General features: G+C 57.9%; 49 protein-coding genes and 2 rRNA genes (2 of these 51 cut by a window edge). 24 read left to right on the forward strand and 27 right to left on the reverse strand.

All coding sequences use genetic code 11. The features are described from left to right. From I6L44_RS17070 to tcdA, 3 genes are all read left to right on the forward strand, one after another. A 23S ribosomal RNA gene (locus tag I6L44_RS17070) occupies window positions 1-2,233 on the forward strand; it begins 660 nt to the left of the window's first position. A 123-nt stretch (window positions 2,234-2,356) separates the two neighbouring features. After that, a 5S ribosomal RNA gene (rrf, locus tag I6L44_RS17075) occupies window positions 2,357-2,471 on the forward strand. Between the two features lie 194 nt (window positions 2,472-2,665). Further along, a complete protein-coding gene (gene tcdA, locus I6L44_RS17080) occupies window positions 2,666-3,502 on the forward strand; it encodes a tRNA cyclic N6-threonylcarbamoyladenosine(37) synthase TcdA (RefSeq protein ID WP_216952592.1) in 837 nt (278 codons plus the stop codon). 21 nt (window positions 3,503-3,523) lie between these two features. On the opposite strand, the gene I6L44_RS17085 is transcribed toward tcdA, so the two are convergent. Together I6L44_RS17085 and I6L44_RS17090 are read right to left on the reverse strand one after the other, a co-directional pair. Further along, window positions 3,524-3,958, reverse strand: a complete 435-nt coding sequence (locus I6L44_RS17085; protein WP_216952594.1) for a SufE family protein — start codon at window positions 3,956-3,958, stop codon at window positions 3,524-3,526. 13 nt (window positions 3,959-3,971) lie between these two features. Next, window positions 3,972-5,192, reverse strand: a complete 1,221-nt coding sequence (locus tag I6L44_RS17090) for a SufS family cysteine desulfurase (RefSeq protein WP_216952596.1) — start codon at window positions 5,190-5,192, stop codon at window positions 3,972-3,974. Window positions 5,193-5,373: 181 nt separating this feature from the next. Here I6L44_RS17090 and rep point away from each other — a divergent pair, with 181 nt between their 5' ends. Further along, window positions 5,374-7,386 carry a DNA helicase Rep gene (rep, locus tag I6L44_RS17095; protein WP_216952597.1) on the forward strand — a complete coding sequence of 671 codons (2,013 nt, stop codon included), beginning with the start codon at window positions 5,374-5,376 and terminating at the stop codon, window positions 7,384-7,386. Here the strand turns inward: rep and I6L44_RS17100 are convergent. From I6L44_RS17100 to I6L44_RS17120, 5 genes are all read right to left on the reverse strand, one after another. Further along, on the reverse strand, window positions 7,383-9,665 hold the full coding sequence (locus I6L44_RS17100; protein ID WP_216952600.1) for a bifunctional diguanylate cyclase/phosphodiesterase: 2,283 nt from the start codon (window positions 9,663-9,665) through the stop codon (window positions 7,383-7,385). The genes rep and I6L44_RS17100 overlap by 4 nt on opposite strands. An 84-nt stretch (window positions 9,666-9,749) precedes the next feature. Then, window positions 9,750-10,205, reverse strand: coding sequence for a cytochrome c5 family protein (locus I6L44_RS17105; protein ID WP_041234042.1), 456 nt, complete (start codon window positions 10,203-10,205; stop codon window positions 9,750-9,752). Between the two features lie 197 nt (window positions 10,206-10,402). Next, window positions 10,403-11,431: an L-threonine 3-dehydrogenase gene (gene tdh, locus I6L44_RS17110; protein WP_216952602.1), complete on the reverse strand. Its 1,029-nt coding sequence runs from the start codon at window positions 11,429-11,431 to the stop codon at window positions 10,403-10,405. A 55-nt stretch (window positions 11,432-11,486) separates the two neighbouring features. Next, a complete protein-coding gene (locus I6L44_RS17115; RefSeq protein WP_216952604.1) occupies window positions 11,487-12,677 on the reverse strand; it encodes a glycine C-acetyltransferase in 1,191 nt (396 codons plus the stop codon). Window positions 12,678-12,792: 115 nt separating this feature from the next. Next, window positions 12,793-13,437, reverse strand: coding sequence for a TetR/AcrR family transcriptional regulator (locus I6L44_RS17120; protein ID WP_042054294.1), 645 nt, complete (start codon window positions 13,435-13,437; stop codon window positions 12,793-12,795). A gap of 158 nt (window positions 13,438-13,595) precedes the next feature. On the opposite strand from I6L44_RS17120, the gene rfaD reads away from it, so the two are divergent. The 4 genes from rfaD to I6L44_RS17140 all read left to right on the forward strand — a co-directional run bounded on the left by rfaD (window position 13,596) and on the right by I6L44_RS17140 (window position 18,734). Continuing rightward, the gene (gene rfaD / locus I6L44_RS17125) at window positions 13,596-14,552 is read left to right on the forward strand and encodes an ADP-glyceromanno-heptose 6-epimerase (RefSeq protein WP_164535774.1); all 957 of its coding nucleotides are present in this window, start codon (window positions 13,596-13,598) and stop codon (window positions 14,550-14,552) included. A gap of 118 nt (window positions 14,553-14,670) precedes the next feature. Beyond that, window positions 14,671-16,431, forward strand: a complete 1,761-nt coding sequence (locus I6L44_RS17130) for a polysaccharide deacetylase family protein (RefSeq protein ID WP_216952606.1) — start codon at window positions 14,671-14,673, stop codon at window positions 16,429-16,431. 3 nt (window positions 16,432-16,434) lie between these two features. After that, entirely contained in the window at window positions 16,435-17,661 is a 1,227-nt protein-coding gene (locus I6L44_RS17135; RefSeq protein ID WP_216952608.1) for an O-antigen ligase, read from the forward strand. Beyond that, a complete protein-coding gene (locus I6L44_RS17140; protein WP_216952609.1) occupies window positions 17,658-18,734 on the forward strand; it encodes a glycosyltransferase family 9 protein in 1,077 nt (358 codons plus the stop codon). Before I6L44_RS17135 ends, I6L44_RS17140 begins: the two co-directional genes overlap by 4 nt. A 38-nt stretch (window positions 18,735-18,772) precedes the next feature. Here the strand turns inward: I6L44_RS17140 and I6L44_RS17145 are convergent, their stop codons facing one another. Together I6L44_RS17145 and I6L44_RS17150 are read right to left on the reverse strand one after the other, a co-directional pair. Further along, window positions 18,773-19,750 (reverse strand): hypothetical protein, encoded by a 978-nt coding sequence (locus I6L44_RS17145; protein ID WP_216952610.1) that lies wholly within the window; start codon window positions 19,748-19,750, stop codon window positions 18,773-18,775. 52 nt (window positions 19,751-19,802) lie between these two features. Then, window positions 19,803-20,864 carry a glycosyltransferase gene (locus I6L44_RS17150; protein ID WP_216952611.1) on the reverse strand — a complete coding sequence of 354 codons (1,062 nt, stop codon included), beginning with the start codon at window positions 20,862-20,864 and terminating at the stop codon, window positions 19,803-19,805. 236 nt (window positions 20,865-21,100) lie between these two features. Between I6L44_RS17150 and I6L44_RS17155 the strand changes: the two genes are divergently transcribed. The 7 genes from I6L44_RS17155 to I6L44_RS17185 all read left to right on the forward strand — a co-directional run bounded on the left by I6L44_RS17155 (window position 21,101) and on the right by I6L44_RS17185 (window position 27,343). Continuing rightward, window positions 21,101-22,312, forward strand: coding sequence for a 3-deoxy-D-manno-octulosonic acid transferase (locus I6L44_RS17155; RefSeq protein WP_216954482.1), 1,212 nt, complete (start codon window positions 21,101-21,103; stop codon window positions 22,310-22,312). Between the two features lie 198 nt (window positions 22,313-22,510). Next, window positions 22,511-23,332 carry an AraC family transcriptional regulator gene (locus I6L44_RS17160; RefSeq protein WP_216952612.1) on the forward strand — a complete coding sequence of 274 codons (822 nt, stop codon included), beginning with the start codon at window positions 22,511-22,513 and terminating at the stop codon, window positions 23,330-23,332. Window positions 23,333-23,372: 40 nt separating this feature from the next. Beyond that, on the forward strand, window positions 23,373-24,008 hold the full coding sequence (locus I6L44_RS17165; protein WP_216952613.1) for a LysE family translocator: 636 nt from the start codon (window positions 23,373-23,375) through the stop codon (window positions 24,006-24,008). A 57-nt stretch (window positions 24,009-24,065) separates the two neighbouring features. Continuing rightward, a complete protein-coding gene (locus I6L44_RS17170) occupies window positions 24,066-25,196 on the forward strand; it encodes a PotD/PotF family extracellular solute-binding protein (protein ID WP_216952614.1) in 1,131 nt (376 codons plus the stop codon). A gap of 389 nt (window positions 25,197-25,585) precedes the next feature. Then, a complete protein-coding gene (locus I6L44_RS17175) occupies window positions 25,586-26,242 on the forward strand; it encodes a DUF3313 domain-containing protein (protein WP_040069930.1) in 657 nt (218 codons plus the stop codon). 100 nt (window positions 26,243-26,342) lie between these two features. Continuing rightward, entirely contained in the window at window positions 26,343-26,705 is a 363-nt protein-coding gene (locus I6L44_RS17180; protein ID WP_042054283.1) for a cystatin domain-containing protein, read from the forward strand. A gap of 125 nt (window positions 26,706-26,830) precedes the next feature. Beyond that, complete coding sequence (locus I6L44_RS17185; RefSeq protein ID WP_040095029.1) at window positions 26,831-27,343, forward strand: cupin domain-containing protein; 513 nt, start codon at window positions 26,831-26,833, stop codon at window positions 27,341-27,343. A 101-nt stretch (window positions 27,344-27,444) separates the two neighbouring features. Here I6L44_RS17185 and I6L44_RS17190 read toward each other — a convergent pair whose 3' ends face one another. Further along, a complete protein-coding gene (locus tag I6L44_RS17190; RefSeq protein ID WP_042054282.1) occupies window positions 27,445-27,945 on the reverse strand; it encodes a DUF1993 domain-containing protein in 501 nt (166 codons plus the stop codon). A 311-nt stretch (window positions 27,946-28,256) separates the two neighbouring features. Between I6L44_RS17190 and ydfZ the strand changes: the two genes are divergently transcribed. From ydfZ to I6L44_RS17210, 4 genes are all read left to right on the forward strand, one after another. Beyond that, window positions 28,257-28,454 carry a putative selenium delivery protein YdfZ gene (gene ydfZ / locus I6L44_RS17195; RefSeq protein WP_005357022.1) on the forward strand — a complete coding sequence of 66 codons (198 nt, stop codon included), beginning with the start codon at window positions 28,257-28,259 and terminating at the stop codon, window positions 28,452-28,454. Window positions 28,455-28,653: 199 nt separating this feature from the next. Further along, on the forward strand, window positions 28,654-29,091 hold the full coding sequence (locus I6L44_RS17200; protein ID WP_216952615.1) for a DUF2846 domain-containing protein: 438 nt from the start codon (window positions 28,654-28,656) through the stop codon (window positions 29,089-29,091). 58 nt (window positions 29,092-29,149) lie between these two features. Then, on the forward strand, window positions 29,150-29,449 hold the full coding sequence (locus I6L44_RS17205; protein ID WP_216952616.1) for a hypothetical protein: 300 nt from the start codon (window positions 29,150-29,152) through the stop codon (window positions 29,447-29,449). 332 nt (window positions 29,450-29,781) lie between these two features. Continuing rightward, window positions 29,782-30,471, forward strand: a complete 690-nt coding sequence (locus I6L44_RS17210) for a hypothetical protein (protein ID WP_216952617.1) — start codon at window positions 29,782-29,784, stop codon at window positions 30,469-30,471. Between the two features lie 100 nt (window positions 30,472-30,571). Here I6L44_RS17210 and I6L44_RS17215 read toward each other — a convergent pair whose 3' ends face one another. Then, window positions 30,572-31,126, reverse strand: coding sequence for a hypothetical protein (locus tag I6L44_RS17215; RefSeq protein WP_216952618.1), 555 nt, complete (start codon window positions 31,124-31,126; stop codon window positions 30,572-30,574). Between the two features lie 141 nt (window positions 31,127-31,267). Further along, window positions 31,268-33,439, reverse strand: a complete 2,172-nt coding sequence (gene uvrD, locus I6L44_RS17220) for a DNA helicase II (protein ID WP_216952619.1) — start codon at window positions 33,437-33,439, stop codon at window positions 31,268-31,270. A 507-nt stretch (window positions 33,440-33,946) separates the two neighbouring features. Between uvrD and I6L44_RS17225 the strand changes: the two genes are divergently transcribed. The 4 genes from I6L44_RS17225 (at window position 33,947) to I6L44_RS17240 (ending at window position 38,682) form a co-directional block, all read left to right on the forward strand. After that, window positions 33,947-34,945 (forward strand): BMP family protein, encoded by a 999-nt coding sequence (locus I6L44_RS17225; protein ID WP_005340803.1) that lies wholly within the window; start codon window positions 33,947-33,949, stop codon window positions 34,943-34,945. An 85-nt stretch (window positions 34,946-35,030) separates the two neighbouring features. Then, on the forward strand, window positions 35,031-36,596 hold the full coding sequence (locus I6L44_RS17230; protein ID WP_216952620.1) for an ABC transporter ATP-binding protein: 1,566 nt from the start codon (window positions 35,031-35,033) through the stop codon (window positions 36,594-36,596). Then, on the forward strand, window positions 36,596-37,714 hold the full coding sequence (locus tag I6L44_RS17235) for an ABC transporter permease (protein ID WP_216952621.1): 1,119 nt from the start codon (window positions 36,596-36,598) through the stop codon (window positions 37,712-37,714). The genes I6L44_RS17230 and I6L44_RS17235 overlap by 1 nt, the downstream gene beginning before the upstream one ends. A gap of 2 nt (window positions 37,715-37,716) precedes the next feature. Beyond that, a complete protein-coding gene (locus I6L44_RS17240) occupies window positions 37,717-38,682 on the forward strand; it encodes an ABC transporter permease (protein ID WP_005340795.1) in 966 nt (321 codons plus the stop codon). 265 nt (window positions 38,683-38,947) lie between these two features. Here the strand turns inward: I6L44_RS17240 and I6L44_RS17245 are convergent, their stop codons facing one another. Further along, the gene (locus I6L44_RS17245) at window positions 38,948-40,939 is read right to left on the reverse strand and encodes a bifunctional 2',3'-cyclic-nucleotide 2'-phosphodiesterase/3'-nucleotidase (protein ID WP_216952622.1); all 1,992 of its coding nucleotides are present in this window, start codon (window positions 40,937-40,939) and stop codon (window positions 38,948-38,950) included. A 365-nt stretch (window positions 40,940-41,304) separates the two neighbouring features. On the opposite strand from I6L44_RS17245, the gene I6L44_RS17250 reads away from it, so the two are divergent. Next, a complete protein-coding gene (locus tag I6L44_RS17250) occupies window positions 41,305-42,246 on the forward strand; it encodes a hypothetical protein (RefSeq protein WP_216952623.1) in 942 nt (313 codons plus the stop codon). A gap of 81 nt (window positions 42,247-42,327) precedes the next feature. On the opposite strand, the gene mgtE is transcribed toward I6L44_RS17250, so the two are convergent. The 14 genes from mgtE to I6L44_RS17320 form a co-directional block, all read right to left on the reverse strand. Then, a complete protein-coding gene (gene mgtE, locus I6L44_RS17255) occupies window positions 42,328-43,752 on the reverse strand; it encodes a magnesium transporter (protein ID WP_113740193.1) in 1,425 nt (474 codons plus the stop codon). Between the two features lie 145 nt (window positions 43,753-43,897). Next, complete coding sequence (gene cysG / locus I6L44_RS17260) at window positions 43,898-45,298, reverse strand: siroheme synthase CysG (protein WP_216952624.1); 1,401 nt, start codon at window positions 45,296-45,298, stop codon at window positions 43,898-43,900. A gap of 12 nt (window positions 45,299-45,310) precedes the next feature. Continuing rightward, entirely contained in the window at window positions 45,311-46,123 is an 813-nt protein-coding gene (gene nirC, locus I6L44_RS17265) for a nitrite transporter NirC (protein ID WP_216952625.1), read from the reverse strand. Window positions 46,124-46,180: 57 nt separating this feature from the next. Then, window positions 46,181-46,498 (reverse strand): nitrite reductase small subunit NirD, encoded by a 318-nt coding sequence (gene nirD, locus I6L44_RS17270; RefSeq protein WP_216954484.1) that lies wholly within the window; start codon window positions 46,496-46,498, stop codon window positions 46,181-46,183. Beyond that, window positions 46,498-49,044, reverse strand: coding sequence for a nitrite reductase large subunit NirB (nirB, locus tag I6L44_RS17275; RefSeq protein WP_216952626.1), 2,547 nt, complete (start codon window positions 49,042-49,044; stop codon window positions 46,498-46,500). Before nirB ends, nirD begins: the two co-directional genes overlap by 1 nt. A 294-nt stretch (window positions 49,045-49,338) precedes the next feature. Continuing rightward, a complete protein-coding gene (locus I6L44_RS17280) occupies window positions 49,339-50,427 on the reverse strand; it encodes an ABC transporter permease (protein WP_005355575.1) in 1,089 nt (362 codons plus the stop codon). A 3-nt stretch (window positions 50,428-50,430) separates the two neighbouring features. Beyond that, window positions 50,431-51,540, reverse strand: coding sequence for an ABC transporter permease (locus tag I6L44_RS17285; RefSeq protein ID WP_182926775.1), 1,110 nt, complete (start codon window positions 51,538-51,540; stop codon window positions 50,431-50,433). After that, the gene (locus I6L44_RS17290; protein ID WP_216952627.1) at window positions 51,537-53,306 is read right to left on the reverse strand and encodes an ATP-binding cassette domain-containing protein; all 1,770 of its coding nucleotides are present in this window, start codon (window positions 53,304-53,306) and stop codon (window positions 51,537-51,539) included. Before I6L44_RS17290 ends, I6L44_RS17285 begins: the two co-directional genes overlap by 4 nt. Then, on the reverse strand, window positions 53,303-54,271 hold the full coding sequence (gene hlyD, locus I6L44_RS17295; RefSeq protein ID WP_216952628.1) for a secretion protein HlyD: 969 nt from the start codon (window positions 54,269-54,271) through the stop codon (window positions 53,303-53,305). The genes I6L44_RS17290 and hlyD overlap by 4 nt, the downstream gene beginning before the upstream one ends. An 85-nt stretch (window positions 54,272-54,356) precedes the next feature. After that, a complete protein-coding gene (locus tag I6L44_RS17300) occupies window positions 54,357-54,998 on the reverse strand; it encodes a TetR/AcrR family transcriptional regulator (RefSeq protein WP_216952629.1) in 642 nt (213 codons plus the stop codon). 268 nt (window positions 54,999-55,266) lie between these two features. Next, entirely contained in the window at window positions 55,267-56,595 is a 1,329-nt protein-coding gene (gene hslU, locus I6L44_RS17305; protein WP_216952630.1) for an HslU--HslV peptidase ATPase subunit, read from the reverse strand. A gap of 64 nt (window positions 56,596-56,659) precedes the next feature. Next, a complete protein-coding gene (gene hslV, locus I6L44_RS17310; protein WP_204384878.1) occupies window positions 56,660-57,193 on the reverse strand; it encodes an ATP-dependent protease subunit HslV in 534 nt (177 codons plus the stop codon). A gap of 186 nt (window positions 57,194-57,379) precedes the next feature. After that, window positions 57,380-57,574, reverse strand: coding sequence for a DUF1737 domain-containing protein (locus I6L44_RS20625; protein ID WP_216952631.1), 195 nt, complete (start codon window positions 57,572-57,574; stop codon window positions 57,380-57,382). 35 nt (window positions 57,575-57,609) lie between these two features. Then, a protein-coding gene (locus I6L44_RS17320) for an SPOR domain-containing protein (RefSeq protein ID WP_216952632.1) crosses the window boundary here: on the reverse strand, window positions 57,610-57,671 show its final stretch. Its footprint extends 781 nt past the window's final position; only the last 62 of its 843 coding nucleotides appear in the window; the start codon falls outside the window, past its right edge — the gene reads right to left on this strand; the stop codon is at window positions 57,610-57,612.

A 57,671-nucleotide genomic window follows, 5' to 3' on the forward strand; every position in this document is an offset into this window, starting at 1 on the left:
CCCGAAACCGGGTGATCTAGCCATGGGCAGGTTGAAGGTTGAGTAACATCAACTGGAGGACCGAACCCACTAACGTTGCAAAGTTAGGGGATGACCTGTGGCTGGGGGTGAAAGGCCAATCAAACTCGGAGATAGCTGGTTCTCCCCGAAAGCTATTTAGGTAGCGCCTCGGACGAATACTACTGGGGGTAGAGCACTGTTTGGGCTAGGGGGTCATCCCGACTTACCAACCCCATGCAAACTCCGAATACCAGTAAGTAATATCCGGGAGACACACGGCGGGTGCTAACGTCCGTCGTGAAGAGGGAAACAACCCAGACCGCCGGCTAAGGTCCCAAAGTTCTGGTTAAGTGGGAAACGATGTGGGAAGGCTCAGACAGCTAGGATGTTGGCTTAGAAGCAGCCATCATTTAAAGAAAGCGTAATAGCTCACTAGTCGAGTCGGGCCCTGCGCGGAAGATGTAACGGGGCTCAAACCAGGCACCGAAGCCGCGGATTCACACTTATGTGTGAGTGGTAGGGGAGCGTTCTGTAAGTCTGCGAAGGTGTATCGAGAGGTATGCTGGAGATATCAGAAGTGCGAATGCTGACGTAAGTAACGATAAAGGGGGTGAAAAGCCTCCTCGCCGGAAGACCAAGGGTTCCTGTCCAACGTTAATCGGGGCAGGGTGAGTCGACCCCTAAGGCGAGGCCGAAAGGCGTAGTCGATGGGAAGCAGGTTAATATTCCTGCACGACTTGTAATTGCGATGGGGGGACGGAGAAGGCTAGGTGGGCCAGGCGACGGTTGTCCTGGTGAAAGTGCGTAGGTGGTGTTTCTAGGCAAATCCGGAGACACAACACTGAGACACGAGACGAACGCACTACGGTGTGGAAGCCATTGATGCCCTGCTTCCAGGAAAAGCCTCTAAGCTTCAGATTACAAGTCATCGTACCCCAAACCGACACAGGTGGTCGGGTAGAGAATACCAAGGCGCTTGAGAGAACTCGGGTGAAGGAACTAGGCAAAATAGAACCGTAACTTCGGGAGAAGGTTCGCTCTTGACAGTGAAGTCCCTTGCGGATGGAGCAGTTGGGAGTCGCAGTGACCAGATGGCTGGGACTGTTTATCAAAAACACAGCACTCTGCAAACACGAAAGTGGACGTATAGGGTGTGACACCTGCCCGGTGCCGGAAGGTTAATTGATGGGGTTAGCGCAAGCGAAGCTCTTGATCGAAGCCCCGGTAAACGGCGGCCGTAACTATAACGGTCCTAAGGTAGCGAAATTCCTTGTCGGGTAAGTTCCGACCTGCACGAATGGTGTAACCATGGCCATGCTGTCTCCACCCGAGACTCAGTGAAATCGAATTCGCCGTGAAGATGCGGTGTACCCGCGGCTAGACGGAAAGACCCCGTGAACCTTTACTACAGCTTGGCACTGAACATTGAACCTACATGTGTAGGATAGGTGGGAGGCTTTGAAGGCGTGACGCCAGTTGCGCTGGAGCCGTCCTTGAAATACCACCCTTGTATGTTTGATGTTCTAACGCAGGGCCCTGAATCGGGCTCGCGGACAGTGCCTGGTGGGTAGTTTGACTGGGGCGGTCTCCTCCCAAAGAGTAACGGAGGAGCACGAAGGTTGGCTAATCCTGGTCGGACATCAGGAGGTTAGTGCAATGGCATAAGCCAGCTTAACTGCGAGACGGACAGGTCGAGCAGGTACGAAAGTAGGTCATAGTGATCCGGTGGTTCTGAATGGAAGGGCCATCGCTCAACGGATAAAAGGTACTCCGGGGATAACAGGCTGATACCGCCCAAGAGTTCATATCGACGGCGGTGTTTGGCACCTCGATGTCGGCTCATCACATCCTGGGGCTGAAGTCGGTCCCAAGGGTATGGCTGTTCGCCATTTAAAGTGGTACGCGAGCTGGGTTCAGAACGTCGTGAGACAGTTCGGTCCCTATCTGCCGTGGGCGTTGGATGATTGAAGGGAGTTGCTCCTAGTACGAGAGGACCGGAGTGAACGAACCTCTGGTGTTCGGGTTGTCACGCCAGTGGCACTGCCCGGTAGCTAAGTTCGGAATCGATAACCGCTGAAAGCATCTAAGCGGGAAGCGAGCCCTGAGATGAGTCATCCCTGACCCCTTGAGGGTCCTAAAGGGCCGTTGGAGACCACAACGTTGATAGGCGGGGTGTGTAAGTGCAGCGATGCATTGAGCTAACCCGTACTAATTACCCGTGAGGCTTAACCATACAACACCCAAGAAGTGTTCTAAGGCTTGTAGCGAATGAACGAACTACTCAAATTCAGTGGTAATGACAAAGCAAACTAGCCAAGTTGTTATTCACATCAGCTTTCCAAGATTGAAGAATTTGCCTGGCGGCCATAGCGCCGTGGAACCACCTGATCCCATGCCGAACTCAGAAGTGAAACGCGGTAGCGCCGATGGTAGTGTGGCATTCGCCATGCGAGAGTAGGACACTGCCAGGCACCCAATACAAAAAACCCCGCTCATCGAGCGGGGTTTTTTATTGCCTACAATTCAGTAAATCGCCTTAATATTGACCTTTTATTCCCTCTTCCCTGCCGTTTTCCCTGTTTTTCCTCCCCTATTTTCTCCGGTTCTGCCATCGCCGCTGGCGTTGGTTGTCGTTATAATGGCCGCCCTCAAGCAAGGTGGTGGTATGAAAGCAGAATATCTACAGCGATTCGGGGGCATTGCCCGTCTTTATGGTCAGAACGCCCTGCGTTCCTTTAGCCAGGCTAAGGTCTGTGTGGTGGGGATCGGCGGCGTGGGCTCCTGGGCGGCCGAGGCGCTGGCCCGCGCCGGTATCAACCAGATCACCCTGATCGACATGGACGATATCTGCATTACCAACACCAATCGCCAGATCCACGCTATGCAGGGGACGGTCGGTCGCCTCAAGACCGAGGTGATGGCCGAGCGTATTCGCGCCATCAATCCGGATTGCGAAGTGAGCGAGGTGGATGATTTCGTCACTGCCGATAATCTGGCCGAGCATATCAAGCGGGAGTTTGACTATGTGGTGGACGCCATCGACTCGGTCAAGGCCAAGGTGGCGCTGATTGCCTTCTGCAAGCGCAACAAGATACCGGTAATTGTGGCCGGTGGTGCTGGCGGGCAGATGGATCCGACCCAGATCACCGTGGCCGATCTGGCCAAGACTATTCAAGACCCGTTGGCGGCCAAGGTTCGCTCCGACCTGCGCCGCTTGCACAACTTCAGCAAGAATCCGGCGCGCAAATTCGGGGTGGAGTGTGTCTTCTCAACCGAGCAGCTGAGCTATCCGGATGGCAATGGTGGTACCTGTCAGGCCAAGGCGGCCAGCGATGGCACCATGAAGATGGATTGCGCCTCCGGCTTTGGCGCTGTGACGCCGGTGACGGCAACCTTTGGGCTGGTTGCCGCGTCCCGGGTATTGAAGAAGATTGCCGAGCGGGGGGCCCGCGCCGAGAAAGAGAGCGAGAATGAAGAAGCCGGGTCGATTGGTGAAGCCTAATCGATCACTGAACAGCGCGGGTTAGACAGCCTGTTCCCGGATCGCCAGCACGATAGCTCTGAGCCCGTTACCTCGTGACGGGCTCAAGTGTTTCTCAAGTCCCAGTTCGGTGAAATACCCTTCCATATCAAATGCCTGGATCGCCGCAGACGATTGGTGGTTGAGTGCTGCCAGCACGATGACGATGAGGCCACGCACGATGCGGGCATCGGAATCACAGGCAAAGTGCCAGCAGCCATCCTCGCTTTGTTCTCCCTTCAGCCAAGCCTGGCTTTCACACCCCTTGAGGTGGAACTCCTCCTGCTGCCATTCGGCGGGTAGCGCTGGCAGCTGCTTGCCGAGCTGGATGATGAGTCGGTACTGGTTCTCCCAGCCGTGGGCGGCGGCAAACTGCTGGCGGATGGTGTCAGCGTTGGGCTCAAGGCCGATCTGGGTATAGGTTGCTAGGCTGCTCATGAGTTTGTCTGCCTTAGAAGAAGTCACTGAGTTTGTGCAGGGCTGCCAGCAGGGCATCGATATCGTTCCGATCGTTGTAGCAGGCCAGCGAGGCCCTCATGGTGCCGCCTATCCCTAAGCTCTCCATCAGCGGCATGGCGCAGTGATGGCCGACCCGTAGCGCTATGCCCTGCATGTCGAGCAGGGTGGCAGCATCCTGGGGATGGATCTCATCCAGCAGGAAGGAGACAGCCCCTGCCCGTTGTGCCGGTTCACCTATGAGGCGCAGGCCCGGCACCTGGCGCAAGCCTGTCACCAGATAGTCGGTGAGTGCTTGCTCATGGCGCACCAGGGCAGCCCTGTCTTGCTCCGTCACAAAGTCGATGGCGGCGGCGAGGCCGATAGCGCCAGCGATATGGGGGGTGCCCGCCTCGAACTTGAAGGGCAGGGTATTGAAGGTGGTGCCGCTGAAACTGACCCGATCGATCATCTCGCCACCGGCTTGCCAGGGCGGCATCCGCTCCAACAGCTCGGTGCGGCCCCACAACACACCGATGCCGGTCGGGCCATAGAGCTTGTGACCGGAGAAGGCGTAGAAGTCGCAGCCGATGGCCTGCACATCCACCTCGAGATGAGCCACCGCCTGGGCTCCGTCGATCAGCGTCACGGCGCCGACTGCCTTGGCCGCTGCCACCATCTCTTTGACTGGATTGACGGTGCCAAGGGCATTGGATATGTGGGCCACGCTTACTAGTCGGGTCCGTGGCCCCAGCATGGCGTGATAGGCGGCCAGATCGAGATCGCCCCGCTCATCGAGCGGGATAACCCGGATCACCGTGCTGGTGTGCTGAGCGACCAGTTGCCACGGTACGATATTGGCGTGGTGCTCCAGCGTGCTGAGGATGATTTCGTCCCCTGCCTTGAGCTCGCTTATCCCCCAGCTCTGGGCCACCAGATTGATCGCTTCCGTGGTGCCGCGGGTCCAGAGCACCTCGTGGCTGCGGGGCGCATTGATAAAGCGGGCGACCGTCTCGCGGGCAGCCTCAAAGGCGCGGGTGGCACGGCCACTCAGGGCGTGGGCGGCACGGTGCACGTTGGCGTTGTCGACCCCATAGTAGTGAGCGATGGCATCCAGTACCGCTTGCGGTTTCTGGGTGGTGGCGGCGTTGTCCAGATAGACCAGAGGGTGGCCGTTTACCTCCTGCGCCAAGGCCGGAAACTGGCTGCGCAGTTGGTCGTGCTGTTGCTGATTCATGCTCCCCTCATCATCCGGAAAAAGTCATCATCTCGAAAGGTCGGCCATGATCCTGAAAATAGCGCCCGAACACAAGGTGCGATAAGCCAGATGAGCGGTTGCCTGCCGTGCAGCAGGTACGGCTCGTCGGGTGATTTCTGGTACAATGCCGCCCCTCATCATAAGCCAAGAGATCCGGCCCATGAAGCTCAACCCCAATCAGAACGAAGCGGTCAAGTATGTCTCCGGCCCTTGCCTGGTGCTGGCGGGTGCCGGATCGGGCAAGACCCGCGTCATCACCAACAAGATTGCCTATCTGGTGCAGCAGTGCGGCTACAGTGCGCGCAACATCGCTGCGGTCACCTTTACCAACAAGGCAGCGCGGGAGATGAAGGAGCGGGTCGGCCAGACCCTGGGTCGCAAGGAGGCGCGGGGGCTGATGGTCTCCACCTTCCATACCCTGGGGCTCGATATCATTCGTCGGGAGCACAAGAGTCTGAATCTCAAGGCGAACTTCTCCCTGTTTGACGACACCGACCAGCTGGCGCTGCTGAAAGAGTTGACAGAAGACGAGCTCGACAACGACAAGGACAAGCTATCGGCCCTCATTACCCAGATCTCTAACTGGAAGAACGATCTTATCCTGCCCGCCCGCGCCATGCGTATTGCTCGCGGGCCGGAAGAGGTGTTGATGGCCCAGCTCTACGATCGTTATCACCGCCAGATGGTGGCCTATAACGCGCTGGATTTTGACGACCTCATCGTGATGCCGACCCTGTTGCTCAAGAGCAATCAGGAGGTGCGTGAGCGCTGGCAGAACAAGATCCGCTATCTGCTGGTCGATGAGTACCAAGACACCAACACCAGCCAATACGAGCTGGTGAAGCAGATCGTCGGCGAGCGGGCACGTTTTACCGTGGTAGGGGATGATGACCAGTCCATCTACTCCTGGCGCGGTGCCAAGCCGCAGAATCTGGTGCTGCTAAGCGAAGATTTCCCCAGCCTCAAGCTGATCAAGCTGGAGCAGAACTATCGCTCCAAGCGGCGGATCCTTAAGTGCGCCAACATCCTGATCGCCAACAACCCGCACGTCTATGACAAGGCGCTCTTCTCCGAGTTGGATGAAGGGGTGAAGCTCAAGGTGCTGTTCGCCAAGAACGAGGAGCACGAAGCGGAGCGGATCGCCGCCGAGATGATGGGACACAAGTTTATGAACCGCACCCGGTTCAAGGATTACGCCATCCTCTATCGGGGCAACCATCAGTCGCGCATCTTCGAGAAGGCGCTGATGACCAACCGGATTCCTTACCGTATCTCCGGCGGCACCTCGTTCTTCTCCCGCACCGAGATCAAGGACATCATGGCCTACCTCAAGCTGCTGGTGAATCCGGACGAGGACACCGCCTTCCTGCGGGTGGTCAACCTGCCGCGCCGCGAGATTGGCCCCACTACCCTCGAAAAGCTCGGCCAATACGCCAATCAGCGCGGTAAGAGCCTGTTTGCCGCCAGCTTCGAGCTGGGGCTGGAGCAGCACCTCTCCGGGCGCGGACTCGTGGCCCTGCAGGCATTCACCAACTGGTTGGTGCGCCTTGGCGATCAAGCGCTGCGTGGCAATCCGGTGGAGGCGGTGCGGGACATGATCAAGGAGATCCACTACGAAGAGTGGCTCTACGAGACCTCGCCCAGTCCGAAAGCGGCCGAGATGCGGATGCAGAACGTCTCCACCCTCTATCGCTGGATCACCGAGATGCTGGAAGGGGATGAGCTGGAGGAGTCGATGACGCTGGCACAGGTGGTCACTCGCCTCACCCTGCGTGACATGATGGAGCGCAACGAGGGGGAGGATGACGCTGATCAGGTGCAGTTGATGACGCTGCACGCCTCAAAGGGGCTGGAGTTCCCCTATGTCTACATGGTGGGGATGGAGGAAGGCTTGCTGCCTCACCAGACCAGCATCGATGAAGATAATGTGGAGGAAGAGCGACGTCTCGCCTACGTGGGGATCACCCGGGCTCAGACCGAACTGACCTTCACCCTCTGCAAGGAGCGGCGTCAGTTTGGCGAGTCGGTACGTCCGGAGCCGAGCCGCTTCCTGCTGGAGCTGCCGCAGGATGACCTTGAATGGGAAAACCAGAAGAAGGTGACTGCCGAGGAGCGCCAGCAGAAGGGGCAGATGGCGGTGGCCAATCTGCGCGCCATGTTCAAGAAAGATTAGGAGGTTGCGTTGCCGGGGGATAGCAGTGGAATGATGTCTGCTCCCGGCATGGGGGGAGATATATAGCGTCCTTGCCCCATCCGGCAGCCGATATCTATCAGCTTCTGTAACTGCTGCTGGTTCTCAATGCCTTCAACCACAAGGGTGTAATCGAGATCCTGACAGATATCCCGCATGGCGCGGATCAGCGCCAGATCTTTGGGGGACTGCAGCATCCGCTGGGTAAAGCTGTCATCCACCTTGATGTAATCTACCGGGAAATGGAACAGGGCGTTGAGGGAGGAGAAGCCGGTGCCGAAATCATCGAGGCTGATCTGGATACCCTTGGCCCTCAGCTCATGCAGGGAGGCCAGCGCATCGGAATCCTGCCGCGACAGCTCCCGCTCGTTGAATTCAAAGATCAGATAGCCTGGTGCTATCCCCTCCTCATCGATAATGTCCACCAACCGCATGATGTGATCATGGTTGACCAGATGTTTGCCGGAGAGGTTGATGGCGACCTTGAACTTGCTCTGGCCCGAGATCGGAAGCCACACTTTCAGTTGCTGGCAGGTGTGGCGCAGGATCTGATAATCCAGCTCCAGAATCAGGCCACATTGCTCCGCCAGCGGAATAAAGTCGAATGCATCCTTCAGAATTCCCTCTTCGGTCAGCCAGCGCGCCATCACCTCCAGACCGGTCAGGCGGCTATCCTGTAGCCGGATCACCGGTTGGTAGTAGGGGACGATACGCCCTTCCCGCAGGGCCCGAGCCAGCATCTCTTCCGGCGAATTCCAGTTCTGGTTGATGCAATCATCCGAGTAGCTGACGATGCGGCTGCGGCCATTGCGTTTGGCCTGGTACATGGCCAGATCGGCCTGGTGGAGTAACTGGCTGATATCCGATGTCTGTTCGGACACACTCGATACCCCCAGGCTGACGGTAATACTCAGCTCATTGCCAAGCAGCCGGAACGGATAGGAGAGGCGGCTGATGATACGGTTGAGCACCGGGCTGATGTCATCTTCATGTTTGCTGCTATCGAGATAGATGACGAACTCGTCGCCCCCCAATCTGGCCACCATATCGTTTTGCCGGATGCAGGTCTGGAGGCGGCGGCTTACCTCCTTGAGCAGCTGATCACCAGCACTGTGGCCCAGGGTGTCATTGATCTGCTTGAAGTGATCCACATCGATGAAGATCACCGCAAACCCCGGTGACTTGTAGCGGTTGTAGTGGGTCATGGCTTGATTGAGGTGGTTCATCAACAGTGCCCGGTTCGGTAGCTGGGTCAGCGGGTCGTGAAGCGCATCGAATTGCAGCCGCCGTTCCAGCTCCTGATGCTGCTTGAGCTGCTTTTGCAGCCTGAGGTTGGTCTGACGCAGCTGTTGCAGCCGCTGGTTGATGGAGTCTTCACTATTGATGTCGTTAAGCTGCTGGCGGATCCGCTTCAGCTCCAACAGCAGGGTGAGCTGGCCACGCAGGAAGTCGAGAAACAGCTTGTCGTCTGTCTCCAGCGGTTGCGCGGTGCTGATGATGAAGTGGGCGAAGTACTGTTGTTGCAGCCGTAGCGGCATGCTGTGCCAGTAGGTTGCCTCCCTGTTGACCTCGATATTGCTGGTGCTGTGGCACAAACCGCTGATGAATTCGTCGCTTTGACGAGGATGTGCGGGATAAATCTTCTCAAGCGTATGGCTGTGGAGCCTGACCAGCAGCATATCCTCAATGGCGAGCATCTGGCGCAGCACCGCCTCCAGCTGGGAGAAGAGCGCCTGACCGGGCAGGGTGTTGGCCAGTCGCATGATGCGGCTGATGCTCTCGATTTTCTTTTTCCAGTTCGGGTCTTTGCGGATCAGCGGCGAAGGCAGCTCGGTGAGATGGGAGCCCGCTTGGGTTTCGGTCAGCCGCTTGGATAGACACTCCAGCAGCAGGCGTAATGTGGGCAGGTCGGATGGTTCGCCGCGAGCCAGCAGCCACTGCACCTGACCATGTTCGATAGGAAAGACGCACCACCCTTCGGCCTCATCGAGCTGGGTGAGCTGATCGGTGATGCGGGACTGCTCCCGCCCCAGTTGTTGCTTGAAGGTATCGCTGATTTTGTAGGCGTAGAGCCAGTTCAGACCACTGTCGGAGAGGCCCAGCATGCCGAAATGCTGCAACGGGCAGAGCTGGTTTATCTGCTTTATCAGATCATCATAATCGCTGCTCTGCGCTGTAGGGGGAGCCGGAAAATCCATAATGGCAGAGACCAACGCCAACAGAGGAGTTGAGTAATGGGGTTCGATGGATTGGGACGACATGTGCAACTCCCGATATGTCTACCTTACAAGAGTAGTCGGAAGCCGATAGATTGAAAGGGCCGCAATTGCGGCCCTTTCAAATACTTACAGCTTGTCGATCATGTAGTGGATGGCGTTTTCAATCTCTTCATCACTACAGTTCGCACAGGTGCCGCGCGGAGGCATCATGCCGGACTTGCCGGTAAAGCCTTCAATGGCATGTTTCTTGAGAGTATCAATGCCCTGGGCGATGCGAGGATCCCAGGCGGCCTTGTCACCCCGTTTGGGGGCACCAGCGGCGCCGGTGTCGTGACAGGCAAAGCAGGCGCCCTTGTATACCGTTTCGCCATCGCGGGGACCGGAAGAGGCGGCCGCCGTCGGTGCAGCACTCGCGCCGGCAATACCTTCCAGATCCTTGGCGGTATAGACCTGACCGATTGGTTTGATCCGCTCGGCAATGGCTTCCGGTGACATCTCATCGGCAGCAAGCACTGCCCCAGACAAGCTGGCGGCCGTCATCCCGACAGCCAGCAAATAGCTCAGTTTTTTCAACACGCTCATATACTCCCAGCAGTCTTTTATTATCCATGTAAACGACGGGATTATAACCGAATAGTTACAGCCATTTAAACGCTTGTGTGTGAAGTGTTAAACACTCTGCGTACAAAGTTTTGGCCGATATCACGGCAATTTGGGTGGTGGAGATAAAAAGAAACCCGGCATTCGCCGGGTTTCGAGTAACCAAGGGGTGAAAAGGGTTATTTATCCCAGCTCAGGATCACCTTGCCGGAGTGGCCGGAGCGCATCGCATCGAACCCCTGCTGGAATTCGTCGATGTGGAATCTGTGGGTGATGATGGGGGAGAGATCCAGCCCGGACTGGATCAGGCTGGCCATCTTGTACCAGGTCTCGAACATCTCGCGGCCATAGATCCCTTTGATAAACAGCCCCTTGAAGATCACCTTGTTCCAGTCGATGGCCATGGTGGAGGGGGGGATGCCGAGCATGGCGATCTTGCCGCCGTGGTTCATCTTGTCGAGCATCTCCTGGAAGGCGCTCGGGACGCCGGACATCTCCAGCCCCACGTCGAAGCCTTCGGTCATGCCCAGCTCGCTCATCACCTCGGCCAGCTTCTCCTTGGCCACGTTGACCGCGCGGGTGGCGCCCATCTTGCGGGCCAGCTCCAGTCGATATTCGTTGACGTCGGTGATCACCACGTGGCGCGCACCCACATGGCGGCAGACGGCGGCTGCCATGATGCCGATGGGGCCTGCCCCGGTGATGAGTACATCTTCACCCACCAGATCGAAGGAGAGGGCGGTGTGCACCGCATTGCCGAACGGGTCGAAGATGGCGGCCAGCTCGTCCGGGATATTGTCCGGCAGCTTGAAGGCGTTGAATGCGGGGATCACCAGATACTCGGCAAAGGCACCCGGGCGGTTGACGCCAACGCCAATGGTGTTGCGACAGAGGTGAGTGCGCCCGGCGCGGCAGTTGCGGCAATGACCGCAGGTGATGTGCCCTTCGCCGGAGACCCGATCGCCGATGGCGAAGCCGCGCACCTCCTGACCGATGGCGACCACTTCCCCAACATATTCGTGGCCGACCACCATGGGTACCGGAATGGTCTTCTGGGACCACTCGTCCCAGTTGTAGATGTGGATATCGGTGCCGCAGATGGCGGTTTTGCGGATCTTGATCAGCAGGTCGTTGTGGCCGAGCTCGGGGGCCGGCACATCCGTCATCCAGATGCCGACCTCTTTGTGCAGTTTGGAGAGTGCTTTCATGGCTGTTCCTTCAATATGAATGCAGAAAAAAGGGGCTGCAGCCCCTTGATTCAAATCAGATAACGCCGAGTTCACGGCCGATGCGGATAAAGGCGTCGATCGCCTTGTCCAGCTGCTCGCGGGTATGGGCGGCAGACATCTGGGTGCGAATGCGCGCCTGGCCCTTGGGCACGACCGGGAAGGAGAAGCCCACCACATAGATACCGGCTGCCAGCATGCGGCTCGCCATTTCGGAGGCCAGTTTGGCATCCCCCAGCATCACCGGAATGATGGCGTGGTCGGCGCCTGCCAGAGTGAAGCCAGCGGCGCTCATCCGCTCGCGGAAGTAACGGCTGTTCTCTTTCAGACGTGCGCGCAGGTCGTGACCTTCCGCCAGCATGTCGATCACCTTGATAGTGGCGGCAACGATGGAGGGGGCCAGCGAGTTGGAGAAGAGGTACGGGCGGGATCGCTGACGCAGCCAGTCGATCACCTCTTTCTTGCCGGAGGTATAGCCGCCGGATGCGCCGCCGAGCGCCTTGCCCAGGGTGCCGGTGATGATGTCGACCCGATCCATCACGCCGCAATATTCGTGGGTGCCACGACCGTTTTCACCGATAAAGCCGACGGCATGGGAGTCATCCACCATCACCAGTGCATCGTATTTGTCCGCCAGATCGCAGATGGATTTGAGGTCGGCGATGACCCCATCCATGGAGAAAACGCCGTCGGTGGCGATCAGCTTGAAGCGGGCGCCATCGGCGTCAGCCTGTTTGAGCTGGGCTTCCAGCTCGGTCATGTCGTTGTTGGCGTAGCGATAGCGCTTGGCCTTGCACAGCCGCACGCCGTCGATGATGGAGGCGTGGTTGAGGGCATCGGAGATGATGGCATCTTCGGCGCCGAACAGGGTCTCAAAAAGACCGCCATTGGCATCGAAACAGGAGGAGTAGAGGATGGTGTCTTCGGTGCCGAGGAAGGCAGACATCTTCTGCTCCAGCGCTTTGTGCTGATCCTGGGTACCGCAGATGAAGCGTACCGAGGCCATGCCAAAGCCGTGGCTGTCGAGTCCCTGATGGGCGGCGGCGATCAGATCCGGGTGGTTGGCCAGTCCCAGATAGTTGTTGGCACAGAAGTTCAGTACCTGCTCACCGCCGACGGCGATGCTGGCCTGCTGGGCGGAGGTGATGATGCGCTCCTGCTTGTACAACCCTTCAGCTTGCACCTGGTTCAGTTGCTCGGTCAGGTGACGATAGAATCCGTTAGACATCCTCGATCCTTAGTGGCTATTTCAGCTGCGTATCAACAGAGGGCGACATTTTACTGCAATCTGTTGCGGTAAATTCAAATGATTGTGCTGATATTCAACAAATGTGAAACAGATCTCACCCAGCTGGTTGGGCCAGCTGACGGTAGTGCAGCTCCAGCTGCTGGATCTGTCCGGCCACCTGGGGTTGCACATAGGGGCGCAGCAGGAACAGCACCTTCAACACGCCCTGATAGAGCAGAGGTTTGGTGATGCGGGTGTTGGGGGCCTGGGCAATCTGGAAGGGGATCCAGCAGGTCACCACCATCTTGATGGTCTGGCCCAGATCCGGCAGGTCTTCATCGCTGACATCGATAATGCCCCCTTCGCGCAGGCTCCTGAGCAGGGCGACCACGGAGGAGCGCATCTGCTCCTGGGCCTTGAGGTACTTCTGTTGCAGCGGCTCGTCACGGCTCAGGATGTCCGGCAGGTTGGCGTAGAAGAAGCGGAACTGCCACATCAGATAGAAGATGGCATCGAGATAGCCCATCAGATCCTGCAGGGTGATTTCACGGTTGCGGGTCGGCACGAAGCTCTCGCTCAGGTGGCGGGCATACTGGTCGAAGATGGAGTGGATGATGTCTTCTTTATTACGGAAGTGGTAGTAGAGGTTGCCCGGGCTGATGCCCATGTGCGCCGCAATATGGTTGGTGGTGATGTTGCGTTCACCCTGATCGTTGAACAGCTCGGTCGCGCTGTGAATGATCCTGTCTCTGGTTTTCATCACTCATTCCTCCAACGGGTTCCGCTTGGGGCAGTTTTGAACAAGGTCGAATCCCCGGACGGCCCGTGATAAACTTTTCGGCAATTTCAAATTGGCTCACTATACACAGCTTTAACAAGCAGTCACATGTAGCCATCAACGTACGAGAGGCAAACTCCATGATCGTAGTAACTGGCGGTGCTGGCTTTATCGGCAGCAATCTGGTCAAGCAGCTGAACGCTCAAGGACGGACCGATATCGTGGTCATTGATGACCTGACCGACGGCACCAAGTTCGTCAACCTAGTCGATCTGACCATCGCTGACTACATGGACAAGGACGAGTTTCAGGCGCGCATCGTCTCCGGCGACGAGTTTGAAGAGTGGGACAACGGCATCGAGGTGATCTTCCACGAAGGCGCCTGCTCTGCTACCACCGAATGGAACGGCAAGTTCATCATGGAGGTCAACTACGAGTACTCCAAGGATCTGTTCCACTACTGCATCGAGCGTGAAATCCCGTTCATTTACGCCTCTTCTGCCGCGACCTACGGTGGCCGCAACGACAACTTCATCGAAGATCCCAAGTTCGAACAGCCGCTCAACGTCTACGGCTACTCCAAGCAGCTGTTTGACCAGTACGTGCGCCGCTGGATGCCGGAGATCAACTCTCAGGTTGTCGGCCTGAAGTACTTCAATGTCTACGGCCCGCGCGAGCAGCATAAAGGCTCCATGGCCTCCGTTGCCTTCCATCTCAACACCCAGGTGAAGAAGGGCGAGAATCCCAAGCTGTTCGAAGGTTGCGATGGCTTCCCGAACGGTGGTCAGATGCGTGACTTCATCTATATCGACGACGTCTGCAAGGTAAACCTCTGGTTCTGGCAGCACCCGCAGCACTCCGGCATCTTCAACTGCGGTACCGGCCGTGCCGAGCCATTCCAGAACGTGGCCGAAGCGGTGATCAAGCATCATCAGAAGGGTTCTATCGAATACATCCCCTTCCCGGATCACCTCAAGGGGCGCTACCAGAGCTTCACCCAGGCTGACATGACCAAGCTGCGCAGCGTGGGTTATGACGCCGAGTTCAAAACCGTTGCCGAAGGGGTAGCGGATTACATGGCCTGGCTCAACCGCTAACGGGTGAGCACAACGCGGCAGTTTGAGCGCAAAACCGGAAGTGGGCACTCGCCTGCTTCCGGTTTCTGGTCTCTGTGGCTGCTTGCCGTTCCTCTCTTCTCTACCGGGTAACCGCGCGATGAATATATTGATGGCACTCTCCCAGCTCGAGGTAACGGGAGCTGAGGTCTATGCCACTACGGTCGGTAACGAACTGACCCGGCGTGGTCACAACGTCTTTTATGTATCAGATACCCTGACCAAGCCGACTCTTGGCCCAGTCTTCAAGCTGAGATTCAACAAGCGCAGCATTCTGCGCCGCTTCTGGCACGTCTTTTACCTCATCTATCTCATCAAGAAGCATCATATTCAGTTGGTGCATGCTCACTCCCGCGCCTCCGGCTGGAGCAGTTATGTGGCCTGCAAGTTGACTGGCACCCCGATGATCACCACGGTGCATGGTCGCCAGCCGGTACACGCTTCGCGCAAGGCCTTCCATGCACTCGGCTATCGGGCGGTTGCCGTTTGTGAAGATATTGCCCATCAGATAGTCGACAATCTGGGAGTGGATCCCGCGATCGTGCAGGTGCTGCGCAACGGTATCGAAACCGACAAATTCCAGCCTGTGCCTGCGCCGGATAATCCAAAGTCGGTGATCGCCATCATTGGCCGTTTGAGCGGCCCCAAAGGAGAGCTTTGCTACCGCCTGCTCGACGAAGTACTCGATCTGGATGCCTGCAAGGTACGGATTGTCAGCGGTACCAAGGTGCCGGAGCGCTTTGCCCGTTTCGAAGATCGTGCCGAGTTTGTCGGTTATGTCGATGATGTGCCTGCCTTGCTCGCAGGTTGTGATCTGGTAATTGGTGCCGGTCGGGTAGCGATGGAAGCACTGCTCTGTGGTCGGCCCGCCTTTGCCATTGGTGAAGCCAAGGCAGTTGGTCTGGTAACCGAACAGAATCTGGACGAGGCGCTGGCCAGCAATTTTGGCGATATCGGCCCCAAGGATCTGGCCATCGATTTTGCCGCACTGAAGGGCGAAATCGAATCCGCCCTCGCAAGCAAGGTGGTGCCGGAAGTCATTCGGCAACGCATTCAGGATGAGTATGGCTTGCAGGGGGTAGTATCTGGCCTCGAAACCATCTATCAGGATGCCGTAGTCGAAACACTGCGCCGCGAGATGCCGGTCATCATGTACCACCGTTTTATCGAGCAGGATAGCGAGAAAGGAGTGCATGGCACCTGGATGCCGATCACCATGTTCGAGAAGCATCTGCGCCTGATGAAGTGGCTCGGCTACGAGACCCTGACTTTCCGCGATTTGGCGGACAAAGGCTTTATCCACCGTCTGCAATACGGCAAGAAGTACCTTATGATCACCGCCGATGACGGCTATCAGGACAACCTGACCCGCATGCTGCCGCTGCTGGAAAAATATGGTTATAAAGCCGTGGTGTACGTGGTTACCGGTGAAGGCTATAACCGTTGGGATGTGGAGCATCCGACCAATCCGGACACCAAGGTTTCATTGATGAGTGGTGAGCAGGTCAAGGCGTTGGCCGCTAGCGGTCATGTGGAAATTGGTGGTCATACCCTGACCCATCCCCGCTTGAGTCAACTTACTGCCGAACAACAAGCCCATGAAATTCAGGAGAATAAACGCCAACTGGAGGCCCTGCTTGGCCATCCGCTGCTCTCGTTTGCCTACCCTTACGGAGATATGAACGAGAGTGCCAAGGAGCAGGCTATCGCCGCCGGGTATCGTTTTGCCGTCGCTACCAATAGCGGCCCCAAAGCAATGCACCAGGACCCTTTCCAGATCCGCCGGATTGCCATCTTCCCCCGTACCGATGTATTCGGGCTGTGGCGAAAAATTCGTGGGAATTATGTGTTCAGGAAATAACTTGTGAATTTAGATAAAAATTGCCTACGACTAAATATTATTGTGCAATTTGCAGCTTTTTTATTTGGCGCAATAGTTTTAACGGTCCCCAGTGGCTATGGATATGGGCCCAGCATTTTAGTTTTGGCAAGTGTTTTTGTCTTTTGGCGTAAAAAATATTATTTGGCAATGAGTTCAGAGGTGAAAATATTATCATATATATTCATCTCTTTTTTTGTCATCCAAGCAGTGTCAATCTGGATTGATGGTGGCGCACTCAAAGAGTTAGATCGACCAAGTCGTTTGTTAATGGCTGCAATGACCTTACCTTTATTAAGTGTGTTCCCCATTAACATAAACGTTCTTATTGCTGGCCTCTCTATAGGAGCAGTGAGCTCAGGTCTAATCGCAATATATGAAAAGTTTTATCTTGGAATGCCTCGAGCTTTTGATGAAAGCATGCCAATTCAGTCAGGAAACATCAGCATGACATTGGCATTGTTATGTCTGTGTGCTTTTTTCTGGTTCCGCCATTTAGGGAAGAAAAACATTGCTGCCTTTATGCTTCTTTCATTTTTAATGGGGGGGATAGGCAGTTTTCTCTCCGGGACCAGAGGTGGCTGGGTTTTACTTCCAATCGTCTTGTTTACAATAGTTTTTTATTTTAGAAAACAGCTATCCCTCAAAGATGGTCTCTATGCAAGCACTGTATGTGCCTTGTTGCTTTTCTTGGCTATGCTTCCGCAAAGTGGCGTAATGGATAGGATATATAATGCAAAAGCGGATGTTGTTCATTATTTTGATGGTGTGAATCCGGATACATCTCTAGGCATTCGATTGCAGTTGTGGGAAAGTGCATATAACTCTTTTTTGGAAAAACCAATTTTTGGTTGGGGAAATAACGGAATTCGCTTATCACAATTAAACCAATATAATAATGGTTCTATATCCGAGTTCATTTATAATTTTAACTCACATGCACATAATCAATTTTTAGATGAATTGGCTAAACGCGGCATTATAGGCTTCTTGATGTTAGCTCTGCTGTACTTTTATCCACTTTGGGTTGCGAGTAAAAATAGAGATAACTTATTGGTCAGTAGTATGTTGGCGGTTTCATCATTAACTCTTGTTGATTATAGCTTGAGTCAAGCATTTATAAGTCATAACTCCGGGATGATATTCTTCATGTTTTTATTTTCGGCTTTAATTACCACAATAAAGGTATCGCCTTTGGAGGGAAGAAAATGATTAAGAAATTGCAATCATGGCGCGATATCATTCGTCGTAAAATAGGGATTGTGCTTTTTGACCGATCTTTGAAATCAGCTTCAAGTAAAGATGGTGCTATAGTCTTTGTTCGTTGGGATGCCAAATTGGGGGATGCCATAGTATCATCTTGGGTCGCTCGTGAAATAAAAAAGAAGTTTCCAGGCAAAAAAGTAGTTGCAATTACAACCCCTGAGATGAGGTCTTTATTTAAAAACCAATTTCTTTTTGATGAAGTTTATTCTATTCCGAAAAGACCAAGTTATGCAGCACTCGCCTCATTGGCTAGAGATATAGGAGATATTGAATATCTTGTTCATCTTACTAATGAAATGAAGATGAAAGATATTTTCTTTATCTCAAAATTATCTGTAAAAAATGTTATTGGTATAGATGACAAAATAAAATGTGTGAATATTAAAATTGGTCATTTAACCAAGAATATTCACTTCTCACAGAAGTTTGCCTTGGCCGTTAATAAAATGGGGGTTGATAACCCCGATACAGATTATATTGTTCCAGAATATCTTGAAGATGAGTCAAGCGTTAAATCTAGCTGGCCTGATAATCCCACAATCTGTTTTAATCCTTACGGTAGTGGCAGCTCACGAACATTTAATGATGAAAAAATTATCGAGATCCTGAAGGTTATGTTGAGCAAGCCTGGATATAATGTATGTTTGCTCTATCCACCGATAAAGAAAATTGAAACAGAACACAATATCAGGAGAATGCCTGATATCTTAAGGGAAAGAGTTATCACACATGACTCATCCCATTCTTTAGGTGTTCTATTCGCTCAAATAAGAAATAGTATCGGTATCGTGTCTGTAGATACGGCGACAGTACACATTGCCGCAGGGCTGAAAAAACCTATATTTGGAATATATAATGATAATTTTGGTAAAGGTGAAAACCGGGAGTGGTTACCAAATTTTGAGAAAGCCATGGTAATGTATGTTGATGCCAAAAAAGAACAAAATGTAAACTACATTAATATGGAGGAGTTTGAGAATCAATTTAATGATTGGTATGTTCAGTACATAGCACAATAATTTAGATTTCTGCACCATAGCCTGGTGCAGAATAAAAATTAAAGCATCGCCTTTATGTATTTATTTACCCATATATCTAGTCTGTATTGATTTTTTATCTCGTCAGATATGTGATGATAAGGGATCGTTAAAAAGTCAGGTGAGACTTTTAGATCTGTATCTGTTATGCAAAATATATTGTTGGGATGAAAGAACGGAAATGTCTCTGCGGTATTGTTATTTGATATTATTTTTTGTTCATAGGCAAGAGACTCAAAGAATCTAAAAGACAAGCCTTTTTGTGACTGGTATCCTATATCAAGAATACAGTGATAAGCCGATGAGATTGCCAATAGTTCATCACCAGTAATTGGCTTGGTAATTATTTCGATTCTCTTGTCTCTTATTTTTTTGATCTTTCGGTGGTGATCAACATAAATCATGATTTTAATTTTTAAGTCTGGGTTGGCATCCAGAAATGCAGTCATAAAGGCGTAGCGTTCACGATCAAAGCTAAAAATACCAAACACATCACCATCATAGTTTCTGTTTGGTTGGAGTGGGGTTAAATTCTTTTTATAGTAGTTAGTTACTGGTGTAAAGCCATATTTTTTAACATCTTGCGGATCAAAGCTCAAAACTTTATCAAAAAGTGAAATGTTTTTGATATTATTTGGCATTCTGAGAGTACTGTCCCACAGGTGGCAAATCATCCTGTTGGTGCATTTTTTGAGCTGTGTCAGATGTTCTGCCGTGTAAATATCAGGATTAGTGAGGATAGTGATATCAAAGTGGCGGTTTTTTGTAAAACCATTCAAAAACTGGGTGGTCGACAGCCAGCTTCTTTCTTGTTTTAAATTTCTTTTAAACAGAGCCTTTGAAATTAAGTTTGATATTCTCTCTACTGGGTGCAGGTAATCATATCTAGATATTTCTCCATTCTCAATAAATGTAACCACGTGTCCTTGTTGTCGCATCTCTTCAACTATCGGGGTAATGAGCCCTGCGTTATCGATACCTATTAATAGGATATTCATTGGATTAGCTCTCAAAATGACATTTCAATGTTATTTCATTAAATTTAATAAACTAAAGTGACATAAATGATTTTATGGTCTCTGTACTAGAGAATGGGCTGTAAAAATGATCTGGTATATGCATTTTATCAATATCCATACGAGATATTTTTTGCGCTATTTTGGGAATGTCAAAAAGGGAGCAAAGGTTATCTTGCAGTGGCCCAGTAAGAATTTCTGCCGGCCCAGACGGGCAATCCACGCTGATTACCGGGGTATGGCAGATGAGTGCTTCAATAAGCACTGTTGGCAGCCCTTCAGCATCGGATGTCAGGATGAGCGCCTGAGCGGTTTTGATATAGGGGTAGGGGTTCTTCTGAAAGTCGATGATCTTCACCTTGTTGGCAAGGTTCATCTCCTCGATCATGGCTTCAATGTGAGGGCGTCGCTCCCCTTTGCCCATCAGAACGAGTGGCGTAGCAACGCCGCTTAGCTGATATGCCTGCAAGAGACGATCGTGGCGTTTTCGTTCTTCGAAAGTGCCGACATGGATGAAATACTTGTCGAATGGCTTGTTGAAAGGCTCATCGGCCAACGCCTGAATTTTCTCGATATCAAACGGATTGTAGATAACCTGACACGATTTTGGTGTGGCTCTTACATTGTGCAAAATGTCGTCCGCGATGCCTCGAGATACGCAGATCAGTTTCTTGCCATTATAGAAACGCTTGAATTTTTCATATCCTTTGGCATTGTCTTTGGCAAAGCCGGTGACATTTCCGTGGATCCAGTAATAAATATTCAGTGTATCAGGCAGGTGTCTGGTAATTTTGTCACATGAGCATGAGATAATTACGTCAGGCGAGATCTCTTGGACTTTTTTCAAGATCAGAGATGCTTGTATTTTTTCAACCGCAACATTGGATATGGCTTTAGTCAGCTTTGTGACAATGCCAAGATTAATCGGGTGAATGTTGTCAGGTAGCGTATGGTCTATTTTTTCCCGCAAGGTAAACAAGGTAACATCGACACCTGCATCTTTTAGCAAGGATGCGGTATTGAGCAGAACCTTTTCCGCACCACCACCATACAAGTCTTCAACAATGAATAAAAACTTTTTAACTGGTGGGGTCATAACTGCTCCGCGGGTCTCATAACTGACTGGTAAATCTACTAAAAATGTGAATCGTAAACGAGCAAAATCAGGTGGCAACTGTTAAAGTCGTTAGCAATTTTTTCAATAGGTGTAGATCAATGATTGGTCTTAGTGGGCGCTACCATAACGCATTATTCGCGGTCTGTATATTTGCTGGGCTGCTGCTCTCCTGGTTGTTTTCTGTTAATCAGCTCCTCACCGGCGACCAGACCCAGATGCTCTACAAGGGTTACCTTGGAGCCTATGAGGGGGTCTGGCTCAGCTATGGCAATGCGGCGAGTGCGGTGGGCAATGTGCCGGGGAGCTTGTCGGCCTGGCTGATTGGTGGGCCGCTGCTACTGTGGGATTCTCCCTATGCCCCCATGGTGTTGCTGCTGGTGATGCGGTTGGTCGGTTTTCTGCTATTTGATGCGGTTATCCGCCAGGTGTTTGTTGACCCCGTATCGAAGGGCAATGCGCGGTTGCTGTTTCTGGTGCTCTGCTGGCTCAACCCCTGGTTCCAGTATGAGAGTTTGCTCTACAACCCCTCCTATCTCTTCCTCTTCTCGGCCATGCACTGCTGGTCGGCTTGGCATATGCGCGAGCGGGCCTCCTTCTGGCACATGATTGTTCATCTGCTGGCTATCGGTATGGCGATGCAGTTGCACTACTCCTGGCCGTTGCTGGCTGTGATCTCCACCTACCTCTTCTGGCGCCGAATCCTCAAGGTGAGCTGGAGCGGGGTGGTGGTCGCTGCCCTGCTGATCGGTGCCTCCCTGATCCCTTACGCCATGGAAGTGATGAGCAACAGCCATATCACCCAGAACGTCGATCCCGAAGCGCGTCAGCGCTATATCGGATGGGGGCTGGTGCATGTCTATCCGGTGCTGAAATCGGTGATCTACTGGCTGCGTTACGGCTCCTGGCTGTTTGCCAGCAAGCTGGTCAACGACACCCAGTTCATCTGGCTGGCGGGTCATGAATATTTGCAGATGACAGCAGTCTGGCTGTGGCGGGTGGTGATCTACGGGGTGGGCTCTGCCACCGTGTTGCTGGCGGCCAAGGCCAACTGGCAACTGTGGCGGGATCTCAAGCCGCGTCTGCTGCGCAGCGACCGTGCATCAGTGGACGGCACGAGCTGGCTCGGCCTCTATGCGCTGGCGGCCGTATTGGCTGTGCTGGTGAGTGCGGCGCTCTCGCCCATCATCTTTAACTATTGGCACCTGATGCTGATATTCCCCTATGCCCTGTTCCCGATCCTGCTGTTGCTGGTTAGCTGGAGCCGCAACCATCCTCAGTGGGTTGGCAAGGGGCTGCTGGCAGCCACCCTGTTCTGCACCGCTGTGAACCTGATTGCGGCGAGCGACAGCACCAAGTTCTCCTATCAGGCGGACTACAAGCAGCAGGTGCAGGAGTATTTGCAGGAGATGAAGCTGCAACCCAAGTAACTGGGTTGTGTGATCAGTCGAAGGGAGGCGTAATGCCTCCCTTTGCTTTTTCCGTAGCTCAATAAGCGGGTTGTGGTTGCCGGTTATCGCTGGTGGCGTAGCCGACCTGCTTTGGTGGCCATTGCACCAGCTGCAAGGGCATAGCCGGAATGCAATAATCTACAAGCTTTCAGCTTGTTTGCGGTGTATCTATAACCCATGAATACCACCGATTCCCTTATCCGCTACTGGCAATCCCCGCACCTGCCGGGGGTCGAGCTGTCACACTCCCACCACAGGGCGTTCAGCTACGGCCGCCATGTCCATCTCGACTACCATATCGGGCTGGTGCAGCGGGGTGGCCAGAAGTTTATCCACAAGGGAAATAGCCACCATCTGGTGCGCGGGGTGCTCTCTACCGTTAACCCGGACGAGGTGCACGACGGCCTCAGCCTGCTGCCGGAAGGGTACGAGGTGCGGGTCTTCGCCATCGCTCCCCAGCAGCTGGCGCTCTGGCTGCCGGAGCAGCCGGAACCCTTCTTCGACAAGGGATTGCAGAGCCGCCCCGACCTCTATCAGGGCTTTGCCCAACTACACGGCTATCTCGACAACCCCAAGGCCGATGGCCTGCTGATCGAGAGCCAGCTGCTCGCCCTGCTGGGGGAGCTGCTGCATTTGGCCCCCGAGGTACACCAGCTGGCCGATCCCCAGTTGCGATTCCTGCGCGACTACCTGATGGCTGCCCTCGACGAGCCCCACTCGCTGGAAGAGCTGGCGGGGCTGCTCGGGCTCGACCGCTTCGCCTTCCTGCGCCAGTTCAAGAAGCGCAGCGGCATGACCCCCTATGCCTGGCTGAAACGGCTGCGGCTGGAGCAGGGCAAGCGGCTGCTGGCGAGCGGGATGGCGGTGAGCGAGGTGGCGCTGGCGGTCGGCTTCTTCGATCAGAGTCACTTCCACCACGGTTTTCGCCAGGCATTCGGTCTGACACCCGCCGAATTTCGTGCCCAGATGCAATCTTTTACAAGCCGCGCCCCCCGCTGATCCGCCATGCTGGCGCTCCGTCGTTAAAGCGAGAGTTGTTATGCTGACCAGTCTGTTCGTTACCCTCGGCCTGATGCACCTGATTGCACTGGCCAGCCCCGGCCCCGATTTCGCCCTGATCCTGCGCACCAGCCTGCACCGGCCGACCGCCCTTGGCGCGGCGCTGGGCATCTCGCTGGCGATCATGGTGCATGCCACCCTGAGCCTGACCGGGATCAGCATGCTGATCGCCAGTCACCCGCTGCTGTTTATGGTGATCAAGTGCTGCGGCGCCCTCTATCTGGGCTGGCTGGGGTGGGGCGCCCTGATGGCGGCTCGGCAGCAGAGCAGTTCCGTGATGCAGAGCGCCGCCAACGAGCTGCGCGGCTGGGGCAGGGGCGTGCGCACTGGCCTTGCCACCAATCTGCTCAACCCCAAGGCGCTGGTGTTCTTTATCGGTCTGCTGGCCGCCATGGTGACGCCAGAGGTGGATGGAATGACCCGCAGCCTGCTGGTGGGCGAGCTGTTCATCATTTCCCTCTGCTGGTTCGGGCTGCTGGCGTGGAGCCTCTCCACCGATCGCGCCCAGCGCCTGCTGCTGCGGGTGCAGCGGCCGCTCAATCTGGTGACCGGCGTGCTGTTTGCGGTGGTCAGCCTCTCCATTCTGGCGAGCATGGGCGCCGAGCTGGTGGCCTGACGAGTCGGCGCATGGGCCTATACTCCAACAAGGTTTACCTGTCAGGAGTGCCCGGCCATGCGTCTACTGCCTCTTTGCTGGTTGTTGGGAATGACCCCGGCGCTGGCGGCCCCGGTTCAGCTCAAATTGCTGGAGTGGGGCTATCTGCCAGCGGGTTATGAACAACAGTTTGCCGACTATGCCAAAGCCCATGGGGTGGAGGCGACGGTCAGCCGGATCGAGCCGCTGCTGACCGATTTCGACAGCGTCTACCGCGCCCTGCGCACCCGCAGCGCCGATGTGGTGCTGCCGACCAGCTACTTCTACAAGGCCCATCACCAGCCGCTGTTCAAGCTGCTGCTCCCCATCGATTTCAATCGCCTGCAGCACTACCCCGAGGTGAAGCCCGCCCTCAAGAACACCGAGTATGACAAGCAGGGGGAGCGCAACTACTCGGTGCCCTTTTCCTACGCCATGTTCAGCCTCGCCTATGACAGCAAGCAGGTGCCGCAAGCGCCCACCAGTTGGCAGGTGCTCGCCAACAGCTCGCCGCCCGGTCAGTTTGCCGAGTTCTGCGACCAGTTCGAGCCGCTGCTCTTTTCGGTACTGCTCTCGCTGGGCAAGTCGCCCGCCCTGTTTGCCAGCGGCGAGATGCTGGCCGACAAGACCTTGCAGCAAGAGGTGGAGCAGCAGCTCTCGCAGCGGCTGCGAGCCAGTCGCGGCTTCTGGTTCAATCAGGCCAACCGCTGCGAGGATCTGCGCCAGCAGACCTTTGCCACCACCTGGGGGCTGGAGCTGGTGGAGTGCAACAAGCAGAACGAGCAGCAGTGGCGGATCGCCATGGTGCAGGAGGGGGCCATCTATGCCCTCGATGCGATCTCCATCGCCCGTCATGTTGGCGATGATCCTGCACGGCTCAAGGCCGCCTACCTGCTGGTGGATTTTCTGCTGAGCGCGCCGCTGCAACGCCAGATGCTGGTGGGCACGCCCACCATTTCGGCCAGCAATATTGCCTCCCGGCCACCCCTCAGCCCGCAGGAGCAGGCGGTGCTGCCGGATCGCCCGCTGCCGGAGTTTGACGAGCGACTGCTGGTGCCCGCGTTGCCCGCCCATATCAAGAATCGCTACAAACGGATGGTGCAGCAGGCGATCGTCGCCAGCGGCAAAGAGGGGCTGGTCAAGCAGTGCCCCTGGGATCTCGATAACTGATGAATGAGCCTGCCGCTTCTCCGGTGGCAGGCAAGTTTGCGCAAGATGATTGATGATCGGTCATCGCCCGTTCCAGGGCATTCCCCCGTTCAACTCATGCCGCCCGCGGCTCGCATCGTTTGAAAAAACTGAGCGCTTTCCGCAGCCCCATTTAGCCGGATTAAACAACCGAACCCTCGCCAGATTGCCGTTCGTACCCTGGCTGACCCTGTACAAAAGTGCCTCAATTGTGACAACTTGGATGTGAGCTGAACAATCCTGATCTGTCCCTTGTGGGAAGGTGATGAATAGGTTATTTCTCTGTGACATTGGCGGCATCCGGCACGGGTTATCCAGCCATGTGGTGCGAAATCCACCGCAAAAACAAACAGTAAAATGCAGGAGCAAATATGAAAAAGGTCGTGATGGTTGCCGTGGCTGCGGCCCTGCTGGGTGGCTGCGCCGTCAAGAATCAGGTATCCCACAGCTTGCAGGCGATCCCGTTGACAGCCTTCCAGCAGAGCGAGAGCAACCCCAATCAGCGCGTCTACAAGGAGCCGGGTGTTGATCTGCGCCAATACAATGAGGTGCTGCTCGATCCGCTGCAGTTTATTCGTCAGGAGAACGGTCAGTGGTATCTGCTGACCGCCAATGAACAGAACCAGATTGGCCGCTACTACCACGACAAGTTCCAGAGCGAGCTGATCAAGCAGGGCGTAAAGATCGCCACCGCCCCCGGCCCGAAAGTGATGCGGATCCAGGCCGCTGTCACCAACTTCGACCTGACCCGCCCCGACCCCAAGCTGCGTGACCTGCTGCCGGCCAAGATCGCCATCAACGTCACCCGCGAAGTGATCGGCAAGGAGCCTTATCTGCTCAAGGTGGGCAGCATGGCCCAGCTGCTCGACTCCCAGAGTGGCAAGCTGCTGGTACGGGTGATGGATGCCCGTGAGAGCACGGATACCACCCACAAGGATGAGCCCATCACCGCCGAGGAGATGGAGAAGATGATCGACCAGTGGGCGGCCAGCCGTGCCAAACAGCTGGCGGACAATCTGGGGCGCTGATCGATTGGTGCGTCCAAGCGGGGCGCAGCGGGAGCCTTTTGGGCTGCAATAATGGCAAGATGTTGATAAGGTGGTCATTTTGCAGGCAGGAGAAAATGATATGAAACGCGTGTTGTTACCCATCCTTGTTGCTGGCCTGTTGAGTGCCTGCAGCACCTCGTCACCCACGCCGGAGTGTGCACCGATGGCGGGTGGCTGGCAGAGTCAGCCGTTGCCCAATGCGGAAGGGGAGGCTGCGCTGGCCAGCGTGCTGGCTCGCATGAACACGGCCGCCAAACTGCAGAGCATCCGCGAGGTGCGCAGCCAGGTGGTCTCCGGGGTCAACTACGACATCGAGTTCCAGCTCGACAACGGAGAGGTGTGGAACACCCGTGTCTATCGGGATCTTGCCGGCAACTACCAGATGACCCGCCCGGCTGCACAGGGCGAGCTTCCTCCCTTGCCTTGCGTCAAGGCCAAGTAATTCCTGCTTGTTGAGCCCCTCGTCAGAGGGGCTCATCTGACCAGAAAATTTCTGCTTTTCTCCCCGCATTCTGACAGTCAGGATGACCCCTCCCGTGACTGCATCCTCATAGAAAAGGAACCGCTATGAATCGCCACCCCTGCATCAAACACTGGAGCGAGCTGCAAGAGCAGACGCCGCGCTACTACTCCGGCAGTCAGGAGCCCCTTTCTCGCGGCTGCGCCCTCGGCAAGCACTTCGGCTTTAGCCGCATCGGCATTCACCACGAGATTGTCGAACCCGGCCATCGCACCAGCTGGCCCCATGCCGAGAAGACCGAAGACGAGTTTGTCCATGTGCTGGAAGGGACTCCGGATGTCTGGCTCGACGGCGTGCTCTATCGGCTGCAACCGGGTGACTCGGTCGGTTTCAAGGCCGGTGACGGGCTGTCCCACGCCTTTATCAACAACACCGAAGAGACTGTCCGGCTGCTCTGCATCGGCGATACCGATCGGGAGGACAACCGCATCCACTACGCCGTGCACCCCGAGCGCAATATCACCCTCGGCAAGCTGCACTGGGATGACGTGCCCGAGCGTGAGCTGGGGGATCACGACGGCCTGCCCGACAAGCTGCGCGAGAGCAACGGCCCCTTCTAGAGCGCAGCCCTTCTGCGCACCAGATCTGCACCACCCGATATAAAAAAGCCTGCCGCGTGGCAGGCTTTTGCTATCTGTTTGCCGCCTGTAGCGAGCGGCGCTTATTGCAGGTTGAGCCCGCCCAGATAGTCGCGCTTGCCGAGATCGACCCCGGCGCGGCGCAGCAGGGCGTAGGCCATGGTGAGGTGGAAGTAGAAGTTGGGAATGCCGTACTCATGGACGCAGGTATGGCCATCCATCCCCTTGCCGCCCGCCCAGTGGGGCAGGTAACGGCCGCTGGCATACTGGCTGTAGTCCGCGTCCAGCTTGCCTTGCAGATAGCTGATGGTCTTGCCGATATGGGCGCGCAGATCGGCGATGGTCTTGGGGTCATCGCCCATGGCCGGCAGCTCGCTGTGGCTGGCGGTGGCCACCACGGCGCGGGCCGAATCGCAGCAGATCAGCACCTGCTTGGACAGCGGCAGCATATCGACGATCAGCCGATCGCCGAAGAAGTTCTCCACGTTGAACTGCTTCGCCGCGGCGTGGGCCTCGGCCTTGGCCAGACAGTGATCCAGATTGGTCAGCATCTTGATGAACTGGGCGGTAATGTCGCGATTCATGAGCACTCTCCATCTTGTTGAAACAGCGGCCCGCTTGCGCGGCCACGGTGAATGAGACTGGCTAATCGGCCACCAATATACCCCAACCGCTGCCGGGTTCGAGCCCGCTACGATGAAAAGGGCAGGGCAGCGCTACTTCGCGCGACAACCGCTGGCCAAGGGGCCATGCTCGCTTTCTGAACCTGTGAGTCCCTTATCGCCCCTTTTTTGATCTGTGACATAAATCACCTTTTTTCAGGGGCGTAGGCTGAATGCGGTTGTCCTGGACACGCGCCTGCGCATTCGCCAGGACACAAGAAAAGGAGAATGAGATGAAGATCTATGACCGTAACCGCAATGTGCTGAACCAGGGTCAGCGCGTCATGATTGCCGCCACCGGCGCAGTCGATTTTCTGAAAGAGGCCCACACCGATAATATGACCCCCTATCAGGCGGAGCATGAGAAGTGCGTGCTGCTGGCAAACTCCGGTGAGCGCTACGCCCCCATCGAGTTGATTAGACTAGGCTGATCCCTTTCCCTGTCACCCTACTCTTTACAATTCACCCGGCCGCCGCGCCTGACGGCCGGGTTTCTGATCTCCCCCCCTTCATCCCACCAAATGCCGAAAAATTGAGCTGGGTCACACCCCGCTCGATTTGAGCGATTGTCAGTCAGTGCAGGCTCATGCGAACCTTTAAGCCCCGTTAACTCACTAAAAAATAACGACTATGTTCAGGCGAATAATGATGGGCGCCGCCCTGCTGTCGGCGGCGCTGCTTTCCGGTTGTGCTTCCGTGCCCATGGCCGATGCCACCGCAGACGCGCAGGCCAAGCAGTTTGTAGCCCCCAAGGATGCGGCCAACCTCTATATCTATCGCAACGAGACCTTCGGTGCGGCGGTGAAAATGCCGCTGCTGGTGGATGGTATGGCGGTCGGCGATACCGTGGCCCACACCTACATCCTCAAGCAGGTGACACCGGGCAGCCACACCATCACCTCAAAGTCGGAGAACGATGCCACCCTGACCCTCAGCACCGAGGCGGGTAAAAACTACTACGTCTGGCAGGAGGTCAAGATGGGCCTGCTGATGGCCCGCTCCAAGCTGAGTCAGGTCAGTGAGGAGGAGGGCAAGCAAGGGGTGATGGAGAGCAAGTTGGTCAAGTGATCAGATGCTTCCACCTAAAGAGCTGGACGTAATCGAATAATCGGAGAACAGAGATCAAATGAAACTGAATAATTCTTTAGTTCGTCGTGGTGGAAAAACATCATCAACTTGGTCTGGTAATACAGAGAAAATTTCAGCCTACACAGACAATAAAGGCCTACGCTTCCGTTTTTCCATTCCATCAAAGGGTGGCGGAGATACTGATATTCTGCTCAGCGTGGGTAACGAAGATATGGCGGAGCTGCTCAAAGTTCTTGCTAGAACATGCCCAGATTTGGCTAGCGCATTTGCTGAAGCAGGAGGCATCGCAGTTGCTGAGTCACTCAAAGCTTTAGCACAGAAGGGGGCTGGCACGTAATTCGGAACAACAAAACGTACCTTACGACGCATTTATTGGTGTTTCGATACGGAAATTCTGAAACTTAGCTATGGCGTTATAGGGTCCATCGGTTCGTATAGCGAGGGGAGGGAATGATGGCTCGGCGTGTCAATCTGCTGGAGCGGCGCAACAACAGGTTACTGGTGGGGCAAATTGACCTGTTGAGTCGTCATGTAGTTGGCCGATTGGCCTTATTCAACCTGCCTTCTTTACGCGTTCATTTCAATGGGCTTTGCTAATCAAACCCGTTCTTCTTGAAAAGAACTGGGATGATAAATTGAATTTTCTCAAATTTTTATAGGGAGAATATTATGTCTGATAAAATAAACTACCCTGATCTTATTTACTCTTTGAGTACGAACTCCTTAGGTCTTAACAATGGCGGTGACTTGCCAATAGGCATCTTAATAATTTTTGTTTTCGCAGTAGTGCTATTTAAAACAATGAGCAATTTAAATCTTTCAGAATTAGCTCATACATATGAAATGATGAGGAAGAGAAATATTGTTGAATTGGTTGAACGATTGAATGATAAAAGTGAGAATGATGATTCATATATGCCATTGAAAGAAAAAATCGAAGCCTATGATTTTAAATTGGCAACAGGCATATATACGAGTGAAGCAAGAAGAAAAGTTTTAATTGAACTGCATAGCATGAACCCTAAAATAAATACGTGGGAAAGATTAAATAGTGCTATGAAATTTATGGGCGAAGATGACTCTATCAGAGACTTTACGAAGCGAGATGTTCTTGAGAAAAAATTATTTACACTACTCGGACATCTCTGTGAAATGTTAGCGGTGCTCTCTCTATTATTTACTGGGTTATTAGGTGTGTTCATTTCAGACACGAATTTCCAAGAGCTAATATGGTTGCTATATACAATTATTTTCGCTTTTTCTGGTGTATTTTTTCATCGTCAAAATTGGCCGTATATTTCAGCAGAAAAGATAAAAACAGTGATAAAAAACACCATGAAACACAATGGCGAAAATTAGAGTTTATTTGCCAAGCCTCAATGATAGGCTCAGTAAATAATAGAGGTTATGCCCATATCCTCGAATATCAGAATACGAGTCATATTACGCTAACGTCCGATCACGCTTCGCTAATCGAACCTACAGACCTATTTATCTTTAAGGTACGCATGAATTCCAACGCATCTAAAAATAAATCAGAAAGTTCTTGTCGAGAAATCACCATATCTTCATTAACTTTCCAAGCTATACCGACATCATAATCAAAACCTGGATACGCTATCTGGAAGTCTGTTTTCTTGTGGTCTCTAGCGGGTTCCAGTTTCGCCAGTGGTATCCGCAAACGAGCGAATCGGGTTCTTACGGCCTGGAATCGATGCAATACTACAATTGAATCGTCACTTCTTTGTTCTTTAAGGAACTGAGTAAGTGTTCGCACAACCTCATATGCACCTAAAATCCACAAATAAGAATGTGTAAGATGGCGTTGTATCAAGTTATAATCGTTATTGGCATCACCACCATTCTTGTATTTCTGAACCAAGTCAAAATCTATCTCACATAGGTTTGCATCCATCTCTCCAAGATTTTGCACAAGGCTCATTAAAAAAGGCTCAAATCTCATCAATCCAATTGATACTTTAAGCCAGCGTTCAAAACGTAAATCACTATTCATTATCTGTTCCATGGAAATGAAAGTTTAAATATTCGTAGGTTCGAATGGCGAAGCGTATTCAGACGATCGTGTTATTAAATATGTCGCTATAACGGATATACAAACCAGCCCGGCTTAATGCCGGGTTGGTTAAGTTAATAATCAAATAGCTTCCAGTCTGGCATACGCCGTCACCAGCCACTTGGCGCCAACGTCGTCGAACTGGATCTGCACCCGGCTCTGCTGGCCGACCCCTTCGAAGTTGAGTACCACCCCTTCGCCGAATTTTGGATGGAGCACCCGCTGGCCGAGCTTGATGCCGCTGGCGTCGAAGCTCTGCTGCACCTCGTTCTGGCTAAAGCGGCCGTACTGGGTGGGGCGGCTGACCTGAGTGCGCAGCCGGATCTCTTCCAGACACTCGGCGGGCATCTCGCGGATAAAGCGGCTCGGCTTGTGGAACATCTCGCGGCCGTAGATGCGGCGGCTCTCGGCATAACAGATGTAGAGCTTCTCCATGGCGCGGGTCATGCCGACGTAACAGAGGCGGCGCTCCTCTTCCAGCCGGCCCGACTCCTCGGTGGATTGCTGGCTGGGGAACATGCCTTCTTCGACGCCGACCAGCAGTACCAGCGGGAACTCCAAGCCCTTGGCGCTGTGCAAGGTCATCAGCTGCACCGCGTCGGCATATTCGTCGGCCTGATTCTCGCCGGATTCCAGCGCCGCGTGGGCGAGGAAGGCGGAGAGATCGCTCATATCTTCCAGCTCGTCCGGGCGCTGGTACTGGCGGCAGGCGGTGACCAGTTCGTCCAGGTTCTCTACCCGCGCCTGGGATTTCTCGCCCTTTTCCGCCAGATACATCGCCTTGAGGCCGGAGTTCTGGATGGCGATATCCGCCTGCTGGTGCAGCGGCAGCAGGGACACCTGCTCCTCCAGCGCATCGATGAGATCGACAAAGCCGCGCACCGCATTGCCGGCGCGACCGGTCAGCACCTTGTCGTTGAGCAGGGCCTTGGCCGATTGCCACAGGTTGAGCCCCTGATCCCGGGCGTTGCCGCGCAGGATCTCGAGGGTGCGATCGCCGATGCCGCGGGTCGGGGTGTTGACCACCCGCTCGAAGCTGGCGTCGTCGCCGCGGTTGTTGATAAGCCGCAGGTAGGCCATGGCGTCTTTGATTTCCTGCCGCTCGAAGAAGCGCAGGCCGCCGTAGATGCGGTAAGGCATGGCGTCCTGCATCAGCGCCTCTTCCAGCACCCGCGACTGGGCGTTGGAGCGATAGAGGATGGCGCAGTCGGCCAACAGGCCGCCCTTTTCCTTCCAATCCTTGAGGCGGCCGACCACGAAGCGCGCTTCGTCCACCTCGTTGAAGGCGGCGTAGAGCGAAATCGGCTCGCCCTCGGCCCCTTCGGTCCACAGCTCCTTGCCAAGGCGCTCGGCGTTGTTGGCGATGACGCTGTTGGCCGCTTTGAGGATATTGGCGGTGGAGCGGTAGTTCTGCTCGAGGCGGATGGTCTCGGCCCCCTGATAGTCGGTCAGGAAGCGCTGGATGTTCTCGATCTTGGCGCCGCGCCAGCCGTAGATGGACTGGTCATCGTCGCCGACGATCATCACCTTGCCGCTGTTGCCCGCCAGCATCCGCAGCCAGGCGTACTGGATGCCGTTGGTATCCTGAAACTCGTCCACCAGAATGTTCTGGAAGCGGTCGCGGTAGTGCTCGAGGATGTGCGGCTTGTTCAGCCACAGCTCGTGGGCGCGCAGCAGCAGTTCGGCAAAATCCACCAGACCGGAGCGATCGCAGGTCTCCTGATAGGTCTTGTAGATCTGCTGATAGGTGCGGGTAACGGGGTCGCCGTAGAGGTCGATGTCACCGGGGCGCAGCCCCTCGTCCTTCTTGCCGTTGATGTAGCCCATCACGGCGCGCGGGGCCCAGTGCTTCTCGTCGAGGTTGAGCGCCTTGAGCACCCGGCGGATCAGCCGGTACTGGTCGTCTGAGTCGAGGATCTGGAAATCCTGCGGCAAGCCCGCATCCAGATGGTGGGCCCGCAGCAGGCGGTGGGCGATACCGTGGAAGGTGCCGATCCACATGCCGCGCACGCCGTCGCCGATCACCTTCTCGACCCGGCCGCGCATCTCGGCCGCCGCCTTGTTGGTAAAGGTGACCGCGATGATGGAGAAGGGTGAACAGCGTTCCACCTGCATCAGCCAGGCGATACGGTGCACCAGCACCCGGGTCTTGCCCGAACCGGCACCGGCCAGCACCAGCAGGTTGCTGCGGGGCGCCGCAACGGCATCTCTTTGCTTGTCGTTGAGCCCGTCGAGCAGGGTTGAAACGTCCATCACCACTCCTGTTTATTTATACAGGCGGGGATTATACGGCCATCCCCCCTGCCAGACCAAATCCAAACTCGGGGGGAGGGGCGAGATGGGGGCTTGCAGGGGCGCCGGTGCGGCCAATTTTGGCTGGCGCAGAGAGAACTGGACGGGGAGGTTTCCAGCTGTAGCCAATCCTTGCTCACGCGGTTTGTGGGGATTTTGCGAGCCGGATCACGGGCTTGCCGGGGGGCTGGATGAATAACAGGGGAAAACGGTTTACAGTAACTTGCTGAACAATAAGAGAAATGTCGTTTGGGTCTTTTGGTTGTTAGCATAAAAAACTGAAAAGTAGCTAAAAAACAACTGCTTATAAGGTTATTTGCTTAGAATTCAAACCGTTAACGCAAACGTTTTTCCCTTATCATTTGCTTGACCCGCATCGGGGCTGACTTAGAGTAAGCCTGCGTGCTAGATAGCCTGCTCTGACAGGCAAGCAAGTTCCCTCACTTAATAACAATCAAGGATACGATCGTGACTAAAGTGCTCAAGCTGGCCACCGTGGCCTCCCTCACTCTCGCTGCTCTCTCTGCTCAGGCTGCTTCCGAGCCAGCCGTCATTTATGACACCGCGGGCAAGTATGACAAATCATTCAACGAAGCCGTGTTCCGTAACGGCGTCGAGCTCTACAACAAGGACAAGGGCGTCAAGGTCAAAGAGTTTGAACCCCAGAACGAAGCCCAGCGCGAGCAGGGTCTGCGTCGTCTGGCCAGCCGTGGCAACGGCCCGATCGTGGCGGTCGGTTTCAATATGGGTTCTGCGGTAGAGAAGGTTGCGACCGAATTCCCGAAAACCCAGTTCACCATCATCGACATGGTGGTCGACAAGCCGAACGTCCAGTCCGTCATCTTCAAGGAGCATGAAGGTTCCTTCCTGGTGGGCGCACTGGCTGCCATCGCTTCCAAGAGCGGCAAGGTCGGCTTCGTGGGCGGCATGGATATCCCGCTGATCCGCAAATTCCAGTGCGGCTACGAGCAGGGTGCCAAGTTCGTCAATCCGAAGATCGAAGTGTTCCAGAACATGGCGGGCTCTACCCCGGCCGCGTTTGCTGACCCGGCCAAAGGTGCCGAGCTGGCCAAGTCCCAGTTCGCCAAAGGTGCTGACGTGGTTTACGCCGCAGCTGGCGGTACCGGTATCGGTGTCTATCAGGCAGCCAAGGACAGCGGCAAGTTCGCCATCGGGGTGGACTCCAACCAGAACCACCTGCAACCGGGCACCATGCTGACCTCCATGGTCAAGTCTGTGGGTCTGGCCGCTTACCAGACCTGGGATGACGCTGCCAAAGGCGAGTGGAAGCCGGGTATCAAGAACCTGGGTCTGGCCGAAGGCGGTGTGGATTGGGCGCTCGACAAGGACAACGAGAAGCTGATCACCCCGGAAATGAAAGCCAAGGTGGATGCCATCAAGGCCGAAATCATCGCTGGCAAGGTCAAGGTTCATGACTACATGAGCGATAACACCTGCAAATACTAATTAGATAGTTGCTACGACTCTCAACGCACCACCGGCCCGCACGGGCCGGTTTTTAGTCTTATTTCATGAAACGCAGGGCTGCATCATGGACCAGACAGATCGCTATGCCATCGAATTAAGAGGTATCGATAAGCGGTTCGGCGAAGTGTACGCCAACAAGCTGATCGACCTTAAGGTTCGCAAAGGCAGTATCCACGGCATTGTCGGCGAAAATGGCGCCGGTAAGTCCACCCTGATGAGCATCATTTATGGTTTCTACCATGCCGACAAAGGCGAGATGCTGATCGACGGGAATCCTTTCAAACCCCACGGCTCACAAGATGCGATTGCCGCAGGCGTGGGCATGGTTCACCAGCACTTCATGCTGGTCAATAACTTCACCGTATTGGAAAACGTCATCCTCGGCGCTGAGAACGGCTGGCACCTTCAGCAGAGCGTGGCGTCAGCCGAAAAGCTGCTGGGCGAACTGGCGCGGGATTATGGCCTCGACGTGCCGCTGCACGAGAAGGTCGAAGATCTGCCGGTTGGCTTGCAACAGCGGGTCGAAATTCTCAAGGCGCTCTATCGCGGCGCCCGCATCCTGATCCTCGACGAGCCGACCGGGGTACTGACCCCGCAAGAGGCGGATCACCTGTTCGAGGTGCTGAAAAAGCTGCGGGATCAGGGGGCAACCATCATCCTTATCACCCACAAGCTGCGGGAGATCCTGGCCATTACCGATCAGGTTTCCATCATGCGCCGTGGCGAGATGGTGGCCCACGTCGCCACCAGGGATACCGACAAGGAGCAACTGGCCGAACTGATGGTGGGCCGCAAGGTACGCCTCAAGGTCGACAAGGGGCCAACCCAGCCCGGTGAAGCCAAGCTGAAGATCGAAGGGCTCAGCTACGTCGACGCCAGCAAGGTGGAGCGGGTCAAGTCCGTCAGCTTCGAGGTGCGGGCCGGTGAAGTGGTCGGCATCGCCGGGGTCTCCGGCAACGGCCAGTCCGAACTGCTCAGCCTGCTTGGCGGCATTCTCAAACCGAGCAAGGGCTGCTTCACCATCAGCAGCCGCAGCGGCGTGCACAAGGTGAGCGCGGAGCACCCGGCCGATCCCGAACTGGTGCGCAACTACGGCCTCGGCCATGTGCCGGAAGACAGGCACAAGATGGGGCTGATCAACCGCTTCGAGGCGAAAGAGGCCTTTATCCTCGGTTATCACCGCCGTCCGCAATACAACAAGGGGTGGCTGCAGAACAAGGAGGCGATCCAGCAGGATTGTCAGGCCAAGATGGAGAAGTGGGACGTGCGCCCGCCCCATCCCGATCACAAGACTGCCAACTTCTCCGGTGGCAACCAGCAGAAGCTGGTGATCGCCCGTGAAGTGGAGCAGGACCCGGATGTGCTGTTGATCGGCCAGCCGACCCGCGGGGTCGACATCGGCGCCATCGAGTATATCCACCAGCAGATCATCGCCATGCGCGACAAGGGCAAGGCGGTGCTGCTGGTCTCGGTGGAGCTGGACGAGATCATGAGCCTCGCAGACCGGATTCTGGTGATTGCCGATGGTCGCATCGTCGGCGAGCTGGATGGTGCCAAGGCGGATGAGCGCACCATTGGTCTGATGATGGCGAACATAGTGCCGGACGAAGTTGCCAAGGAGGCCCACTGATGAGCCAAGTACGTATTCCTGCCTGGGTCTCCGTAGGCGTCTTGTCTGCGGCCAACATCCTGCTGGCCTTCCTGGTGTCGGCCATTCTGTTCTACTACCTCGACATCAACCCGGTCGATGCCGCCAAGATCATGTGGTACGGCGCGTTCGGCACCGGTGAAGGGGTCGGCTTTACCCTCTACTACGCAACCGGCTTTATCTTTACCGGTCTGTCGGTGGCGGTCGCCTTTCACGCCGGTCTGTTCAATATCGGCGGTGAAGGTCAGGCCTATATCGGCGGGCTCGGTGTGGGTCTGGTCTGTCTGATGCTTGGCGATGTGCTGCCGTTTGCCCTGCTGTTGCCGCTCTCCATCATTGCCGGTGGTCTGTTCGGCGCCGCCTGGGCCTTTATTCCGGCCTGGCTGCAAGCCAAGCGCGGCAGCCACATCGTGATCACCACCATCATGTTCAACTTCATCGCCGCCTCCCTGATGGCCTATCTGCTGGTGGAGGTGTTCAAGCCGCCCGGCTCGATGGCGACCGAGAGCAAGGTGTTTGCCGAAGCAAGCTGGCTGCCCAAGATGAGCGGGCTGGCGAACCTGTTCGGGATGGAGATCCCCAACAGCCCGCTCAATATCAGCTTCTTCTGGGCGCTGATCTGTGCGGCGCTGGTGTGGGTCTTTATCTGGCACACCCGCTGGGGTTACGAGATCCGCTCGGTCGGCGCCAGCCAAAGCGCCTCCGCTTACGCCGGTATCTCCTATCCCAAGGTGGTGATCCTGGCGATGGTCATCTCCGGCATGCTGTCGGGCTTCTTTGCCCTCAACGTGCTGCAGGGTGAGCTGCACCAGATCAAGCTCAACTTCGTGGAAGGGTTCGGTTTCACCGGTATCGCGGTGGCGCTGATGGGGCGCAACCATCCGGTGGGCGTCATCATCGCTAGTCTGCTGTTTGGTTTCCTCTATCAGGGGGGCGCCGAGCTCAGCTTCGAGTTCGGTGTCGACCGCAACATCGTGGTGGTGTTGCAGGGTCTGGTGATCCTGTTCTGTGGCGCCCTTGAGCACATGATGCGTCCGCGCATCGAGCAGCTCTATCTGGCGTTTGCCAACCGCTCAGCCGCACAAGCTAAAGGAGTCTGATCATGTTTGAAATTCTGATCCTGATGCTGGATGCGACCATTCGTACTGCGCCGCCGCTCATTCTCGCCGCCATGGCGGGCATGTTTTGCGAGCGCTCCGGGGTGGTCAACATCGCGCTGGAAGGCAAACTGCTGGCGGCGGCGTTCGCCAGTGGTGCGGCGGCTGCGGTCTCCGGTTCTGCCTGGGTAGGTCTGGGGGCCGGGGTGGGTGTCTCCATCCTGTTTGCCCTGATGCACGGCTTTGCCACCATCACCCACCGCGGTGATCAGGTGGTGAGCGGGATGGCCATCAACATTCTGGCGGCCGGTCTGACCGTGACCCTGGGCCGTTACTGGTTCGATCAGGGTGGCCAGACCCCGGCGCTCTCCGGTGATGCCCGTTTCGCCCCCATCGATCTGCCCTATGCCAAGGAGCTGTGGGATGTGCCGGTGATCGGCCAGCTCTACAGCGAGCTGCTGAGCGGCCACTCCCTGCTGGAGTACGTGGCATTTGCCTGTGTGCCGCTGGCCTGGTGGGTGATGTTCCGTACCCGCTTCGGTCTGCGATTGCGGGCGGTGGGCGAGGCGCCGGCAGCGGTCGATACCGCTGGTATCTCTGTGGTGCGGATGCGCTACACCGCGCTCCTCATCGGCGGCCTGCTGGCCGGTATCGGTGGCACCTATCTGGCGGTGGCCCAGACGGCCCAGTTCATCCCCAACATGAGTGCGGGCAAGGGCTTTATGGCACTGGCGGCGCTGGTGTTCGGCAAGTGGCGCCCCTGGAATGCCATGGCCGCCTGTCTGCTGTTCGGCTTCCTCGATGCGGTCGCCATCCGGCTGCAAGGGGTCAGCATCGGTGGCTTCGCCATTCCGGTGCAGGCCATCGAGGCACTGCCCTACATCCTGACCGTGTTCCTGCTGGCCGGTTTTATTGGCCGTGCGGTGGCCCCCAAGGCACTTGGTACACCTTATGTGAAGGAGCGGGAGTAGCGCTCTTAAGCGCGATATTCCCGACCACCCAGATAACAACAGGCCCACTTCGGTGGGCCTGTTTTTTTATGGGCGGGATAGGGCAGACCAGCCGGGAGCTGGATGGCTCGATAGAGGGAGGCGATGGCGTGAAGGGATCAACGGGCTGCGTGAGTTGCTGCGGGGAGCGGCTGGCGTACAAGAGCTGACCCTCTGCCAGCACCATTAAAAACCCCCTCGTATCAGGAGGGGGTTGCAGAGGTTATTGCCGGATGAACCCTGAGGCTCAGGGAGCCAGCACCAGCTTGTAGACACCAAAGCCGGGGTGTTTGGCATCGGTGGGCGGCAGGGTCTCCACATAGTTCAGCTTGCCGCCGGTCAGGGCTTGCGCCTCGCTGCGTGGCGAGCTGTAGATGCGCAGATCCAGATTGGCGGGCAGGGGGGCCAGCTGCCAGTTGTTGTCTGCCGGGGGCTCGAAACCGGCCGGATTCTTCTCTGCCAGATCCTTGAGGTATTCGGAGAGCACTTCGCGGGTTTCGAACTGATCTTCATGGACGATCACCTTGGCGTTGATGCCCGGGAAGTTGCCACCACCGCTGGCGCGGTAGTTGTTGGTCACAACGTAGAACATCTGGGCCGGGTCGATTGCCTTGCCCTGATAGGTGAGGTTGGTGATGCGATAGCTGTCGCTCACCTTGTTGCCATCCACATCGTAACGGGCAGGTTTGGTCACATCGACCTGATAGTTCACCCCGTCGATCACGTCGAAGTTGTAGGTGCGGTACTTCTCGTTCACCAGCCACTGGGTCGCGGTGCTGGCGGCATCGATCTTGTTGAACTGGACAGCGCTCTTCTCCAGCCACTCCTGTACGGTCGCGCCATTGATGGCGACCACCTGCAGGGTATTGGGGTAGACATAGAGGTCGGCCACGTTGCGCAGGGAGATATCGCCAGCCGGTACATAGGTGAAGTCGGTCGGGCCGTTGCGACCGCCACGGAATGGCGCGGCAGCGGAGAGGATGGGCCATTTCTCCTTGAGCTGACCATCCTGTTGCAGCTTCTTGGCGTGCCACAACTGGGCGTCGCTGACGATCTGGATTGAGGGGTCATCCTGCACCAGCGCGAAGAAGCTGTGGATTGGCTTGGTGATCTTGCTGAGGGGCTCGTCCAGCCACTGGTTGGCTTGCTCGTGCTCTGCAATGACCTGATCGATCACCGCCTGATCTTCGATGCTGGTGGCGCTGCTGTCGATCTTGCGCAGCTGGGACTGGCTTGAGGCCACTTCCCAGCGACCCTCTTTCCAGGTCATGTGCAGGTCGATGATGCCGAGGTGGTTGCCCCAGACGCCCGGCATCACGGTCGGTACACCCGCCAGGGTGCCTTTCTCGTTGTCCACGTCGGTCATGTTGGGGTAGTCGCCCGGGAAGGTGCGGTGGGCGTGACCCAGCAGCAGGGCATCGACCCCTTTTACCTTGGCCAGCGGCAGAGCGGCGTTCTCCATCATGGGTTCGCGCGGGTCACCTATGATGCCGGTGTGGGCCACGACCACGACGATGTCAGCGCCCTTGGCGCGGATTTCGGGCACATAGTGCTCGGCGGTCTCGACCATATCGGCCACCACCACCTTGCCTTCCAGATTGCGCTTGTCCCACTGGGTGATTTGGGGCGGAGTCAGGCCCAGCACACCGACCTTGATGGTCTGGGTATTGCCGTTGGCATCCTTCACCTGACGATCCAGCACCACATAGGGTTTGAACTTCTGCTTGCTCCAGTCGATGGTGCCCTTGCCATCACGGCTGAAGGCATCGGCCTGGAAGACGTTGGCGTTGATGTAGGGGTAGTTGGCCCCTTTCAGGGTCTCGGAGAGGAAGTCGAGACCGAAGTTGAATTCGTGGTTGCCCAGGTTGCCGACATCATAGCTCATGGTGTTGAGCGCCTTGATGGCGGGATGGGTCTGCTTGCTCAGCCACTGCTGTTTGACCTGCTGGTCGTGGATATAGTCGGCCAGCGGGGTGCCCTGGATCAGGTCGCCGTTGTCGACCAGTAAGTTGTTGGCGTTCTCTTCGCGGGCCTTGCGGATCAGCACTGCGGTGCGGGCAAAGCCCAGCGAGGCATCCGGCTTGTTCTGGTAGTAGTCGTAGCTCAGCAGGTTGGAGTGGATATCAGAGGTTTCGATCAGCCGCAGGGTGAGATCACCGGGGGCCTGAGAGTTGTTGTCGTCACAGCCGGACAGCAAAAAGATAACTGCCACCGCGCTAAGTTTGAGGGTGGTTTTCATTGTTGAATTCTCTTGTTATGGGTATGCCAGCGTGGAGCATTCTATCGATAGCAAAAGAATCCTATTGTGAGCCGGCTGGCAATTCGGGTTAATTGCCTTCCTGTTAATAGAGTTATGGCTCTGATTTTAATCTCTTTTTTTTTATCTTTCTTCAGGGCCGCCACCCTCAATGCTATTTCACTGTTAGTCACCCTGTTGTCGTCACCGCTGTGCGGTCGGGGCAAGCGGAGCGGTCTGCCGCTCCTGCGAGGCTGTAATGGTTGGTTACAGATCTCCATTCGACTGATAGATGACCTTTCCCTTAAATTCAGCGGCGATTGATTGCATCTAAAAAATTACAAAGCGACAGCAAGGAATAAAACTTCATGAAAATGCACAACAAAGCGCTGCTGGCCATCGCCTGCGCTGCGGCCCTGTCTGCCTGTGACAGCGAAAAAGCTGCCAACAGCATCGCCAAGCGGGTGCCTCTGGCTCTGCCGGAGGCGGGTCTTTACCAAGCGAATCTGATGAGCCGCGACGGTGACAAGGCGACGCCGCGCATGATCAAGGATCTGGATGGTCTGGCGCTGGTCTACCCGAAGGGTGAAACCGTGCAGTACTGGGGGGTCTGGGTGGATCATCAGGTGGGCAAGGTCGAGACCAACAGCCAGTGGCTGGGTCAGGCTGACCAGAAAGCCGACAAAGACGGGATCTACCCGGTGCAGTTGATCCGCAACAGCGAGCGGCTCGGCACCAGCACGGCGCTCAGCTCGGTGACCAACGACCACAACCTCATCACCTTCCAGGATCAGCCGGTCATCGATCTGCAGGGCAAGGAGATCAAGCGCTGGGTTTTTGATTTCACCCGGACCGGCACCAAGTTCTCCGACAACTCCCCCATCTATTCCGGTTTCAGCGGTCATGTGGCGGTGACGGCCCTGACCACCAAAGCGGTGACCACGGCCAGCTGGAGTGCCACGGACAGCGATGGCTTCAGCAGCGACATGGTGGGCAAGGTGGATACCACCAACAACGGCGGCAAGCTGACGGTAGCGATCGAGTTTCCGGCGGCAGGTTGTACGCTGGTGGGCGAGGGGAGTGCCACTGCCGGGTTGAGCAAGCTGACCATGACCGGATTTGGCAAGTGCAACTTCAAGCAATCCGCTGCCGCCACGCCGATCGAAAACCTCTGGAATGCCGCTCTGGCCCGGGCGATGGATAACAGCGTCGCCTATGTCACCACCTATACCACGGATGCCAAAAAAGAGGCGCTGGTCATCGGCTTCCCCGACACCAATGGCCTGCTGATCACCGCTGACAAGCGGTAAGCAGCCCAACGGCAGGGGCGGGCAAACACGCCTGAAACAACAAGGGAGCCAGTGGCTCCCTTGTTGTTTTCAACGCACGGTTTACAGCAGGAACAGGGTCGCCAGCCCGAGGAAGATAAAGAAGCCGCCTGTGTCGGTGATGGCGGTGATCATCACGCTGGCACCGACTGCCGGGTCGCGGCCGAGGCGGGTCATGGTCATGGGGATGATGACCCCCATCAGGGCGGCCACCAGCAGGTTGAGCATCATGGCCAGGGTCATCACGGCGCCGAGCGCCGCATCCTGATAGAGCAGATAGGTGGCGATGCCCATGGTGCCGCCCCACACCAGCCCGTTGATAAAGGCGACGCCAAGTTCCCGCAGCAGCAGGAAGGAGAGGTTGCCTGCCTGAATGTGCTGCAGCGCCAGCGCCCGCACTATCATGGTGATGGTCTGGTTACCGGTGTTGCCGCCGATCCCGGCGACGATGGGCATCAGGGCCGCCAGTGCCACCAGCTGGGAGATGGTGTGCTCGAACAGGCCGATCACCCGCGAGGCGACAAAGGCGGTGCAGAGGTTGATGGCAAGCCAGGCCCAGCGGGTCTTGACCGCCTTGGAGACCGGGGCGAACACGTCTTCATCCTCGCTGATACCCCCCATCCGGCGCAGGTCGGTGTCGCTCTCCTCATAGACCAGATCCACCACCTCTTCGACGGTGAGGCGGCCCATCAGCTTGCCCTTGCCATCCACCACGGCGGCGGAGAGCAGGTCATCCCGTTCGAAGGTGCGGGCCGCCGCTTCGTCGTTATCCTCCGGATCGAAGGTGACCGGATCCCGCTCCATCACGTCGCTCACCAGGGTGGCGGGCTTGTGCAGCAGTACAGTGGTGAGGGCCAGCTCCCCCAGCAGGTGGTTGCGCCGATCGATGACGAACAGCTTGTCGGTGTTGGCGGGGATCTTGCCGCGCAGCCGCAGATAGCGCTGCACCGTGGCGAGCGTCACCTCGGGGCGGATGGTGATGATCTCGAAGTCCATCATGGCGCCGACGGTGTGCTTGCCGTAGCGGATCACCTCCCGCACCCGATCCCGGTCGGCGGGGGCCATATAGGTGAGCAGCCGCCCCATCAGGTTGCGTGGCAGGTACTGGCCCAGATAGATCTGGTCGTCGATATCCAGGGTGCGCAGAGCGTGCAGCAGCTCCTTGTCGCTCATCCCGCTGATGAGGCTGTCCCACACCGTCTCCGACGCTTCGACCAGGATCTGGCCGCGCTTCTCCTCCTCCACCAGTGCCCACAGGGCATGACGTTCATCAGGCGGCAGCGACTCCAGCGCATCGGCGACGTCGGCGGCGGGCAACCCGTTGACCAGCGCAGTGAGTTCGCTGGTCTGATCGCGTTGCTCGGCATCCTGCACCACCTGCGGATCGAGCAGGCTGTCGGTGAGGGCATCATCGCGCAGCAGCAGGGTGAGAATGCGGGATCTGTCATCCGCGCGCTGCCGGGCGCTGTTCTTGATGGGAAGAGACATGGGATGAATTCCTGAGATGGTAGCCAAGGGCTCAATGCCCATAGGATACCAGACTTAAAACAACAGGTTATGACCGTGATGGGAGAAGAGGGGGGTAAAAGTGAGGCCACCTGCTGGTGGCCTCATGGTGTGTTGCGAGAATCCCTCAGGCGAGGGCTCGCTGGCGCTGCGGGGCCTGGCCAAACCAGGCGAGCCGGTCGGCCAGGGTCACCACCGAGCCCACCATGATCAGCGCCGGACTCTCAACCCCCACCGCCAGCGCGGGCAGCTCATCAAGGGTGCCGCGAATGACCCGCTGGCAGGGCTGGGTGCCGCGCTCGATCAGCGCCACCGGAGTGTCGCCCCCCTTGCCGTGGGCCAGCAGCTGCTCGCGGATGGTGGCGCAGGATGAGAGCCCCATATAGAACACCAGCGTCTGCTTGTCCTTGGCCAGCAGCGGCCAGTCGAGATCCCGGGCGCCCCCCTTGCCGTGGGCGGTGACGAAGCGAACGCTCTGGGCGTGATCGCGGTGGGTGAGCGGAATGCCGGCGTAGGCGGCGCAGCCGCTGGCTGCGGTGATGCCGGGCACCACCTGAAAACCGATGCCGCTGCCGACCAGCGTCTCCAGCTCCTCGCCGCCACGGCCGAAGATGAAGGGGTCACCCCCCTTCAGCCGCACCACCCGCTGCCCCTTCTGCGCCTCCTCCAGCAACAGCTGGTTGATCCCCTCCTGCGGCACGCAGTGGTTGCCCGCCTGCTTGCCGACGAAGATGCGCTTGGCGTCGCGGCGCACCAGCGCCATCACCTCGTCGGAGACCAGCCGGTCATAGACCACCACGTCGGCCTGCTGCATCTGGCGCAGGGCGTGCAGGGTGAGCAGACCCGGATCGCCGGGGCCAGCCCCCACCAGCACCACTTCGCCTCCGGTCTGGCTTTCATCGGCAAACAGGCTGTCGGCCAGCTGGTTGGCAGAGGCGCTATCGCCCCGCGCCAGCGCCTGACCGAGTCGGTCTGCCCCGAGCAGCCGCTCCCAGAAGCGGCGCCGATCTCCCATGTTGGCGAAGCGGGCCTTGACCCGCTCCCGCAGGCTGCCGGCGAAGGCCGCCACGGCCCCCAGATGCTGCGGCAGCAGGGCTTCCAGTTTTTCCCGCAGCAGCCGGGCCAGCACAGGCGCCTTGCCGCCGGAGGAGATGGCCACCATCAGCGGCGAGCGATCGATGATCGACGGCATGATGAAGCTGGAACGTTTCGGGTCGTCCACCACGTTGGCAAAGATCCGCGCCTGATTGGCGCTCTGGTAAACCAGCGCATTCACCTCGCGCCGATCGGTGGCGGCCACCACCAGCCACTTGCCCGCCAGTTGTTCCGGCACAAATTCACCGGCCAGCCACTCTATGCTGCCGTTGGCAGCCAGTTCCGCCAGCTCGGGGTCGAGCTCGGGCGCTACGACTGTGAGGTGGGCACCGGCATCCAGCAGCAGACGCGCCTTGCGCTCTGCCACGTCGCCGCCGCCGACCAGCAGCACGGGTTTGTTGTCGAGTCGGCAAAAGATGGGCAAGTAGTCCATGGGGCCTCCGGATCAGGCGGTTCGGGTCTGGTTGGCGGTGCTGGTGGTCTCGCTCACTGCGACCGGGCGTTCAGCTTTCGGGGTGGCATACCAGTAGCCGAGGCCCATAAAGAGGACGCCGGAGACGGTGTTGCCCAGGGTCACCCACAGCAGGTTGTGGCCGATGCCGCTCAGGGTGTAGGCCTCCGAGTGGGCGCCAAACCAGGAGAGGGCGAACAGGGTCATGTTGGCGATGGAGTGCTCGTAGCCGGAAGCGATAAAGGCCAGCAGGCACCACCAGATGGCGATGAAGCGGGCCGCCCCTTCGGTGCGCAGCGCCATCCAGATGGCGAGGCAGACCAGCCAGTTGCAGAGGATCCCCTTCATAAACAGGGTCAGCGCCGGGGCCTGGGTCTTGGCCAGCGCCACCTTGTGGGCCAGGCTGCCTGCGTCCGGCAGCAGGCTGCCGCCGTAGGAGTAGATGAGCGCCACCACGATGGAGCCAATCAGGTTGCCAGCCCAGGTCTGGGGCAGGATGCGCAGCAGGTCGGCCATGGTGATCTTGCCGCTCTTCACCCCAAAGGTGAGGAACATGGTGTGGCCGGTAAACAGCTCGGAGCCAGCAATGATCACCAGCGTCAGGGCGATGCCGAAGGTGGCTCCCATCACCAGCGGCCGGATGGCGGGATCCACCAGATTGCCGAGGGTGAAGATCAGGATGATGCCGAGGCCCACATAGGCCCCCGCCATGGCGGAGCTGAGCCAGAAGCCGAGCTTGTCGCTGCGCTCGAAGCGGTTGATGCGGGCCGCGTTGGCGGCGCACTTGTTGATGGTTTCCGTGTACATCTTGTGAGTCCTTGAAAGGGCTGCCCTCAGGCAGCCCGAAAGAGAGTGAAATCGGTTTTAGACGGAGACCCAGACCTGCTGGTCGCGCACTTCAACGGGATAGCTCTGCACCGACATCGCAGGATTGTCGAAACAGTGGCCATCGCTCAGGCGAAAGCGCTGCTTCTTGAGCGGGCTGGCCACCCAGAGTTCGCCGTCGTGTTCGCAGATCAGGCCCCGCGACAGCACGTTGGCGGCGAAGAAGGGATCCCGGTTGTCGATGGCGAACACCTCGGCCGCCGCGCTCGGGCGGAACAGGGCGATCTGGCGACCTTCAATGAGTGCACAGACGCCGGTTCCCGGCAGGATGTCGTTGAGTTGGCAGGCAAGTTTCATCATTTGGTCTCCACCTCGATCTGGTAGACGGGGATGCGCTCGGCCGGGGTCGCCGGTCGGTGCTGGTCGCGCTCGCTGACGAACTGAACGTCCGGATCGCGCTTGTCGCTGTTGATGAAGTGGCTGAAGCGCTTGAGCGCCTCCTCTTCATTGAGGGTGCGCGACCATTCGCACTCGTAGCTGTCGATCAGGGTCTGGATATCGCGCTCCAGCGTCTCGGCCAGCCCCAGCTTGTCGTCGACGATCACCTCGCGCAGGTAGTCGACGCCCCCTTCCAGATTGCCGAGCCAGACCGAGGTGCGCTGCAGTTTGTCGGCGCTGGTGACGTAGAACATCATAAAGCGGTCGATCAGCTTGATGAGGGTCTCGCGGTCGAGGTCAGACGCCAGCAGGTCGGCGTGGCGCGGCTTCATGCCGCCGTTGCCGCCCACATAGAGGTTCCAGCCCGCGTCGGTGGCGATGATGCCGACATCCTTACCTTGGGCTTCCGCACATTCGCGGGTACAGCCGGAGACACCGAACTTCATCTTGTGCGGGGTGCGAATGCCCTTGTAGCGGTTCTCGAGGAAGACCCCGAGGCCGACGCTGTCCTGCACGCCGAAGCGGCACCAGGTGCTGCCGACGCAGGTCTTGGCCATGCGCAGCGCTTTGGCGTAGGCCTGACCGGTCTCGAAGCCGGCCATCAGCAGCTTGCGCCAGATGGCGGGCAGATCATCCTTCTGGGCCCCGAACAGGCCGATGCGCTGGGCGCCGGTGATCTTGGTGTAGAGCTTGTAGTCGCGGGCCACTTCGGCCACCGCCAGCAGCCCTTCCGGGGTCACCTCGCCACCGGCCATGCGCGGGATGACGGAGTAGGTCCCGTCCTTTTGCATGTTGCCGAGGAAGATGTCGTTGGTGTCCTGCAACTGGGTGTTGAGCGGGCTCAGCACGTAGTCGTTCCAGCAGGAGGCGAGGATGGAGCCGACGGTCGGTTTGCACACCTCGCAGCCATGACCCTGACCATGCCTGGCCAGCAGCTCATCGAAGCTCTTGATCCCCTCCACCTTGACCAGATGGAACAGCTCCTGGCGGGAGTGGGGGAAGTGGGCGCAGAGGTGGTTGTTGACCTCGATGCCCTGCTTCACCAGTTCGGCGTTGAGCACCTGGCTGATGAGGGGCACGCAGCCGCCGCAGCCGGTACCGGCCTTGGTATGCTGCTTGATGGCGGCGAGCGTGGTGTGACCCTCGGCGACGGCCTTGGCGATGTCGCCCTTGGAGACGTCGAAGCAGGAGCAGATCTGGGCGCTCTCAGGCAGGGCATCCACCCCCAGGGTCGGTTTGGCACCGGCGTAGGTGGGCAGGATCAGGGTGTCCGGGTGGCTCGGCAGCGGCAGGGCGTTGAGCATCATCTGCAGCAGGTTGCCGTAATCTTCCACGTCACCCACCAGCACGGCGCCGAGCAATCGGCTGTTGTCTTCGCTCACCACGATCTTCTTGTAGACGCCGGCCTGGTCGTCCTGGAACACATAGCTGTGGCTGCCCGGGGTGCGGCCGTGGGCATCGCCGATGGAGCCGACGGAGACGCCGAGCAGCTTGAGCTTGGCGCTCATGTCCGCCCCTTCGAAGCGGCTGTCGCCACCGAGCAGGTGGTCGACGGTGATCTGAGCCATCTTGTAGCCCGGCGCCACCAGGCCGAAGAAGCGGCCCTGCCAGGCGGCGCACTCGCCGATGGCGTAGATGTCGGGGTCGGAGGTGAGGCAGTGATCGTCGATGACGATGCCGCCGCGCTCGGCGATGGCGAGATCGCCGTAGCGACCGAGGGTGTCTTGCGGGCGGATGCCGGTGGAGAAGACCACCACGTCCACTTCCAGCTGGCTGCCGTCGGCGAAGGCGAGGCGGTGTTTCGCCTGCTCGCCGCCATGCATCAGGATCTCGCTGGTGCTCTTGCTGGTGTGCACCTGCACGCCCATGGATTCAATCTTGCGGCGCAGCAGCTGGCCGCCCTGGCCATCGAGCTGCTCGGCCATCAGCACAGGGGCAAACTCCACCACATGGGTCTCGAGGCCCAGCGCCTTGAGGGCGCCGGCCGCTTCCAGGCCAAGCAGGCCGCCCCCGATCACCACCCCGCTCTTGCCGCTCTTGGCCGCGCTGCGGATGGCTTTGAGATCCTCGATGGTGCGATAGACGAAGCACTCGTGGTGCTGGCTGCCCTGAATGGGCGGCACCCAGGGGTAGGAGCCGGTGGCCAGCACCAGCTTGTCGTACCCGACCACAGTGCCCTTGTTGGAGTGCACTTCGCGGTTGGCCCTGTCGATTTTTTTCACCGCTTCGCCGAGCAGCAGGCGGATGCCGTGCTTGTCGTAGAAGCCGGGTTTGACGAGGGAGAGATCTTCGCTGGTGTGATGGGAGAAGTAGGAGGAGAGATGGACGCGATCGTAGGCGGGACGGGGCTCTGCACCGAAGACGGTGATCTCGTAGCGGCCCGGGTCGGCCCGCTCGATCAACTCTTCGATGAAGCGGTGCCCCACCATGCCGTTGCCCACAACGACCAGTCTGACTTTGCTCATGATTGCCTCTAGTTTGGAGTAATAAAACATCATTCTGGGGCTAGGCTACCCAGTCAGTCGGGGCGGGCAATTGATGCAAATCAAGTGTCTATTTATATATCTCGTCAGGGGTAATTCGATAAAATTCAAAGATATACAAAAATAGGTATACCAGTTGATGATTTCTGGGGTGGCTCGGGGTGAGGGGTGGTGGAGGGAAAGCCCGGTTTACCCACGGCCGGGGAGTGAAAACTTCTGGCGGAAAAGGCCGGCCTCGCACTGGCGAGACCGGCATCAGCTGAGCTAGGCGGCGCGTCAGGCGATATGGCGGCGGAACATGGCGAGCGCCAGCGACAGGGTGACGCCGGCGATGGCGAGCAGCGGCCAGAGCAGGGGCCAGGCGGCCGACCAGTCAAACCCCTTGAGGAAGACCCCCTTGAGCAGCACGATGAAGTGGGTGAGGGGGTCGATGGCCGCCAGCCACTGGAACACCTGCGGCATGTTCTCCACCGGCGAGATGTAGCCCGAGAGGATCACCGCCGGTACGGTGAAGGAGAAGACTCCGAGAAAGGCCTGCTGCTGGGTCGAGCAGAACGACGAGATGAAGAGCCCGATCCCGGCCAGTGCCAGCCCGTAGCAGACCATGCCCGCCATCAGCAGGCTGAGGCTGCCGGCAAAGGGGAGGTGGAAGACAAAACGGGCGGCCAGCGCGACTATGCACCCTTGTCCCACTGCCACCATGATGCCGGGCACCGCCTTGCCCGCCATGATCCAGCCTGCGGTGAGGGGGGAGACCAGCAGCTGATCGAAGGTGCCCTCCTCCCGCTCCCGCGCGACCGAGAGGGCGGTAACGATAAGACAGCCGGTGGTGGTGATGATGGCCACCAGCGCCGGCAGGATATGCCAGTGGAATTCGACGTTGGGGTTGTAGAGGTTGCGTACCGCCAGCTCGGGTTGCCCCTTGCCCTCACTTTGCCAGCGGGCGATCACCTGACTGATGTAGCCCGCCGCCACCTGACCACCGTTGGAGCGGCGTCCATCGATAATCAGCTGCACCTTGGCAGGTTCGCCCCGTGCCAGCCGGCGCGAAAAATCGCCCGGAATAATCAGCCCGAGCAGTGCCTGTTGCCCGGTGATGGCCTCGGTCATGCCCGCCTCGCCTTGTACCGGGATGATGGTGGTAAAGGCGGGCATATGGGTGAGGCGCTCCAGCAGCTCGCGGCTCTGGGCACCGCCATCCTGGTTGTAGATGGCCAGCGTGTTGCCGGTCACCTCCAGAGTGGCTGCGAACGGGAAGAGGGCGGTTTGCAGCAGCACCGGCATGATGAGCAGAAAGCGCCCCTGGGTATTGCCCATCAGGGCCTGCAGCTCTTTTCGGATCAGCCACCAGAGTCGGATCAGCATGGGTTACTCCAGAGTGCGCCGCGTCTTGCGGGCGGTCAGGGCCAGCCAGAAACCGGCCAGCAGCAGCAGACAGAAACCGTTGACCAGCAGGATCGAGAAGACGCTGCCCGCCTGATAGAGGGTCTGCAGGGAGCTTGCGAAGTAGCGGGCCGGAATGAGGTGGGTGATGGCCCGCAGCAGCGGCGGCATGCTGGCGATCTCGAACACGAAGCCCGACAGCATCACGGCGGGCAGAAAGGCGGCGATCAGCGCCGCCTGTGCGGCGTTGAACTGGCTGCGCATCACGGTGGAGAGGAACAGCCCGAGTCCGAGGGCGCTGCCGAGAAAGACGCTGGTGACCAGAAAGAGCAGCAGCAGGGAGCCGCGCCACGGCACCGCCATCACCGCCACCGAGAAGAGCAGGCAGAGCAGCATGGCGATGATGCCGAGGCCGTAGTAGGGCAGCAGCTTGGAGAGCAGCAGCTCCCCCTTGGTGACCGGGGTGGCGAGCAGCGCCTCCATGGTGCCGCGCTCCCACTCCCGCGCCACTACCAGCGAGGTGAGCAGAGCGCCGATGATGGTCATCACCACCGCAATGGAGCCCGGTACCAGAAAGTTGCGGCTCACCAGCGCCGGATTGAACCAGGCGCGGCTCTCTATCGACACCGGCATGGCGACCCCCTCGCCAGCGAGCCACCCCTGCCAGATCCCCTGCACATAGTTGGTGACGAAGTTGGCAGTGTTGGGCTCGGAGCCATCGGTGAGCAGCAGCGCCTGCGGCGTGCCATTACCCTGACCGGCCAGCGCGCGGGAGAAACCGTCGTCGATCACCAGCAGGCCGCGGATCTCGCCACGGGCCAGACTGGCGAGCAGGGACTCCTTGCTCGGGCCGCTGTGGATCTCCAGCGCGGTAGAGCCGCGCAGGGCCTGCTCCAGCCGCACCGCCGGGGCGCCGCTGTCGGTGCGCCAGATGCCGAGGCGTAGATGGTCCACATCCAGATTGATGGCGTAACCCATTACCACCAGCAGTACCACCGGCATGATGAAAGCGATGAGGATGCTGCTCGGATCGCGGACGATTTGCAGCGTCTCCTTGCGGCAGAGGGCCAGCAGTCGCCGACGGTTGATGCTCATGCGTCCTCCTCACTGGCCCGCTCGACCAGGGTGATAAAGGCCTCTTCCATTGTTGGCAAAGAACAGGTCGGCAAGGAGCCGGTTGGCAAAGAGGTCGCCGCCTCTTTGGCGGCCAGCCCCTTGAGATCGTCCGGAGTGCCGAGTGCCAGCAGCTTGCCGCGATAGATGAGGGCGATGCGGTCGCAATACTCCGCCTCATCCATAAAGTGGGTGGTGACCAGCACGGTGACGCCGTGGTCGGCCAGCGCGTTGATGTGCGACCAGAACTCGCGCCGGGTCACCGGATCGACCCCGGAGGTGGGCTCGTCGAGGAACAGCAGCGGCGGCTCGTGCAGCAAGGCGCAGGCCAGCGATAAGCGCTGGCGCAGGCCGAGCGGCAGGGATTCCGCCTTTTGATCGAGCCAGGGGGCGAGGGCAAAGGCAGTCACCATGGCGTCGATCCGCGTCTGCTGGTGGCGGCCGAACAGGCCGTAGATACCGGCGAAAAAGGAGAGGTTCTGCGCCACGGTGAGCTGCTTGTAGAGGGAGAACTTCTGTGCCATGTAGCCGAGGCGCTGGCGTGCCGCCGAGGGGCTGTGGGCCAGATCGATGCCGGTCACCAGCGCCTGCCCCTCGCTCGGGCGCAGCAGGCCGCACTCCATCTTGAAGGTGGTGGACTTGCCCGCCCCGTTGGGGCCGAGCAGGCCGAAGATCTCGCCGCGGCGCACCGCAAAGCTGACATCATCGGTGGCGGCAAAATCGCCAAAGCGCTTGGTGAGGTGGCGCGCCTCGATCACCGCCTCGGGGGAGACCCCCTGCGGCAGTTCGGCTTCCCGCATCCCGGCCGCCAAACTCGACTCCCCGCCGGGGCCGCCGCCGAGCAGGTCGATAAAGGCATCTTCCAGCCGGGGCTGGGCCGGTTGAAAGGCGCCGTTGGCGAGATGCAGCTCCGGGAGCGGTGGGGGCGTCATGCCCGGGTGCAGCAGCAGGCGAACTCGCTCCCCTGCCACCGCGCCATCCATCACCGCCGGGTGAGCCAGCGCCCGGCGCAGCAGGGCGCGTCGCTCGCGGCCATCCAGTTGCCCCGCCTCCAGCAGCCAGCAGCGGCTGGCCATGGCCCCCATCAGATCGGCCGGCGTGCCGCTGGTGCGCACCTCGCCATCCGCCATCAGCAGCACGTGGTCGCACAGCTCCGCCTCATCGAGATAGGCGGTACTCCAGAGCACCGTCATCCCCCCCTTGGCCAGCTCGCGCACCATCTGCCAGAGGGCGCGGCGGGAGATGGGATCGACTCCGACCCCAGGTTCGTCGAGCAGCAGCACATCCGGGGTGCCGAGCAGGGCGCAGGCCAGCCCGAGTTTCTGCTTCATCCCGCCAGAGAGCTTGCCCGCCGGTCGTGCGGTGAAGCGGGCAAGATCGGTGAAGGCGAGCAGCCGCGCGAAGGTGGGCGTGCGTTCGGGCTCCAGTACGCCGCGCAAGTCAGCGTAGAGGGTGAGGTTCTCCAGTACGCTGAGATCCTCGTAGAGGCCGAACTGCTGGGGCATGTAGCCGAGGCGCTGACGCAGCAGATCCCCCTCGCTCACCGGGTCCAGCCCCAGCACCCGGATGGTGCCTGCTTCCGGGATCAGCAGACCGGCCAGCAGGCGCAGCAAAGTGCTCTTGCCCGCGCCGTCGGGGCCGACCAGCCCGGTGATGCCGCCAGCCGGAATGGTGGCCGAGATGGCGTTGAGGGCGACCCGCTCGCCAAAGCGTTTGGTGAGCCCTTCAAGGGAGATGGCGCTGTTCATGGCGCCAGCCTGACGGTGACCGGCATCCCTTGGCGCAGGGCCGGGTCGGGATCCTGCACCACGATGCGCAGCCGGTAGACGAGGTGAGTGCGTAGGTCAGGCGTCTCCACCGATTTCGGGGTGAACTCGGCGGTCGGCGAGACAAAGCCCACCACCCCGTGATAGGGCTTGTCTGGCCGCGAGTCGGTGGTGAGGGTCACTTTGGCGCCGCTCGGGAAGTGGCCGAGCCAGGGCTCCTCCACATAGGCGCGCACCCAGACTGGCGCAGTCAGGGAGAGGTTGAAGGCGGTCGCTCCACTCTGCACCATGCTGCCGTTCTCGATGGCGCGACTGATGATGATGCCATCGCTGGGGGCGGTCAGGTTGGCATCTGCCAGCGCCAGTTCGGCACTGGCAAGCGCCGCTTTGGCCCCTTCCAGTTGGGCATCGGACTGGGCAATCTCTTCCGGGCGGTAGCCGGTTTCGAGCTGGGCGAGCTGTTCGCGTGCCGAGCGTACCTGCGCCTGGGTCTGATCCCGCTGGGAGCGGGCGGTATCGAGCTGACCGCGGGAGATGGCGCCGGTGGCTGCCAATGCGCTCTGGCGGCGCCACTGCTGGTTGGCCTCCAGTGCAGCGGCTTCGGCGGCGGCCAGTGCGGCCCGGGCGCGGTCGGTCTCTTCGCTGCGATAGCCTTTGTGGATCAAGGCGTTGGCGGCAGTGAGCGCAGCCAGATTGGCGCGGGCGCTGTTGCGGCTGTGGGTGAGGGGAACCGGATCGAGGCGGGCCAGCAGTTGACCGGCTTTTACCCTATCCCCCTCATCAACCAGCACCTGATCGACGCGGCCGCCGACCCGAAAGGCCAGATTGACGTCGCGAATATCGACGTTGCCGTAGAGGATGGAGCCGTCAGCCGGGCGCCCCTGCCACCAGAGGTAGCCACCGATAACGGTTAGCAGCAGGGCCACGATTGCAATGCGTTGCTTCATACCACTTCTCCTTGAGGATGGTTCTGCAACCAGAGGTCACCACTGAGAACGGCCAGCAGCAGAGCTACCATCGCGATGCGTTGTTTCATGCCGCTTCTCCTGCTTTCATGTCGGTGGGGCGCAGGCCGCGCAGGGCCCATACCAGCCGTTGTCTGGCGGCCTCAGGGCTGTCTATCTGACTCAGAAAGGGGGCGGCCTGTTCGGGCAGCCAGCCGAGCTGGCGACCGCTGCCGGCGATCACCAGCGGCAGGCCGACCGACCCCATGATGAAGATCATCAGCTGGAGCGGGTGACCCGCGACCAGCGACCCTTCCGCCTGTGCCATCCGTACCTGCTCGATCAGCAGCAGGGGATGACGGCGCGGCAGGCTGAGCAGAAAACGCTGGGCCGCCCCTTCGCCTGCCAGCGCATCGCCAAACAGGTGGTTGATAAAGCCGCGCTGGCGCGCCACCAGCCCGATCAGCGCCTCCATGGTCGCCTCGAACATGGCGATGGCAGAGGGGTAGGAGCCTTTGGCTGCCACCGATTTGAGCTCGTCATAGAGGGGGGCGTACCAGAGCTCGACCAGCTCGTCGATAAAGGCGTCGCGGTTGCCGAAGTGGTAGACGAAGGAGCCGAGGTTCACCTCGGCCGCCGCCGCCAGCTCGCGTACCGTCAGGCCGCGCAGCCCCTTCTCGGTGGCGATGGCGAGGCCGGTATCGAGCAGTTTCTGCCGGGTTGGATTCATCTTTCTGGTTCCTGCTGCACAGATTTCGATCTGATTTATACATATGTATAAATCAACCACACAGAAGTAGACAGATCTTTTTATGAGCAAATTTCAGCAGAGATGAAAAACGGCGGGCGTTCGAAAGAGATGGTTTGAAAACGTCTTTGGATTAAATGGGTTGTCGCAGATAAGGGTCAGAATTCGGGCGATGGGGGTGAGATGGAGGAGGCGATTGAGAAATAAAAACGCCTCCGCGAAGGGAGGCGTTTTATCGGGAGGGGCGCGTTTACAGAATAAAGCGGCTCAGATCCTCATCCTCGACAAGCGCACCGAGGTGGGCGTTGACGTAGTCGGTGTCGATGACAAAGGTCTCGCCGGACTTCTCGGAGGCGTCGTAGGAGATATCTTCCATCAGGCGCTCCATCACGGTGTGCAGACGACGGGCACCGATGTTCTCGGTACGCTCGTTGACCTGCCAGGCCGCTTCGGCCAGACGGCGGATGCCATCCTGGGTGAACTCGATGTTGACCCCTTCGGTGGCCATCAGCGCCTTGTACTGATCGGTCAGGGAGGCGTTCGGTTCGGTCAGGATACGCTCGAAGTCATCTGTGGTCAGGGCGGTCAGCTCGACGCGGATCGGCAGACGGCCCTGCAGCTCGGGGATGAGGTCGGACGGCTTGGCGATCTGGAAGGCGCCGGAGGCGACAAACAGGATGTGGTCGGTCTTGACCATGCCGTGCTTGGTGTTGACGGTGCAACCTTCAACCAGCGGCAGCAGGTCGCGCTGTACCCCTTCACGGGAGACGTCGGGGCCCGAGCTCTCGCCACGCTTGCAGATCTTGTCGATCTCGTCGAGGAAGACGATGCCGTTGTTCTCGACCGCGGCGATCGCTTTCTGCTTCAGCTCTTCCGGATTGACCAGACGGGCAGCTTCCTCTTCGATCAGCGCTTTCATGGCCTCTTTGACCTTGATCTTGCGCTTCTTCTTCTGGCTCTGGCCCAGGTTCTGGAACAGCCCCTGCAACTGGTTGGCCATCTCTTCCATGCCCGGCGGGGTCATGATTTCGACGCCCATCGGGGAGGCGGAGAGTTCCAGCTCGATCTCCTTGTCATCCAGCTGACCTTCCCGCAGTTTCTTGCGGAAGATCTGGCGGGTGTTGGAGTTGTCGGCTTTCTCTTCCTCACCCCAGGTGTTGCGCGGGTTGGGCAGCAGGGCGTCGAGGATGCGCTCTTCGGCGGCTTCCTCGGCGCGATATTTCATCTTCTCCATCTCGGTTTCGCGCACCAGCTTGATGGCGGCATCGGTCAGATCGCGGATGATGCTGTCTACTTCCTTGCCGACATAGCCCACTTCGGTGAACTTGGTCGCTTCCACCTTGATGAAGGGGGCGTTGGCCAGTTTGGCCAGACGACGGGCGATTTCGGTCTTGCCGACACCGGTCGGGCCGATCATCAGGATGTTTTTCGGGGTCACTTCATGGCGCATCTCTTCGTTGAGTTGCATCCGGCGCCAGCGGTTGCGCAGGGCAACGGCAACGGCACGCTTGGCATCGGCCTGACCAATGATGTGACGATCCAGCTCGTGGACGATTTCTCTCGGGGTCATCTCGGACATGATGGTGTTCCTGTATCCGGGGCGGGCAGTGCCCACCCCTTGGGAAATTGGGTTGGCTGGCGCCTTATTTGGCAACGTAGTCCAGCACTTCGATGGTGTGGTTGCCGTTGGTGAAGACGCAGATGTCGCCCGCAATCTTGAGGGACTTCTCGACAATGCTCCTGGCATCCAGCTCGGTGTTTTCCAGCAGCGCGATGGCGGCGGACTGGGCGAAGTTGCCACCGCTGCCGATGGCGATGAGATCGTGCTCCGGCTGCACCACGTCACCGTTGCCGGTGATGATGAAGGATTTGTGTTCGTCGGCCACGGCCAGCAGTGCTTCGAGGCGGCGCAGGGCGCGATCGGTGCGCCAATCTTTGGCCAGCGCCACGGCGGCGCGCTCCAGATTACCCTGATGGGCCTGCAGTTTTGCTTCGAAACGTTCGAGCAGGGTGAAGGCGTCGGCGGTACCGCCAGCGAAACCTGCCAGCACCTTGCCGTTATAGAGGCGATGAACCTTACGGGCGTTGCCCTTCATGACGGTGTTGCCAAGAGAGACCTGGCCATCGCCACCGATGACGACCTGACCGTTGCGGCGAACTGAAACTATGGTAGTCACTTTACTTACCTCGCTTGAGCCGAATGACGGCCTGACTGTGCATGGCAAGAAAGATGGGGATGGCAAACGGGCTTTTCAACCCTGCCTTTGGTCGGGATAAACGGGGTAGCAATCAGGGTGGGTGCGAGTGACACCAAAAGAACAGGGCCGGGTGTTGCCACCCGGCCCTGCTGCAAACTGTCCGCATTATGTTGTTTCAGACCAGACTACCGCTTGGCACACGATCACAGTTTGGCCATTGAACGTCGCCGAGGGAGAACCATACAGCGTGTAGCCTTGAGCTAGTGCCTCGCTGACACGAAAACAAAATGTCGCGTCATCAGGCCCAGTAATCAAGCGGTAAACCGGAAGGCCATTTGGTGGCTGTTTCGAATTTGTCATGTTCTGGTTCTCTGCTGGTTCAGCCTGACAGTATGCTAACCCTTCTTGGCAATGCAGCCGCTGATGCCGGAGCTCTGCAGCTTGCCGTTGGCCGCGT

Origin of the sequence: Aeromonas sp. FDAARGOS 1414, from assembly GCF_019047065.1 — a bacterium.
Taxonomy (GTDB): Bacteria; Pseudomonadota; Gammaproteobacteria; order Enterobacterales; family Aeromonadaceae; genus Aeromonas; species Aeromonas veronii_A.

Excerpts from the sequence above, each read along its gene's own strand:
- tcdA (WP_216952592.1), top strand. The coding sequence starts at position 2,666 with ATGAAAGCAGAATATCTACAGCGATTCGGGGGCATTGCCCGTCTTTAT.
- I6L44_RS17085 (WP_216952594.1), bottom strand. The coding sequence starts at position 3,958 with ATGAGCAGCCTAGCAACCTATACCCAGATCGGCCTTGAGCCCAACGCT.
- I6L44_RS17090 (WP_216952596.1), bottom strand. The coding sequence starts at position 5,192 with ATGAATCAGCAACAGCACGACCAACTGCGCAGCCAGTTTCCGGCCTTG.
- rep (WP_216952597.1), top strand. The coding sequence starts at position 5,374 with ATGAAGCTCAACCCCAATCAGAACGAAGCGGTCAAGTATGTCTCCGGC.
- I6L44_RS17100 (WP_216952600.1), bottom strand. The coding sequence starts at position 9,665 with ATGTCGTCCCAATCCATCGAACCCCATTACTCAACTCCTCTGTTGGCG.
- I6L44_RS17105 (WP_041234042.1), bottom strand. The coding sequence starts at position 10,205 with ATGAGCGTGTTGAAAAAACTGAGCTATTTGCTGGCTGTCGGGATGACG.
- tdh (WP_216952602.1), bottom strand. The coding sequence starts at position 11,431 with ATGAAAGCACTCTCCAAACTGCACAAAGAGGTCGGCATCTGGATGACG.
- I6L44_RS17115 (WP_216952604.1), bottom strand. The coding sequence starts at position 12,677 with ATGTCTAACGGATTCTATCGTCACCTGACCGAGCAACTGAACCAGGTG.
- I6L44_RS17120 (WP_042054294.1), bottom strand. The coding sequence starts at position 13,437 with ATGAAAACCAGAGACAGGATCATTCACAGCGCGACCGAGCTGTTCAAC.
- rfaD (WP_164535774.1), top strand. The coding sequence starts at position 13,596 with ATGATCGTAGTAACTGGCGGTGCTGGCTTTATCGGCAGCAATCTGGTC.
- I6L44_RS17130 (WP_216952606.1), top strand. The coding sequence starts at position 14,671 with ATGAATATATTGATGGCACTCTCCCAGCTCGAGGTAACGGGAGCTGAG.
- I6L44_RS17140 (WP_216952609.1), top strand. The coding sequence starts at position 17,658 with ATGATTAAGAAATTGCAATCATGGCGCGATATCATTCGTCGTAAAATA.
- I6L44_RS17145 (WP_216952610.1), bottom strand. The coding sequence starts at position 19,750 with ATGAATATCCTATTAATAGGTATCGATAACGCAGGGCTCATTACCCCG.
- I6L44_RS17150 (WP_216952611.1), bottom strand. The coding sequence starts at position 20,864 with ATGACCCCACCAGTTAAAAAGTTTTTATTCATTGTTGAAGACTTGTAT.
- I6L44_RS17155 (WP_216954482.1), top strand. The coding sequence starts at position 21,101 with ATGCTCTACAAGGGTTACCTTGGAGCCTATGAGGGGGTCTGGCTCAGC.
- I6L44_RS17160 (WP_216952612.1), top strand. The coding sequence starts at position 22,511 with ATGAATACCACCGATTCCCTTATCCGCTACTGGCAATCCCCGCACCTG.
- I6L44_RS17165 (WP_216952613.1), top strand. The coding sequence starts at position 23,373 with ATGCTGACCAGTCTGTTCGTTACCCTCGGCCTGATGCACCTGATTGCA.
- I6L44_RS17170 (WP_216952614.1), top strand. The coding sequence starts at position 24,066 with ATGCGTCTACTGCCTCTTTGCTGGTTGTTGGGAATGACCCCGGCGCTG.
- I6L44_RS17175 (WP_040069930.1), top strand. The coding sequence starts at position 25,586 with ATGAAAAAGGTCGTGATGGTTGCCGTGGCTGCGGCCCTGCTGGGTGGC.
- I6L44_RS17180 (WP_042054283.1), top strand. The coding sequence starts at position 26,343 with ATGAAACGCGTGTTGTTACCCATCCTTGTTGCTGGCCTGTTGAGTGCC.
- I6L44_RS17185 (WP_040095029.1), top strand. The coding sequence starts at position 26,831 with ATGAATCGCCACCCCTGCATCAAACACTGGAGCGAGCTGCAAGAGCAG.
- I6L44_RS17190 (WP_042054282.1), bottom strand. The coding sequence starts at position 27,945 with ATGAATCGCGACATTACCGCCCAGTTCATCAAGATGCTGACCAATCTG.
- ydfZ (WP_005357022.1), top strand. The coding sequence starts at position 28,257 with ATGAAGATCTATGACCGTAACCGCAATGTGCTGAACCAGGGTCAGCGC.
- I6L44_RS17200 (WP_216952615.1), top strand. The coding sequence starts at position 28,654 with ATGTTCAGGCGAATAATGATGGGCGCCGCCCTGCTGTCGGCGGCGCTG.
- I6L44_RS17205 (WP_216952616.1), top strand. The coding sequence starts at position 29,150 with ATGAAACTGAATAATTCTTTAGTTCGTCGTGGTGGAAAAACATCATCA.
- I6L44_RS17210 (WP_216952617.1), top strand. The coding sequence starts at position 29,782 with ATGTCTGATAAAATAAACTACCCTGATCTTATTTACTCTTTGAGTACG.
- I6L44_RS17215 (WP_216952618.1), bottom strand. The coding sequence starts at position 31,126 with ATGAATAGTGATTTACGTTTTGAACGCTGGCTTAAAGTATCAATTGGA.
- uvrD (WP_216952619.1), bottom strand. The coding sequence starts at position 33,439 with ATGGACGTTTCAACCCTGCTCGACGGGCTCAACGACAAGCAAAGAGAT.
- I6L44_RS17230 (WP_216952620.1), top strand. The coding sequence starts at position 35,031 with ATGGACCAGACAGATCGCTATGCCATCGAATTAAGAGGTATCGATAAG.
- I6L44_RS17235 (WP_216952621.1), top strand. The coding sequence starts at position 36,596 with ATGAGCCAAGTACGTATTCCTGCCTGGGTCTCCGTAGGCGTCTTGTCT.
- I6L44_RS17240 (WP_005340795.1), top strand. The coding sequence starts at position 37,717 with ATGTTTGAAATTCTGATCCTGATGCTGGATGCGACCATTCGTACTGCG.
- I6L44_RS17245 (WP_216952622.1), bottom strand. The coding sequence starts at position 40,939 with ATGAAAACCACCCTCAAACTTAGCGCGGTGGCAGTTATCTTTTTGCTG.
- I6L44_RS17250 (WP_216952623.1), top strand. The coding sequence starts at position 41,305 with ATGAAAATGCACAACAAAGCGCTGCTGGCCATCGCCTGCGCTGCGGCC.
- mgtE (WP_113740193.1), bottom strand. The coding sequence starts at position 43,752 with ATGTCTCTTCCCATCAAGAACAGCGCCCGGCAGCGCGCGGATGACAGA.
- cysG (WP_216952624.1), bottom strand. The coding sequence starts at position 45,298 with ATGGACTACTTGCCCATCTTTTGCCGACTCGACAACAAACCCGTGCTG.
- nirC (WP_216952625.1), bottom strand. The coding sequence starts at position 46,123 with ATGTACACGGAAACCATCAACAAGTGCGCCGCCAACGCGGCCCGCATC.
- nirD (WP_216954484.1), bottom strand. The coding sequence starts at position 46,498 with ATGAAACTTGCCTGCCAACTCAACGACATCCTGCCGGGAACCGGCGTC.
- nirB (WP_216952626.1), bottom strand. The coding sequence starts at position 49,044 with ATGAGCAAAGTCAGACTGGTCGTTGTGGGCAACGGCATGGTGGGGCAC.
- I6L44_RS17280 (WP_005355575.1), bottom strand. The coding sequence starts at position 50,427 with ATGCTGATCCGACTCTGGTGGCTGATCCGAAAAGAGCTGCAGGCCCTG.
- I6L44_RS17285 (WP_182926775.1), bottom strand. The coding sequence starts at position 51,540 with ATGAGCATCAACCGTCGGCGACTGCTGGCCCTCTGCCGCAAGGAGACG.
- I6L44_RS17290 (WP_216952627.1), bottom strand. The coding sequence starts at position 53,306 with ATGAACAGCGCCATCTCCCTTGAAGGGCTCACCAAACGCTTTGGCGAG.
- hlyD (WP_216952628.1), bottom strand. The coding sequence starts at position 54,271 with ATGAAGCAACGCATTGCAATCGTGGCCCTGCTGCTAACCGTTATCGGT.
- I6L44_RS17300 (WP_216952629.1), bottom strand. The coding sequence starts at position 54,998 with ATGAATCCAACCCGGCAGAAACTGCTCGATACCGGCCTCGCCATCGCC.
- hslU (WP_216952630.1), bottom strand. The coding sequence starts at position 56,595 with ATGTCCGAGATGACCCCGAGAGAAATCGTCCACGAGCTGGATCGTCAC.
- I6L44_RS20625 (WP_216952631.1), bottom strand. The coding sequence starts at position 57,574 with ATGACAAATTCGAAACAGCCACCAAATGGCCTTCCGGTTTACCGCTTG.